This window comes from Roseibium sp. AWQ4_254 (genome assembly GCF_056161025.1).
The window spans coordinates 57,672-108,138 of the sequence record NZ_JBSWYH010000024.1 but is presented as its reverse complement, the minus strand read 5'-3'; the positions used below and the strand labels follow the sequence as shown (position 1 = coordinate 108,138).

The 50,467-nt window shown below is 59.5% G+C and carries 46 protein-coding genes, 1 pseudogene and 1 other annotated feature (1 of these 48 running past the window's edge); of the genes and pseudogenes, 27 read left to right on the top strand and 20 right to left on the bottom strand.

Annotated elements, in window-relative coordinates:
- From ACXAIC_RS18325 to ACXAIC_RS18305, 5 genes and pseudogenes are all read right to left on the bottom strand, one after another.
- A pseudogene (locus tag ACXAIC_RS18325) lies at window positions 1-1,026 on the bottom strand (IS3 family transposase); the annotation flags it as partial.
- Window positions 626-742, bottom strand: a sequence feature (AL1L pseudoknot). It overlaps the preceding pseudogene by 117 nt.
- A 12-nt stretch (window positions 1,027-1,038) precedes the next feature.
- Window positions 1,039-1,440, bottom strand: coding sequence for a hypothetical protein (locus ACXAIC_RS18320; protein ID WP_475183503.1), 402 nt, complete (start codon window positions 1,438-1,440; stop codon window positions 1,039-1,041).
- Window positions 1,441-1,504: 64 nt separating this feature from the next.
- The gene (locus tag ACXAIC_RS18315; RefSeq protein ID WP_475183501.1) at window positions 1,505-1,720 is read right to left on the bottom strand and encodes a DNA methyltransferase; all 216 of its coding nucleotides are present in this window, start codon (window positions 1,718-1,720) and stop codon (window positions 1,505-1,507) included.
- Between the two features lie 127 nt (window positions 1,721-1,847).
- Window positions 1,848-2,390 (bottom strand): PilZ domain-containing protein, encoded by a 543-nt coding sequence (locus ACXAIC_RS18310; RefSeq protein ID WP_475183499.1) that lies wholly within the window; start codon window positions 2,388-2,390, stop codon window positions 1,848-1,850.
- A 122-nt stretch (window positions 2,391-2,512) separates the two neighbouring features.
- Window positions 2,513-2,902 carry a PilZ domain-containing protein gene (locus tag ACXAIC_RS18305; protein ID WP_475183495.1) on the bottom strand — a complete coding sequence of 130 codons (390 nt, stop codon included), beginning with the start codon at window positions 2,900-2,902 and terminating at the stop codon, window positions 2,513-2,515.
- Between the two features lie 709 nt (window positions 2,903-3,611).
- Here ACXAIC_RS18305 and cysQ point away from each other — a divergent pair.
- From cysQ to ACXAIC_RS18285, 4 genes are all read left to right on the top strand, one after another.
- The gene (gene cysQ / locus ACXAIC_RS18300) at window positions 3,612-4,469 is read left to right on the top strand and encodes a 3'(2'),5'-bisphosphate nucleotidase CysQ (protein ID WP_475183489.1); all 858 of its coding nucleotides are present in this window, start codon (window positions 3,612-3,614) and stop codon (window positions 4,467-4,469) included.
- A 69-nt stretch (window positions 4,470-4,538) separates the two neighbouring features.
- Entirely contained in the window at window positions 4,539-5,468 is a 930-nt protein-coding gene (gene cysD / locus ACXAIC_RS18295; RefSeq protein WP_475183483.1) for a sulfate adenylyltransferase subunit CysD, read from the top strand.
- 1 nt (window position 5,469) lies between these two features.
- Window positions 5,470-7,377 carry a sulfate adenylyltransferase subunit CysN gene (gene cysN, locus ACXAIC_RS18290; RefSeq protein ID WP_475183480.1) on the top strand — a complete coding sequence of 636 codons (1,908 nt, stop codon included), beginning with the start codon at window positions 5,470-5,472 and terminating at the stop codon, window positions 7,375-7,377.
- 196 nt (window positions 7,378-7,573) lie between these two features.
- Complete coding sequence (locus tag ACXAIC_RS18285) at window positions 7,574-8,587, top strand: GDP-mannose 4,6-dehydratase (protein WP_475183476.1); 1,014 nt, start codon at window positions 7,574-7,576, stop codon at window positions 8,585-8,587.
- 57 nt (window positions 8,588-8,644) lie between these two features.
- Here the strand turns inward: ACXAIC_RS18285 and ACXAIC_RS18280 are convergent, their stop codons facing one another.
- Entirely contained in the window at window positions 8,645-9,118 is a 474-nt protein-coding gene (locus ACXAIC_RS18280; protein WP_475183471.1) for a YbaK/EbsC family protein, read from the bottom strand.
- Between the two features lie 223 nt (window positions 9,119-9,341).
- Here ACXAIC_RS18280 and ACXAIC_RS18275 point away from each other — a divergent pair, with 223 nt between their 5' ends.
- Window positions 9,342-9,548: a hypothetical protein gene (locus ACXAIC_RS18275; protein ID WP_475183467.1), complete on the top strand. Its 207-nt coding sequence runs from the start codon at window positions 9,342-9,344 to the stop codon at window positions 9,546-9,548.
- 144 nt (window positions 9,549-9,692) lie between these two features.
- Here the strand turns inward: ACXAIC_RS18275 and ACXAIC_RS18270 are convergent, their stop codons facing one another.
- Window positions 9,693-10,889, bottom strand: coding sequence for an NAD(P)/FAD-dependent oxidoreductase (locus tag ACXAIC_RS18270; RefSeq protein ID WP_475183461.1), 1,197 nt, complete (start codon window positions 10,887-10,889; stop codon window positions 9,693-9,695).
- 89 nt (window positions 10,890-10,978) lie between these two features.
- On the opposite strand from ACXAIC_RS18270, the gene mnmC2 reads away from it, so the two are divergent.
- Complete coding sequence (gene mnmC2 / locus ACXAIC_RS18265) at window positions 10,979-11,749, top strand: tRNA (5-methylaminomethyl-2-thiouridine)(34)-methyltransferase MnmC2 (RefSeq protein WP_475183457.1); 771 nt, start codon at window positions 10,979-10,981, stop codon at window positions 11,747-11,749.
- On the top strand, window positions 11,749-12,648 hold the full coding sequence (bla, locus tag ACXAIC_RS18260; RefSeq protein WP_475183508.1) for a class A beta-lactamase: 900 nt from the start codon (window positions 11,749-11,751) through the stop codon (window positions 12,646-12,648). The genes mnmC2 and bla overlap by 1 nt, the downstream gene beginning before the upstream one ends.
- 54 nt (window positions 12,649-12,702) lie before the next feature.
- Here bla and ACXAIC_RS18255 read toward each other — a convergent pair whose 3' ends face one another.
- Entirely contained in the window at window positions 12,703-13,656 is a 954-nt protein-coding gene (locus tag ACXAIC_RS18255; RefSeq protein WP_475183452.1) for a 2-hydroxyacid dehydrogenase, read from the bottom strand.
- 225 nt (window positions 13,657-13,881) lie between these two features.
- Complete coding sequence (locus tag ACXAIC_RS18250) at window positions 13,882-15,852, bottom strand: methyl-accepting chemotaxis protein (RefSeq protein WP_475183450.1); 1,971 nt, start codon at window positions 15,850-15,852, stop codon at window positions 13,882-13,884.
- Window positions 15,853-16,417: 565 nt separating this feature from the next.
- Here ACXAIC_RS18250 and ettA point away from each other — a divergent pair.
- The 4 genes from ettA (at window position 16,418) to ACXAIC_RS18230 (ending at window position 20,321) form a co-directional block, all read left to right on the top strand.
- Window positions 16,418-18,067: an energy-dependent translational throttle protein EttA gene (gene ettA / locus ACXAIC_RS18245; RefSeq protein ID WP_475183443.1), complete on the top strand. Its 1,650-nt coding sequence runs from the start codon at window positions 16,418-16,420 to the stop codon at window positions 18,065-18,067.
- A 74-nt stretch (window positions 18,068-18,141) separates the two neighbouring features.
- Entirely contained in the window at window positions 18,142-18,603 is a 462-nt protein-coding gene (locus tag ACXAIC_RS18240; RefSeq protein ID WP_475183438.1) for a hypothetical protein, read from the top strand.
- A gap of 598 nt (window positions 18,604-19,201) precedes the next feature.
- Window positions 19,202-19,822, top strand: coding sequence for an MOSC domain-containing protein (locus ACXAIC_RS18235; RefSeq protein WP_475183434.1), 621 nt, complete (start codon window positions 19,202-19,204; stop codon window positions 19,820-19,822).
- A gap of 106 nt (window positions 19,823-19,928) precedes the next feature.
- Window positions 19,929-20,321 (top strand): RidA family protein, encoded by a 393-nt coding sequence (locus ACXAIC_RS18230; protein WP_475183431.1) that lies wholly within the window; start codon window positions 19,929-19,931, stop codon window positions 20,319-20,321.
- Between the two features lie 125 nt (window positions 20,322-20,446).
- Here ACXAIC_RS18230 and ACXAIC_RS18225 read toward each other — a convergent pair whose 3' ends face one another.
- Complete coding sequence (locus tag ACXAIC_RS18225; protein ID WP_475183428.1) at window positions 20,447-20,767, bottom strand: DUF2293 domain-containing protein; 321 nt, start codon at window positions 20,765-20,767, stop codon at window positions 20,447-20,449.
- Window positions 20,768-20,973: 206 nt separating this feature from the next.
- Window positions 20,974-22,971: a putative bifunctional diguanylate cyclase/phosphodiesterase gene (locus ACXAIC_RS18220; protein ID WP_475183424.1), complete on the bottom strand. Its 1,998-nt coding sequence runs from the start codon at window positions 22,969-22,971 to the stop codon at window positions 20,974-20,976.
- 398 nt (window positions 22,972-23,369) lie between these two features.
- Between ACXAIC_RS18220 and ACXAIC_RS18215 the strand changes: the two genes are divergently transcribed.
- The 8 genes from ACXAIC_RS18215 (at window position 23,370) to ACXAIC_RS18180 (ending at window position 32,045) form a co-directional block, all read left to right on the top strand.
- Window positions 23,370-23,996 (top strand): helix-turn-helix transcriptional regulator, encoded by a 627-nt coding sequence (locus ACXAIC_RS18215; protein WP_475183421.1) that lies wholly within the window; start codon window positions 23,370-23,372, stop codon window positions 23,994-23,996.
- An 84-nt stretch (window positions 23,997-24,080) separates the two neighbouring features.
- The gene (locus ACXAIC_RS18210) at window positions 24,081-25,961 is read left to right on the top strand and encodes an ABC transporter ATP-binding protein (RefSeq protein ID WP_475183418.1); all 1,881 of its coding nucleotides are present in this window, start codon (window positions 24,081-24,083) and stop codon (window positions 25,959-25,961) included.
- A 104-nt stretch (window positions 25,962-26,065) separates the two neighbouring features.
- Window positions 26,066-26,827, top strand: a complete 762-nt coding sequence (locus tag ACXAIC_RS18205) for a hypothetical protein (protein WP_475183415.1) — start codon at window positions 26,066-26,068, stop codon at window positions 26,825-26,827.
- Between the two features lie 208 nt (window positions 26,828-27,035).
- Window positions 27,036-27,881, top strand: coding sequence for a helix-turn-helix domain-containing protein (locus tag ACXAIC_RS18200; protein ID WP_475183410.1), 846 nt, complete (start codon window positions 27,036-27,038; stop codon window positions 27,879-27,881).
- Window positions 27,882-28,139: 258 nt separating this feature from the next.
- Complete coding sequence (locus tag ACXAIC_RS18195) at window positions 28,140-28,640, top strand: hypothetical protein (protein WP_475183407.1); 501 nt, start codon at window positions 28,140-28,142, stop codon at window positions 28,638-28,640.
- 61 nt (window positions 28,641-28,701) lie between these two features.
- Window positions 28,702-29,385, top strand: coding sequence for a PspA/IM30 family protein (locus tag ACXAIC_RS18190; protein ID WP_475183404.1), 684 nt, complete (start codon window positions 28,702-28,704; stop codon window positions 29,383-29,385).
- Window positions 29,386-29,387: 2 nt separating this feature from the next.
- Complete coding sequence (locus tag ACXAIC_RS18185) at window positions 29,388-30,137, top strand: YqiJ family protein (protein WP_475183400.1); 750 nt, start codon at window positions 29,388-29,390, stop codon at window positions 30,135-30,137.
- A 51-nt stretch (window positions 30,138-30,188) separates the two neighbouring features.
- Window positions 30,189-32,045, top strand: coding sequence for a flotillin family protein (locus ACXAIC_RS18180; protein WP_475183397.1), 1,857 nt, complete (start codon window positions 30,189-30,191; stop codon window positions 32,043-32,045).
- Between the two features lie 234 nt (window positions 32,046-32,279).
- On the opposite strand, the gene ACXAIC_RS18175 is transcribed toward ACXAIC_RS18180, so the two are convergent.
- From ACXAIC_RS18175 to ACXAIC_RS18165, 3 genes are all read right to left on the bottom strand, one after another.
- Entirely contained in the window at window positions 32,280-34,211 is a 1,932-nt protein-coding gene (locus tag ACXAIC_RS18175) for an SGNH/GDSL hydrolase family protein (RefSeq protein WP_475183394.1), read from the bottom strand.
- A gap of 328 nt (window positions 34,212-34,539) precedes the next feature.
- On the bottom strand, window positions 34,540-36,120 hold the full coding sequence (locus tag ACXAIC_RS18170; protein ID WP_475183506.1) for an FMN-binding glutamate synthase family protein: 1,581 nt from the start codon (window positions 36,118-36,120) through the stop codon (window positions 34,540-34,542).
- 260 nt (window positions 36,121-36,380) lie between these two features.
- Complete coding sequence (locus ACXAIC_RS18165) at window positions 36,381-37,691, bottom strand: glycosyltransferase (protein ID WP_475183392.1); 1,311 nt, start codon at window positions 37,689-37,691, stop codon at window positions 36,381-36,383.
- A 258-nt stretch (window positions 37,692-37,949) separates the two neighbouring features.
- Between ACXAIC_RS18165 and ACXAIC_RS18160 the strand changes: the two genes are divergently transcribed.
- On the top strand, window positions 37,950-38,375 hold the full coding sequence (locus tag ACXAIC_RS18160) for a secondary thiamine-phosphate synthase enzyme YjbQ (RefSeq protein WP_475183390.1): 426 nt from the start codon (window positions 37,950-37,952) through the stop codon (window positions 38,373-38,375).
- 21 nt (window positions 38,376-38,396) lie between these two features.
- On the opposite strand, the gene ACXAIC_RS18155 is transcribed toward ACXAIC_RS18160, so the two are convergent.
- The 5 genes from ACXAIC_RS18155 to ACXAIC_RS18135 form a co-directional block, all read right to left on the bottom strand.
- The gene (locus ACXAIC_RS18155) at window positions 38,397-39,149 is read right to left on the bottom strand and encodes an SDR family NAD(P)-dependent oxidoreductase (protein WP_475183387.1); all 753 of its coding nucleotides are present in this window, start codon (window positions 39,147-39,149) and stop codon (window positions 38,397-38,399) included.
- 326 nt (window positions 39,150-39,475) lie between these two features.
- Window positions 39,476-39,919, bottom strand: a complete 444-nt coding sequence (locus ACXAIC_RS18150; protein WP_475183384.1) for a hypothetical protein — start codon at window positions 39,917-39,919, stop codon at window positions 39,476-39,478.
- Window positions 39,920-40,352: 433 nt separating this feature from the next.
- Window positions 40,353-40,607, bottom strand: coding sequence for an HP1242/YdcH family protein (locus ACXAIC_RS18145; RefSeq protein ID WP_475183381.1), 255 nt, complete (start codon window positions 40,605-40,607; stop codon window positions 40,353-40,355).
- 127 nt (window positions 40,608-40,734) lie between these two features.
- Window positions 40,735-42,027, bottom strand: a complete 1,293-nt coding sequence (locus ACXAIC_RS18140; RefSeq protein WP_475183378.1) for a HupE/UreJ family protein — start codon at window positions 42,025-42,027, stop codon at window positions 40,735-40,737.
- Window positions 42,028-42,106: 79 nt separating this feature from the next.
- The gene (locus tag ACXAIC_RS18135; protein WP_475183375.1) at window positions 42,107-44,062 is read right to left on the bottom strand and encodes a calcineurin-like phosphoesterase C-terminal domain-containing protein; all 1,956 of its coding nucleotides are present in this window, start codon (window positions 44,060-44,062) and stop codon (window positions 42,107-42,109) included.
- 319 nt (window positions 44,063-44,381) lie between these two features.
- Here ACXAIC_RS18135 and ACXAIC_RS18130 point away from each other — a divergent pair, with 319 nt between their 5' ends.
- Together ACXAIC_RS18130 and ACXAIC_RS18125 are read left to right on the top strand one after the other, a co-directional pair.
- Window positions 44,382-44,750, top strand: coding sequence for a VOC family protein (locus ACXAIC_RS18130; RefSeq protein WP_475183370.1), 369 nt, complete (start codon window positions 44,382-44,384; stop codon window positions 44,748-44,750).
- Window positions 44,751-44,917: 167 nt separating this feature from the next.
- Window positions 44,918-45,607 carry a helix-turn-helix transcriptional regulator gene (locus ACXAIC_RS18125; protein ID WP_475183367.1) on the top strand — a complete coding sequence of 230 codons (690 nt, stop codon included), beginning with the start codon at window positions 44,918-44,920 and terminating at the stop codon, window positions 45,605-45,607.
- Window positions 45,608-45,636: 29 nt separating this feature from the next.
- On the opposite strand, the gene ACXAIC_RS18120 is transcribed toward ACXAIC_RS18125, so the two are convergent.
- A complete protein-coding gene (locus ACXAIC_RS18120) occupies window positions 45,637-46,416 on the bottom strand; it encodes a DUF1194 domain-containing protein (RefSeq protein ID WP_475183362.1) in 780 nt (259 codons plus the stop codon).
- Between the two features lie 161 nt (window positions 46,417-46,577).
- Here ACXAIC_RS18120 and ACXAIC_RS18115 point away from each other — a divergent pair, with 161 nt between their 5' ends.
- The 5 genes from ACXAIC_RS18115 to ACXAIC_RS18095 form a co-directional block, all read left to right on the top strand.
- Complete coding sequence (locus tag ACXAIC_RS18115) at window positions 46,578-46,832, top strand: PepSY domain-containing protein (RefSeq protein ID WP_475183358.1); 255 nt, start codon at window positions 46,578-46,580, stop codon at window positions 46,830-46,832.
- Between the two features lie 88 nt (window positions 46,833-46,920).
- Entirely contained in the window at window positions 46,921-47,589 is a 669-nt protein-coding gene (locus ACXAIC_RS18110) for a response regulator transcription factor (RefSeq protein WP_475183354.1), read from the top strand.
- Window positions 47,579-49,006 (top strand): ATP-binding protein, encoded by a 1,428-nt coding sequence (locus tag ACXAIC_RS18105; RefSeq protein WP_475183351.1) that lies wholly within the window; start codon window positions 47,579-47,581, stop codon window positions 49,004-49,006. The genes ACXAIC_RS18110 and ACXAIC_RS18105 overlap by 11 nt, the downstream gene beginning before the upstream one ends.
- 293 nt (window positions 49,007-49,299) lie before the next feature.
- Window positions 49,300-49,737 carry an RT0821/Lpp0805 family surface protein gene (locus ACXAIC_RS18100; protein ID WP_475183348.1) on the top strand — a complete coding sequence of 146 codons (438 nt, stop codon included), beginning with the start codon at window positions 49,300-49,302 and terminating at the stop codon, window positions 49,735-49,737.
- 107 nt (window positions 49,738-49,844) lie between these two features.
- Window positions 49,845-50,467, top strand: partial view of a hypothetical protein gene (locus ACXAIC_RS18095; protein ID WP_475183346.1) — the 5' portion only. It continues 856 nt past the right edge of the window; 623 of the gene's 1,479 nt are visible here — the first part of the coding sequence; the start codon lies at window positions 49,845-49,847; its stop codon lies off the right edge, out of view.

The following is a 50,467-nucleotide window of genomic DNA, read 5'->3' as shown; positions in this document are numbered from 1 at the left end:
GTCCCGGGTCGAACGTTCGGACTTTCGTCTGCCTGCTTTTGTCATTTACACCTCCATCAACGGGGTGTTGCGACGACCGGTTGAATCCGCCTTGGACGCCCCTGTCCGAGTGGTGCACGAGGCCGCCGCCATGGGCGGGACGTCGATCATGAAGTGCTTGCTCCAGGGCATCGAAAACGAAGGTCGCTTGCGCTTTCCGGCTGACACGCCAGCCGACAATGCGGCGGGCAAATGCGTCGATGACGAAGGCGACATAGACGAAGCCCTGCCAAGTGGCCACGTACGTGAAATCCGAAACCCAGAGCCTGTTCGGCGCCGGAGCCTTGAACTGGCGGTTCACACGGTCGAGTGGGCTGGGGGCTGACTTTTCCGGAACCGTCGTTTTGGCAGGTTTGCCGCGAATGATCCCCTGAAGCCCCATGGCCTTCATAAGTCGGGCCACAGTGCAGCGGGCGATATCGAAGCCCTCCCGCTGCAATTGTCGCCAGACCTTGCGCACGCCATAGACCCGGAAGTTCTCCTCGAAGACACGGCGGATCTCGATCTTCAGAGCGATATCGCGGCGAGCGCGGGACGATAGGCGATCCACATCCTCACGCTTGGCGATATTCTCATAATAAGTCGACGGGGCAATCGGCAGAACCCTGCAAATCGGCTCGACCCCAAACACCGGACGGTGTTCTTCGATGAAGGAAATCATCGCTTCAATGGGCGGTCGAGCTCCGCCTGGGCAAAATAAGCAGACGCCTTGCGCAAGATCTCGTTGGCTTGGCGAAGTTCACGGTTCTCCCGCTCCAGGGCCTTCATCTTCTCGGCCACTTCGCTCGGCAGACCGGCTCTTGTGCCACTGTCGACTTCCGCCTTCTTCACCCATTCATTGAGCGTATGTGCCGAGCAGCCGATCTTGGCTGCGATTGAGGAAACGGCAGCCCATCGCGACGGATGCTCGGCTTCATGATCCGTCACCATCCGAACGGCGCGGGCACGGACTTCAGGGGAAAATTTGTTCGTTGTCTTGCTTGTCATAGACCCTACTTCTCACGAGTTGGGGTCTCCGGCGAACCCGGGGCGGTTCACGTGTTTAGCTTCCAAAATACCGACAAAGAAGCAGACCAGCGCCCCCAAGGCCACGCCTATAGTAAGGTAGCGCGTGAGTTTAGAAAGTTTTTCGCATTTCCAAAAATACCAGAAGAACAAGGTCATATAACTCAGTGATTGAGCGAGAACGCACAATCCGGCTCCTGAGCTGAACCACATTAGGATTCCAGCAACCGCACTTGGCTGGATTTTGCCAGTCGACGAACTTATCGCAATGGACCCCAGAAATGTGAGTATCGCAATGGAGGCACCACCGTTCAGAAGGAAGATTGACTTCAGCGCGATGTGGCCGTGTTCGTTGACAATCTTGACGTTTTCTAGTTCCAGTTCGTCCTTGTTCATCTTGGCTGGATCCTGCTTCTTTTTAGTGTTGGCTCCCTCAGTTGAGGGAGCCATTAAAGCGGGTTTAAGCAGCCTTTGAAAGCCTGTCGCTGGCGATCTCATAATAGGCGGTCTCGCGCTCGCAACCGACGAAGCGGCGGCCAGCTCTCAGCGCAGCAACACCGGTGGTTCCCGATCCGGCAAATGGGGCCAAGACCGTCCCGGCGGGGCAGACCTGAACAAGAGCGTCCATAAGTGGTAGCGGTTTGGCTGTTGTGTGCAGTTTGGGACCGCCCGCCATCACGCCGCAGCAGATAACGCCCGGATATGTAAGCCCATCCTTGTCATGCCAAGGACCTTTGGAGCCTCATAAGAACGCCGCGCACATTGGGCCTCTGGCCGCGCTGTCACCCCTAGTCTGACTTGACTCAGCGCCGTTTGCCGAAACCCGGTTTGCCGCTGCCGACCGGGCGGCTGCGCCGCACGGGCTGGTCCGGGGTCTGGCTCGCCTTCTGGTCCATCAGCCGCTTGCGGGAGAAGAAATTGTCCGGCGAATCTTGGAGCGCATCGATGTCTTCCCGCAGCGCCTGCTCGGAGGATTTGAGAACCTGGGAGCGCTGTTTGCTCACCGCCCGTTTCTGGCCGATGAACTCAACCCCGCAGGTCAGGCCGTCTTCCCAGCGCCGTTCGCAGGTGGCTTCAAAATCTTCCAGATCGATCTGCAGCGTGAATTGCTGGGGCAGCAGGAAGGCCTGTTCGAATTCCAGTTTCGCGCCGTTTTCCGACAGGTTGCGCACGATACAGGGAATGGACCGCAGCCCCTTTTGAAAAAGGATCTTGCCCTTTTTCAAGGAGCGCATGCGCCGGGGGCGCTCTTGCAGGCCATCTGCCTCTGAAGACCGTGAGGCTGCGGCGGATGCAGGCGTGTCAGACTGTTTGTTCTCGGTGTTCTGGTCGTCGGGCATTGTCATTTCACATCTTCTGAGCGTTCGGATGCAAAGGCAGTCCGAACGGCTCTTCTTTTAAACAAGGACACCTTGTCATTATGTGAAATTATGACCAGATCCGCCAGAGTTCCGCGGGGAGTTTATGCTCAGCGTCTTTTGCCAAAGCCCGTTTTGCCGCCTGTCGGGGCCGGCTGGGGGCGGCCGCTGTCTGCCGCACCGGGGGCTTCTGCGGAGGCGGCCGGGTCTTCCTGCTGGTCGCGCAGAAAATTTGCGTCATCCTGAAGAGCGGTTTCAGAGGGTTTCAGGGTTTGAAAGCGCTGCTGGGTCACCTGGCGCTTTTCTCCGGTAAACATGACACCGCAGCGCAGGCCATCTTCCCAGCGGCGCTCACAAGCCACTTCATAGTCTTCCAGATCGATAAAGAGTTCGAATTCCTTGGGCAGAATGTAAGGCTGCTCGAATTCCAGCATCGCGCCGCCATCGGACAGATTGCGCACAACGCAGGGAATGGACCTCAGGCCATTTTGAAAAACCATTTTCCCCTTCTTGTAAACGCGCGCCCGGCGCTCACGAGGGAGAAACTGTTCTTCTGTGTCTGCCGCGGTGTCTTGCGGGGCGGGAGTGACGTTGGTCATGGTGTTCTCGCATCGTTTCGATGAAGCGGTCAGCCTTTCTGCAGGATCAAGGCTAGGCGCTACGCCTTGCCAAGAAATGAATCCAAAGCAGTCAATGCTGTCTAAATGACAGAAAGGCCCGAAATTCCTATGCCGGGTTAATATGTCATTTCTAATATTTCAGCGCAGTGTTTTGAGGACTGTTTTCAGGAGATATGTAATTTAAGGTAAAAGCTTACAATTTAACTAAATTTCAAAGGGCTGCCTCCGGACTGGAGTGGTTTGGATCCGGTCGGTATCGAGCTGGTTGCGGTCCCAGCCGGCGTCTCTTACTCTTGCCGAAGTGGGAAGAGCGCCTGGCAGCTTCGAAAAAGGGCCCACCGCCAGCTCCTTTGCGGCCTTTCAGGTCTTGCCGGGGCCAAAGGACGGAGAAACCGGAACAATCACCTTTCTGACGGTGCAAGGCACCGGATGCATTTCCTTTTCCGGTGCATTCGTGGAACGCCATTTCTTGAATTGAGGCACGGGTTCCCGCTACTACGGTGCCTCAAGACCGCCGGGCGCTTCTGCCGGGCGCCACCGCAACAAAAGCTTGATCCGCCGGGGGGCGGGCCAGCAGCCAGAGGTATTTATGACCGACAACCAGATTTCCGTCCTGATTGAGCTTGCACTGCGCGCCGGTGAAGAAATCCTCAAGATCTATGCCGAGCCGTTCGAGGTGGAAAACAAGCAGGACGGCTCTCCGGTCACCAAGGCCGATGCCGCGGCAGAAAAGATCATTCTGGCAGGCTTGGCCGATGCTTTCCCGGACATCCCCGTCGTTGCGGAAGAAGCGGTGGAGGCGGGCAATCTGCCAGCCGTTGGCAGGCGCTATTTTCTGGTGGACCCGCTGGATGGCACCAAGGAATTTTTGAAAAAGAATGGCGAATTCACCGTCAATATCGCGCTTGTGGAAGACGGAAGCCCGGTCTTCGGCGTGGTGTCTGCACCTGCCCTTGGCGATATTTTCTGGGGGGGGGCCGGATCCGGATCTTCTGATGGGGCGGTGGACAGCAAGGGCCGGAAGGCCTTCCGGGCCCGGATCGAGGCTGGCGGTATCACCGGAGCGGAGGCCATTTGCGTGCGTCAGCCGCCTGCTGAAGGGCTCAGCGTCCTGGCCAGCCGCTCGCACCTGTCGCAAGAGACAACCGCATTGATCAGCAGGCTGAATGTGGCGGAGCGCCTGTCCGTCGGCTCGTCTTTGAAACTGTGCTGGGTGGCGGCCGGGCAGGCGGATCTCTATCCGCGCCTTGCCCCGACCATGCAATGGGATATTGCCGCTGGAGATGCGGTGGTGAGAGCGGCCGGCGGGGCGGTTGTTTTTGCAGAAACCGGCGCGGATTTTGTCTACCGGGTGCCGGAAAATGCGGTGAAGGACGATCTGCGCAATCCGCATTTCATCGCAGTGAGTTCGCGGGCGCTGCTGCCCCAACCGGCCGCCGCCGTTTGAGCGGGCAGCCAGAAGCAAAGAAACAGTCCAGAGAAAGCCGGTGCGCCGGCCGAAACGGAAAACAAGACCATGAACATGCAATCGAATGGGATCACGCCTGAGCGCCTCAGCAATCTGAAGCGGCTGGAAGCGGAAAGCATACACATCATCCGGGAAGTGGCGGCCGAGTTCTCCAACCCGGTGATGCTTTATTCCATCGGCAAGGATAGTGGCGTCATGCTGCATCTGGCCATGAAGGCGTTTTACCCGTCCAAGCCGCCCTTTCCGCTGCTTCATGTGGACACGACCTGGAAATTCCAGGACATGATCCGTTTCCGGGATGAAACGGCCAAGCGTCTCGGGCTTGATCTGCTGGTCCATACCAACCCGGAAGGGCTGGAAAAGAACATCAATCCATTTGATCACGGCTCCTCCGTTCACACCCACATCATGAAGACGGAAGCCTTGAAACAGGCGCTCGACAAATACGGCTTTGACGCGGCTTTTGGCGGGGCGCGGCGCGATGAGGAAAAATCGCGGGCCAAGGAGCGGGTGTTCTCCTTCCGAAATGCCAATCACGGCTGGGACCCGAAAAATCAGCGGCCTGAATTGTGGAACCTTTACAATGCCCGGGTGGCCAAGGGAGAGAGCATCCGTGCGTTTCCGCTGTCCAACTGGACCGAACTGGACATCTGGCAATATATCCTGACCGAGAACATCCCGATGGTACCGCTTTACCTGGCCGCCAAGCGCCCGGTGGTGGAGCGGGACGGCATGCTGATCATGGCCGATGATGACCGCATGAAACTGCTGCCCGGCGAAGTCCTTCAGGAAAAGATGGTCCGGTTCCGCACCCTCGGCTGTTATCCGCTGACCGGCGCCATTGAATCGGATGCCGACACGCTGCCGGCCATTGTCCGCGAGATGCTGATTGCCCGCACCTCCGAGCGTCAGGGCCGCCTGATCGACAAGGATGAGAGCGCGTCCATGGAAAAGAAAAAGCGGGAAGGATATTTCTAAGATGACGACCAAGGTTCAGGACGCTGCTGAAACGGCAGTCACCGATTATATCCTCGCCCAGGAGACCAAGGACCAGCTGCGCTTTCTCACCTGCGGTTCGGTGGATGACGGCAAGTCGACCCTGATCGGCCGCCTGCTCTACGACACCAAGCTGATTTTTGAGGACCAGCTGGCCGCTCTGGAGCGGGATTCGCGCAAACACGGCACGGTTGGCGAAGATATTGATCTGGCGCTGCTGGTGGACGGGCTGGAGGCAGAGCGCGAGCAGGGCATCACCATTGATGTGGCCTACCGGTTCTTTGCCACCGACAAGCGGAAGTTCATTGTCGCCGACACGCCGGGGCACGAGCAATACACCCGGAACATGGCGACCGGTGCGTCGACAGCGGACCTTGCCGTGCTTCTGGTGGATGCCCGCAACGGGCTGATGGTACAGACCCGGCGCCACGCTTTTATCGCCTCGCTGCTCGGCATCCGCCATGTTGTGCTGGCGGTCAACAAGATCGATCTTGTCGGCTATTCCGAGTCCCGCTTCAATGAAATCCGCAAGGAATTCGAAGTCTTTGCCAATGGCTTTGATTTTGAGACCCTTATGGCCATCCCCATGTCCGCCCGTTTTGGCGACAACGTGTCGGCCAGGGGTGAACACATGGACTGGTACAAAGGCCCGACCCTGCTGGACCATCTGGAAACGGTTGAGGTGGGCGAACAGGCGCTGGAAGCCCCGTTCCGCTTTCCCGTGCAATGGGTAAACCGGCCCAATCTCGACTTCCGCGGCTATTCCGGCACCATTGCCAGCGGCCGGGTGTCTCTGGGGGACGAGCTGGTGGTGGCCGGTCCGGCGAAACTCTCCAAGGTGAAAGCGATTGTCGGCGCCAGTGGCGAGGTTTCCGAAGCGCGCGCGGGCGAGGCGGTGACGATCACCCTTGAAGATGAAATCGACATTTCCCGGGGGGATCTTCTGTCCTCCACGGCCCACCGGCCGGAAGTGGCGGACCAGTTCGCCGCCCATGTGATCTGGATGAATGACGAGCCGCTCCTGCCGGGCCGCCCCTATCTGTTGAAGATCGGGACGCGCACGGTGACGGCGACCGTCTCGGAGATCAAACACAAGATCAATGTGAACACCTTTGAACATGTGGCGGGCAAGACCCTTGAACTGAACGAGATTGCCTTCTGCAATTTCGCCCTGTCCGCTGCCGTGCCTTTTGACCCTTATGAGGAAAACCGGTCCACGGGCTCCTTCATCCTGATCGACCGCATGTCGAATGCCACCGTTGGCGCCGGGATGATCTGGTTCGCGCTGCGCCGGGCCAGCAACATTCATTGGCAGGACCTTGATATCGACAAGACTGCCCGCTCGGAAAAGCTTGGCCAGAAACCGGCGGTGCTGTGGTTTACCGGGCTTTCAGGCTCGGGCAAGTCCACCATCGCCTCAATCGTGGAAAAGAAACTCCATATCGATGGCCGCCATACCTACACGCTGGACGGCGACAATGTCCGCCACGGCCTCAACAAGGATCTTGGCTTTACCGATGCGGACCGGGTGGAAAATATCCGCCGTGTCGGCGAGGTGGCGCGGCTCTTTACCGATGCCGGGCTGATCACTCTCGTGTCCTTCATCTCGCCGTTCCGCTCCGAGCGCCGTCTGGCCCGGGATCTGATGGGAGAGGGGGAATTCATCGAGGTGTTTGTCGATACCCCCATCGAGATCTGCCGCCAGCGGGACCCGAAAGGCCTCTATGCCAAGGCCGACCGGGGCGAGATCAAGAATTTTACCGGCATCGACAGCCCCTATGAAGCACCGGAAAGCCCGGAAATCCATCTGCGCAATGTGGACCGGGACCCGGACGAAATCGCCGAAGAGGTGATCGCCTATCTGCGTGAGCGCGGCTTCCTGAAAAGCTGACACGCCGTTTCAAGGCCGATTGCGGACGGGGAGGGAACGGCCGTTCTCTCCCCGGTTCCGTTCTGGCGTTCGCGGAGGCGATGTCACATAATCCAAGAGAATTGCCGGTCGCCGGGATTTGCCGTTGCCCGGGGCTCCGAAGCCCTTTAAAGACGCCTTCGACGCATTCAATTCAGTGACAGGATGACGGGCGCAGATGAAAACTGTACTGGTAACCGGCTCCGCAGGCTTTATCGGATATTTTCTGTGCACGCGTCTTCTTGAGGACGGTTTCAGGGTCATTGGTCTCGATGCCATGACCGACTATTATGACGTCCGGCTGAAAGAGCGCCGCCAGCAGATGCTTCTGCAGAACGAGCATTTCAAGGCGGTGAACGATCGGATCGAAACACCGGATCTGCTCATGTCCCTGTTCCGCACAGAGGCTCCGGATTTTGTAATCCATCTGGCTGCCCAGGCGGGGGTGCGCTACTCAATTGAAAATCCGCGCTCCTATCTGGACAGCAATATTTGCGGCACGTTCGAGCTTCTGGAAGCGGCCCGGGCCCATCCGCCGGAGCATATGCTGCTGGCCTCCACTTCCTCCGCCTATGGGGCCAACACCCACATGCCCTATACGGAGACCGACAAGGCCGACCATCAGGTGTCGTTTTATGCGGCCACCAAGAAGGCGACCGAGGCCATGGCGCATTCCTATGCGCATCTCTACAGCCTGCCGGTCACCATGTTCCGGTTTTTCACCGTCTATGGCCCCTGGGCCCGGCCGGACATGGCCCACCACAAATTCGCAAAGGCCATTCTCGAGGGCCACCCCATCGACGTCTATAATTATGGCGACATGCGGCGCGACTTCACCTATGTGGAAGATCTGGTTGAGGGCATCCGCCTGCTCATGGACGCCGTGCCTGTGCGCCCGCAGGAGGGGGAAGAAGTGCCCGAGGGCGACAGCCTGTCCCCGGTGGCGCCCTGGCGGATCGTCAATATCGGCAACTCCAAAAGCGTCCGGTTGACCGACTTTATCGACGCCATTGAAGCTGCAACCGGGCGGAAAGCGGAGCGCAATCTGATGCCGATGCAGCCTGGTGATGTTGTGGCCACCTGGGCGAATGCGGATCTTCTGCATCGGCTGACCGGTTACTCCCCCAAGACGTCCGTTCAAGAAGGCGTGGCAAAATTTGTGGCCTGGTACCGGGACTATTATCGGGTCTGAGACCTGCGTGGTCCCAGCGCGCCCAAAGTGATGCCCGCCAGCCGTTTCCTGAACCGATCAGCTTCCGGCAGGCGGCTGGCAGACATCAACCCACTCAGCGCCGGTAATGTCGGCCATGCGTTGCGGCGGGATCTTCACGGCGGCGTTTGTGGCTCCGGCGGCGGGGATGACGATGTCAAAATCCTTCAGCGAGATATCACAATAGACCGGCAGCGCCTGGGCGAGCCCAAACGGGCAGACCCCGCCGACCGGATGCCCGGTCAGGGTTTCCACCTCTTCCAGAGACAGCATCTTGATCTTGCCGCCAAAGGCGGCCTTGGCCTTCTTGTTGTCCAGGCGGGCATCGCCACGGGCCACGAGCAGAAAGATCCTGTCCTTGAGCTGAAAAGACAGGGTTTTGGCAATTTGCCCCGGGGCCACACGATGGGCTTTGGCAGCAAGATCAACCGTTGCGCTGCTTTCGTCAGTCACGATGATCTCAAGATCCGGGGCGGCCGTGGCCAGATGGGAACGGACACTTTCAAGGCTCATGGGGTCTGTCTCACTCCTGATGTGGGGAATACACGTTTTGGGGGATGTGGAAGGGTAAACATATCAACAGGTGTGAAAACGATTTGTGCATATGATTAAAAACCACCTGTTGCAATTTAAGGAAGCATTCATACTGTTTTTAAACGTGCGTTAAATGAGAAGGCCTTATTGCTTATGAAGAACGTAGCAGAGCAATACGTTTTCGCGTTTAGAAGAGCGCCACATGCCAAGGAATGCCCAGATGGCCAGAGCCATGACAACCGCTGAAGAAGTTCGCGATCCGCGTTTGAACGGAACCGAACGGGTTGTCTTGCAGCCGCGTGCGGGCGGGGAGGCCACCTTTGGGCTTCTGCTGGCCAAGAACGTTCTGGTCTGGGGGTCTGTCTCCTTAAGCCTTTATGGCCTCTATTCGTTGTTCTCCCTTTTTTGATCACGCTGCGCCAGAGCCCAGCCTGCAAAGACTGTTCCGTTTGAAGCCGGACCCCAACGTCCGTGTCTTTCGACGTCGGCATGCGCTGCGCCACACCCATCATTCCGACCTCATCAGATAGGTCTCCATCACTTGAATTTGGTCTCAGCCGGAGCCGTGTGTGCCGGTGCCGTTTGTGCCAGAGGCCGCATCCGGCGCCAGCCGGCTGGCGCCAAAGTGATGGCCTGGCCGGAAAGTCTCCGGCAGCGCAAAAGATGCCTGTGTGCCGGTGAGTTCAAAGACAAAACACTCGGCAATAAGATGGGCAATCCCGAAGGAAATCTTGAAGCCCCCGGTTGCCACATATAGGCGCTCAAAGCCTGGCAGGGTCCCAACCAGCGGGTCCCGCTTGTTGCAGCGCGGGCGAATGCCTGCCCATTCGTCCAGAACGGCCCGCCCGGTCAGGTCAGGACAGAAGGCGCTGGCTCTGGCAATCAGCTCAGCGGTGCGCTCCGCAGACGGTCGGGTATCTTCAAAGGTCCGGTCCGACGTACTGCCAACCGCGACCGTGCCATCGTCGTGGGGCACCACATAGAGCCCGTCGCAATAGATTGCAGGCCGGTCCTCCAGGCCAGAGCCATCGAGAAGAAGGGCCTGGCCTTTCTCGCCGCGCCCGATCTGCTCGCCGGTCAGCTGTTCAATCAGGGCGAAGGTGTGAAAGCCGCCGCTTAAGACCAGATGCCGGGCAGCGATGGGCGGGTGCCCGTCCAGCAGCACAAGGCCGCCATCCTCATCGAACCCGGTGACCTTTGTGCCCTCCCTCAACACGCCCCGGGCGGACACAAAGGCGGCAAGGGCGGCAAGATAGGCGCGCGGGGACACCCGCGCGGCCAGGGTTTCATAGACGATGCCATGGGGGGCGGCTTGCGCACTCAGCCAGTCCGAGCGGCTTCCAGCCGGCTCCACCTGATAGGAAAAGCCGGTGTCTTGCGGCCGCCAGCGCAGCTTGCTTTCCTCCGCGCGCTCCAGATGGTGCTCCAGTTTGTCCTGCGTTGTCAGCGGCAGGAGGCGTCCGCAGCGCTTATAGCCGCAGGAAAGCCCGGTCTCCGCTTCCAGGGCAGCGATGTGAGCGTCCAGGGATGCGAGGGCCTGGAACTGGAATTCTTTTTTGGGGTTCCAGCGGGCAGGCATGTGCGGCATCAGAGCTCCCAGCAAACCGCCGCTGGACCCGGCGCCCACCTTGTCCGCCTCCAGAACAATCACCCGCAAGCCGTGCTGGAGCGCCCGGTGGGCGATGGACAGGCCGAAAATTCCGGCACCGGCAATGGCAAGATCAAACGGGGCGGCAGCGTCAGGCGCCATGGCAGGGGCAGTCCTCAGGATTGATTGGCTCGCGCGGATCTCTTATGAGATGTGACCACGCTTGGCAAAGGAATTGATGTGGACCGCACATGACCAGGGAAACGGCACCCACGCTTGAATGGCTGCAGGGCGATGTTCCGCGAGCGCCGGACTTTGACGACACCTATTTTTCAAAGGCCGGTGGGCTGGAAGAAACCCGTCATGTGTTTTTGGCCGGAAACCGGCTGCCAGAACGGCTGGAGGGGCGCAGTGCCTTCACGATTGCCGAATTCGGCTTCGGAACGGGCTTGAATTTTCTGACGACTCTGGACGCGTTGGCAGTGGCAGGCCTGAAAACCAGGGTCTGCTTTGTCTCCTTTGAGCTTTATCCGTTCACACGGAACCAGTTGACGCGCGCGCTGGGGGCATTTCCCGAGCTTGCCGCACTGACGGCCCAGCTTGTGGAGTGCTGGGCACCGCAGCCGGGATGGTGCCGGATGGAGATTGCCGGAGCGGAGCTTTTGCTCGGAGTCGGCGATGCCCGGGAGCTGATATCGGATCTTGTTCTGGTGCGGGAAGCAACGGCCTCAGGAGTGCCCCCCGGCGCTGTCGTGATCCCGCCCGTGGATGCCTGGTATCTGGACGGGTTCAGCCCGGCCAGAAACCCGGAACTCTGGGGGGACGCGCTTCTGGCCAAAACCGCGGCTCTGACCGCCGAAGACGGGACGCTTGCGACCTATACAGCGGCTGGCTGGGTGCGCCGCAATCTTCAGGCAGCCGGATTTGCCGTGGAAAAGAAACCGGGCTTTGCAGGCAAACGGGAAATGGTCGTGGGCTGGAAAATGGCAGACAAGACCTTTCGTTTTCGGGAGTTAAAATGATGTCGGGAAACCACACATGCACAGTCCTGGGCGTGCTTTTGCCGGTCCTTGTTTTGCCAGCTCTTTGTGGAGAGGCCGCAGGGGCAGCCGACTTCGATCCGGCCCCTGTTGCACATGTGGTTGCGGAGGCTGAAGCGCGTCTGGGCGCCCGGGTTGGCGTGTCAGTCATTGAGACACATTCCGGCGGCACCTGGTCCCATCGAGGTGGGGAACGTTTTCCCACAAACAGCACGTTCAAGACCTTTTTGTGTGCGGCCTTGCTGGAGGCGTCGGAGAGCGGAGCCGTGGATCTTGAAGACGCGGTTTCCATTCAGCAAAGCGATATTGTTTCTTATTCGCCGGTAACAGAAAAACGGGTCGGCGGCGCTCCCGTCACGCTTGAGGACTTGTGCAGGATCACGGTAACGGTCAGCGACAACGGGGCGGCCAATCTGGTCATGAAGGCGGTCGGTGGGCCCAAGGGGGTGACAGCCTATCTGCGCGCGATCGGCGACTCGGCAACGCGGGTGGACCGCTGGGAACCGGATTCCAACAGCGGCATTCCGGGAGATGACCGGGACACGACCACACCGGACGCCGCTGCGCGCAGCCTGCAAAGTCTTGTTCTGGGGAGTGCCCTGCCGGAGGCTGCGCGGGCAAAGCTCACCGGCTGGCTGGAAGGCAACACAGTTGGTAACGCAACCTTGAGAGCCGGGCTGCCAAAGGACTGGCGCATCGCCGACAAGACCGGTGCGGGCCAGAACGGATCGCGCAACAACATTGCCGTCATCTGGCCGCAAGGGCGGGCTCCGGTGGTGATCGCGATCTATATCACCCAGACGCAGGCGAGTTTTGACGACCGCAACAAGGCGATTGCCGAGATCGGGGCTGCGCTGGCTGAGAGCCTGACACAGCCCTGATACATAGCGTAATTGCGGTGATCCGGGGCATGGGAATCCGTGCCCCGCGGGGCGTCATGTCATTTCCGGAACTGGAGTGATAGCGGTGCCATTGGTAAACCAATTTTTCAGATTGTCCACCACAAGCTGGCCCATGGCATTGCGCGTTGCCTGGGATGCAGATCCTACATGGGGCAGAACGGTCACCCGGGGCAGGTGCAGCAGGGCCTCTGGAACCTCCGGTTCGTGTTCGAAAACATCCAGCCCGGCGCCCAGAATGGTGCCGTCTTCAAGCGCCGTGATCAAGGCCGTTTCGTCAATCACAGAGCCCCGGCCGACATTGATGACAATGCCGTTTGGCCCGAGCGCGTCCAGCACCTCGGCATTCACCGCGTGGTGGGTCTGGGCGCTGCCGGGAGCGACCACCATCAGCGTATCACAGGCGGCCGCCATATCCCGCAAACTGGCATGGTAGGGATAGGCAATGCCGTCCTGCTGCGTACGGCCGTGATAGTGGATGGTCAGGCCGAAACTTTCGGCCCGTTTGGCAATGGCCTTGCCGATCCGGCCCAGGCCGAAAATGCCAAGCGTGCGGCCCTGCAAGGTGGTCGGGGTCAGGGGATAAGCGCCTTTGCCGGTCCAATGGCCGTCCCGCAGCCAGGTCTCGGCCTGGCCGAGCTCGCGAACGGTCATCAGCAAAAGGCCAAGCGCGGTATCAGCGACTTCCTCGCTGAGGACATCCGGCGTGTGGGTGACCATCACCTTGGCATCAAGGCAGGCCTTTGTGTCGACATGGTCATAGCCGACGCCGAAACTTGCCACGATTTCCGCATTTGGAAGGGGGGCCAGAAAGGCCTCATTCACCGCCGTTCCGGTCAGGGCCACACCCCGGATCTGCGCCCCGATCTCCTTCAGGAAAGCAGCCGGGTCGGCCGCCTCATAGAGCCGGTGAACGGAAAAGGCCGCGTCTAGCTGGTCTTCCACAAGCGGCAGCATCTTCTTGGCAATCAGGATATCGGTCTTGGGCATGGGCAATCCGGAACGGCAATTACAGGTAGGTGCCTCTAGACCTTACAGATTCAGCCCTGCAAGAAAAGCCCGAATTGAGGTGGTACAGGCCTGCCGCTTGTGGTGTCTGCGAAGATTTGTGTTGCCTTCGGTGGTGCCAAATCACCAGATATATCGGAACGCTCCGCTGAAACCTTGTGTGCGGAGCGTTCCGATTGTTGTTTGCCGCAGGGCTGCGGCGCTATCTTAAACCCGCTCCAGGCCCACCCGGTCCTGTTCGGTCCAGACCATGGAGAATCGGCGCCAGCCTTCGCCCGGGATGTTGAGCTCCAGCGGGTCGAGAAGTGCGCGGTCCGGGGGGATAATGCAGCAGCCGCTATCGGACATGTTGAGAAGAAGGACCTTGAAGTCCCCGGCCGGGTCGCGCGCAGGAACCTGCTGGTTCACATCGGTGCGCGGTTGGGAGCGCCGTTCGGTCTCATCTAGCGACGCCTGGATGATGGCAGGAATTTCCTCGCGCATGGTCTGGGCGGCGGCGGCCATGGCCGTGGTCTTGTCATTCATGGCGGTGGAAAAGGCGAGGGTCTGCTGGGCAATCTGGGCGACGTCCGACATGCCCTCGGTGATGCTGCCGACCGCGCTGCCGCTGTCATTGACAATCTGGCCGAAATTCTCCGTGGTCACCCGCTGCTCTTCCGTCGCCGAAGCCACGGAGGCAGCCATTTCGCTCAGACGCCCGATGCTTTCGATGATCTTGTCGATGGAGGAGACCGCAGCCCCTGTCTTGCTTTGAATGGTGACGACCTGCTCGGAGATCTGTTCGGTGGAGCGGTTGGTCTGCTCGGCCAGTTCCTTGACTTCCGAAGCCACGACGGCAAAGCCCTTGCCGGCTTCTCCCGCCCGTGCGGCCTCGATGGTGGCATTGAGCGCCAGCAGATTGGTCTTTTCGGCAATGTCGCTGATGACAGAGACAAACTGGCCGATATTTTCCGCCGCGCTGGCCAGCTCGCCAATGGTGTCATGGGAGGAGGAGGACAAAGACACAGCCTCGGTGGTCAGTTCATGGGTCTTGTCGGTCTTCTCGGCAACCTCGCTGATCGCCGTCAGCAGGCCTTCGGACAGTTCGCCCGCCTCTTCGGAGCGCCTGTGGGTTTCCTGGGCCTGGGACAGCAGGTCATTGATCCGCTCATGAGCGCGCTCCAGCTCGGTCCGCATGTTGCCGGACTGGATTTCCACTTCGTCCGCGCTCTTGGCAATCGTGGCAATGCCCTGGTCGGTCTTGTCCTTCACGTCGGTCGCCATCATCGTCAGGGTCTCACGGCGCTGCCGGATGTTTTCCCGCTCCACCTCTTTGCGGTCTTCCTCCAGCTTGCGCATCATCAACAGCTTGTCTTTGAAGTGGCTGAAGGCCCTCGCCAGATCGGCGATTTCGTCATTGCCCTTCACGTTCACTGCGGCGGTCAGGTCATTGTCCGCCAGCCGGTTGAGGGCATCGACAACCTTGCGCAGGGGCTTGGTCACCGTCATATGGGCAATAACTGCGGAGACAACGATACCGGCCAAGGTCGACAGCACAGCCACGATGATGAGAATGCGCACAGTGTCGCGTTCATGCTGTTCCGCCGCGCGGGTTGCTTCAAGGGTGAACCTCTCGATCTCATGCAAAAGCTCCACCAGTGTGTGGTTGAGTTTTTCTTCTTCCGCTTCAATCGTTCCGAGGAGGCCCTGTGCCTTGTCGATCTCATTGGTGCTGGCAAGAGCGATGATGTCTTCCGCGTGTTTGTCATAGATCTTGTGTTCGGTTTCGATCCGCTTAAGGGTTTCAAGCACGTGACTGATTTTGGCGCGGGTCTTGGTGTCGTAGGAGTGTTTCAGCGCTTCTTCGGCAATCCGTTCGCCTTCGAGGATTTCAGCGTCCACCAGCTTTGCATATTCAAGGAATTTCTGCTCCGCTTTCCGGCGTTGCTCGTCGATGTCCCCGGTTGCTAGACCATTCAGCCGCAGAAGCCGTTCAAAGAGGATCGATTGCTCCAATTGATGGGAGGTGATCCGGCTGATCACTTCGGTCAGGGGAATGTCGGATTCCGCGATGGTCTCAAGTTCCCTTCCGATCTTGTTCAGCTGGCTCACGCTAAAGATGGATTGGGCGATAATAACCAGACTGAGAAAGGCAACTATAGAAAGTACTTTAGCGGCAACTGAAAGACGGACGTGCATTGCTAGGGCCTCTTTGAAGTTTGGCAAGAGCCTGTTTCAAATAAGATTGTACTGAGATATGAAAAAAAACTTACGGTTTTAATTGTGGGTGAAAAGCTTAATCAGAAGCTGAAGAGTATTGTAAATTATAATAATGAGTGAATTGATTCAGTTTTGTTTGCGAGTTGGTGGTTTTGACAATAATAAATTTTCACGCTTTTTGGTGGTGTGGCAAATAAAATGTGTAGATAGGCTTTTTGCGTGCATTTCCCGGTCAGGATTCGGTGTCGTTTTGCCGGGTTGGCGCGCAGTAAAAGACCTTGCGGCCGGATTTGGGGCGCCGGAACTTGCTGAAAGGGCCGAAAACGTCTGACCTGTCAAAGACGGAGAGGAAACCACAGCATCTTGGATTTGAGACGGGCCCATTTGATCCCGGCGCGGGGTTGGCCGGGCGGTCGTTCCTTTTTTGGGCTGAACCGGTCGGCAACGTGTGAAGCCCATTGCCCCCGGCAGCCATTTCCCCTAAAAGTCCCGGCAGAATTCCAAAGAATCCCGTCAGTTTTCGAAAGTGGAGAAGCGGAGCCCCATGGCGCGCCAGTTCATCTATCACATGCACGGCCTCTCCAAGGCCTATAACGACAAGAAAGTCCTCGACAACATCCACCTGTCCTTCTACCCGGATGCCAAGATCGGCATTCTGGGCCCGAACGGGGCGGGTAAGTCGACGCTTTTGAAGATCATGGCCGGGCTCGACAAGGAGTATACCGGCGAGGCCTGGGCAGCTGAAGGCGCCAAGGTGGGCTATCTGCCGCAGGAGCCCCAGCTCAATCCAGACAAGACGGTCATGGAAAACGTTATGGAAGGCGTGGCCCACAAACAGGCCAAGCTCGACCGCTATAACGAGCTGATGATGGACTACTCGGATGAAACCGCCGAGGAAGCCGCCCAGCTTCAGGACGAAATCGACGCCCAGGACCTGTGGAACCTGGAAAGTCAGGTCGAGATGGCCATGGAAGCCCTGCGCTGCCCACCCTCCGACAGTGCGGTGGAGAACCTGTCGGGCGGGGAACGCCGGCGGGTGGCCCTGTGCCAGCTGCTTCTGTCCGAGCCGGACCTGCTGCTGCTCGACGAGCCGACCAACCACCTGGACGCGGAAACCGTGCATTGGCTGGAACGCCACCTGCGCGAGTTCAAGGGCTCTGTCCTGATCATCACCCACGACCGCTACTTCCTGGACAATGTCACCGGATGGATTCTGGAGCTCGACCGGGGTCAGGGCATCCCCTATGAAGGCAATTATTCGGTCTATCTGGAAAAGAAGACCAAGCGCATGGAGCAGGAGGGCCGCGAGAACATGGCCCGCTCCAAGGCCATTGCCCGCGAGCGGGAATGGATGGGCATGAGCCCGAAAGGCCGTCAGACCAAATCCAAAGCCCGTATCCGGGCCTTTGAGGACCTGCTGTCCGCCCAGGAAGAGCGTCAGCCGTCCATCGAGCAGATCCTCATTCCGGTTGGCGAACGGCTCGGCGCGAATGTCATTGAGGTCGAGGGTGTCTCCAAGGGCTTTGAAGACCGGCTCCTGATTGATGACCTGTCCTTCAAGCTGCCGCGCGGCGGCATTGTCGGCGTGATCGGCCCGAACGGGGCCGGGAAGTCGACCCTCTTTAAAATGCTGACCGGTCAGGAAAAGCCGGACAGCGGCAAGGTCGTTATCGGCGACAGTGTGCAGCTCGGCTATGTCGACCAGTCGCGGGATAAGCTCAGCCCGGACAAAACGGTTTGGGAAGAGATTTCCGGCGGGGCCGAGGTGATCTATCTCGACGACAAGGAAATCAATTCCCGCGCCTATTGCTCGTCCTTCAACTTCAAGGGCCCGGCCCAGCAGGCCAAGGTGGGCGACCTGTCCGGCGGTCAGCGCAACCGGGTACATCTGGCAAAGGTCCTCAAACAGGGAGCCAACGTTCTCCTGCTCGATGAGCCGACCAACGATCTGGATACGGAAACCCTGGCGGCTCTTGAAGATGCGCTGGAAAACTACGCTGGCTGCGCCGTGGTGATCTCGCACGACCGTATGTTCCTTGACCGTCTGGCCACACACATGCTGGCCTTTGAGGGCGACAGCCATGTGGAATGGTTCGAAGGCAACTTCGAGGATTATGAAAAGGACAAGGTCCGCCGCCTCGGCGCGCACGCCGCCGACCCGCGCCGGATCAAGTACAAGCCGCTGACGCGTTGATCGCGCTCAAAACTGCATAAAAAATGCTGAAAAGGGCAGTCAAGTGACTGCCCTTTTTGCGGTAGGGAAGGACCATGTCTTTCCTGATGCGGTTTTTCAATGTCTTGTTTGCCGCCTTTGCCTGCCTCGCCGGGGCGGGGGTCTGGGCGCATGCCGTCTGGCCTTTAAATGTCGCCGGGCATTTTCAGGCGCAATTTGTTCTGGCCGGTTTGGGGCTGGCCATCCTGGCCTGCATAAAGCGGCAGTTTGCCTTTGCGCCGCTGGCTCTGGTTCTGGCGGCTATATCCCTTTTGCAGATGGACCTTGGCAGCACGACCCGGTTCGTGGAACCGGGCGCCGGGAAGGGCACCCCGGTCAGGGTGGGGGCTCTCAATTTGTTCGGCCGATCCGCTGCACTGGACCGGCTGGCGCAGGAGCATGAAAAAACGGCATTTGATATTCTCATCCTGACAGAGCTTCCCGGGCCAGCGGATGCGGCCCTTCTCGTGTCCCAGGGGCGTTTGTCGCGGCGGCGCTGCAGCTCCTCAAGGACGTGATCGATGGTTTGCTGTGCTGTGCGGAGCGTTCCTGTCTCAAGGACAGTGTCGATCCGGGGCGAGGACAGCTTTGGAATGTTGCCTGCAGAATCTCCGTTCAGAAGCAGGGCATTCGCAGCGGCGAAAACCTAAAGTGCCGTCCCGATCATGTGCCTCTGGATTTCGGAGACCGGCGCTTTATTGGTGATCTGGCCTGACATGTTGAGGAAAAGAAAACCGATACGCTGTGAAAGCAGACGCTGGCGTCCGAAAATTTTGATCAACTTGCCGCAGGCGTTTTCGCTCGTGAGTCTCACGCATGCCGCGGATGTTTCGAGAATTATATTTTTTCGAAACAGTATCCTGAAACGAAATCTTCGAAGGCAGAAATAGGACGCAATATTGCCGAAAGTTTAGCGTGGCCCAGTGGGCTGCGGCTCCGAATACATTTCTGATGTCGAAGGCCACAGCCTGTGATCAATTCATCAAGAGGAATTGTTGGTGCTTTCCCTGGCTGTCCCCTAAAACCAGTTCTGGTCAGTCTGGTGCATTTGCCTATCGGACCGAGCCACGCGGACCTGTGTCTTACCGCACTGCCAGACCCTCGAAGGAGGCCCAAATGAGCGACCAGCTTTCCTTGCTGCCCGCAGCGATCAAGGTGACCCCGAAATTCAAGCTTGCCGGTACGGTGACCGGTGTCTATCGCACAGCGCGGCCGGAGGATTTCCAGACCGAAGCTGTCGAGGATCTGGAGCTGACATTTGAAGGTATTCCGGGGGACCGCCATGCCGGGTTCACCCGCAAGTCCGGCGGACGGGAGCCCTGGTATCCAAGGGGCACCGAGATGTGCAATGAGCGGCAGATCTCGCTCCTGTCCAATGAGGAACTGGCGCAGATTGCCGAAAAGATGATGCTTCCCGAGGTGAGGCCCGAGTGGATCGGCGCCAACGTCACCCTGTCCGGGCTGGCCAGCCTGACAAGGATACCGCCGCGCACCCGGCTGGTGTTTGAGGGCGGAACCGTGATCCGGGTGGACGGGGACAATGCCCCGTGCCGGTTTGCCGGTGAGTCCATTGCCGCAAACTATCCGGACCGGGAAGGGCTGGACCTGATGTTTCCCCGGGAAGCCAGGGGCCTGCGCGGTCTTGTGGGCTATGTTGAAAAGCCAGGGGTGATCCGGGCCGGAGAGGCTGTGACCGCCCATGTGCCGGAGCAGTGGATCTACCCGAAAGAAAGCTGAGGAGGTCCGAAGCCCCTGAGGCGGAAGGTCTTCCGTTAGCGCAGGGGTCAGGATCCATTTGGCAGAGACTGCCCTCCCCAGACACCAGAAGAAGGACAGGAGATACATGCTTCCACTTCATCATATGGTTGGCGGCGCGCCGCAGCCGGTTGCTCCGTTTTCCCACGCTGTGGAGGCGGATGGCTGGGTGTTTGTAACCGGCCAGATGCCAACGGCCCCGGACGCGCCGGAGGCACCCTTGCCGGGCGGGATCGAGGCGCAGACAAAACGGGTGATGGAAAACCTGAAACTGGTGCTCAAGGGCGTCGGGCTCGGACTTGAGAATGTTGTCTTCGCAAGGGTTTATCTGACAGAATTCAAGCGCGACTATGAGGCGATGAACCGGACCTACAGCGCGTTTTTTGCCGAAGGCAAGCTGCCGGCAAGAACCTGCGTCGGGGTCTCCGGGCTGGCGGTTGATGCCCTGGTGGAGATTGATCTGGTGGCGCGCCGTCCCTAGCACATGCCGTGTTCATATGGATGCAAACCTGTTTGTCTTTTCCGTTGAAATCACTGGTCCTGGTTGCCGGATTGTTGAGCGCCTTGGCAAGCGCTTCACCGGTTTGCCGCACGTGGGCGGGACCGTCACAGGATCTCTTCGTCTTCAGCGCCGGACACAGTCCGGTTGCAACCCCAGTCCCGCAGCATGTTTCCCATGGCGTCCAGCACAAAGTGTCGGGCAGAGTCCCGGTCATAGCCCTCCGCCAGCAGCGCATCATACTCCGTGTGCACATGGCGGACATGACTTGTTGTGGCCTGCCAGAGCGAAATGGAGGGTGGCAAATGCCTCAGATGACCTGCAAGGGCTCCGGCAAGGATTGCTTCCGCATCGCCAAGAGGAACCCGTGGCAAGAGGGCTCTGAGGGCCTTGCGCATCTCTTTCTGCCGCTTGGTGCCGCCGGTCATGCCGATTGATCCTGCCGGTTGGTCGTTCTGAGGGGCGGGGCTGCGCATCGTCCCTGAACGGCCGTTTCTGGAGTTTCCGGTCTTATACATAGCGTCATTCCGGCGGTCACTCTCCTTCCATGCGTCTTGGGGCGCTTCATATCGACCCGCATCCTAGACTCAGGCGAAAGGCTGACGGATTGACGCGGGGTGGTTTCCCCGGTGTGTCAGGCGCTGTTCAGCCTCAATGCGTCCTGACCGGTTGCGGCAGGAAGGGCCAGTCCGGCAATGGTCCCGGTCTCCTGCGCACTCCTCAAGATGTCTTCGAAGGGCAGGGGGGGCGAAAACAGATAGCCCTGGACAAGATGGCAGCGCAACGCCTTCAGGAGGGCCAGCTGGTTAGGGTCTTCAACCCCTTCCACGATGCAGAGCATTTTCATGGAACGGCACAGATTGATGATGGAGGTGACAACTCCTCCGGCCACCGGTTCGTGAATGCCGGTCACAAAGCTGCGGTCTACCTTGACGCAATCGATCGGCAGCCGGTGCAGATACCCAAGGCTGGAATAGCCCGTTCCGAAATCGTCCAGGGCGAACTTCACTCCCGCCTCGCGCAGGGTTTTCATGCAGGTCTCTGCCGCCTCGTAGCTTCCGATGACCGAGGTTTCAGTGATCTCGAAAGTGATCCGTTGCGCCTTGAGACCATGGCGTTTGATGGTTTCTAGAAGCGCGTTTGCCTTCTCTGTAGACGTGATGTCCTGGGCCGACAGGTTAAAGGAGAGATGCAGCTCTCCGGGAAGCTGCTTCAGTTGTCTCAAAGCCTTGTCGAACAGCGCCAGGGTGAGCCTGTTGATCTGCGCGGTCCGCTCTGCGACGGCAATGAAATGTTCCGGTTTGACCGGCCCCAGAACCGGGTTCGTCCAGCGCGCGAGGGCCTCAAAGCCCACAATCGTGCGGTCAGACAAGGAGACCACGGGCTGGAAATAGACTTTGAATTCAGCGTCGAAATCCGCGGATTGCAGTGCGCTTTCAATAGCATTTTCAGACCGTATGCGGGCCTCGTGCTCTTCGGAGAAAACTGTCGTGCCGCCCCGGGACACCTGCTTGGAATTGTAAAGCGCGTAGTCGGCGCGGTCGAACAGTTCATGGGCGGACCGTCCGGCTTCCGGGAACAGGGCAATGCCGCAGGACGCGCCGACCGAAACATTCATGTCGCCAATTTTGAAGGGGGCGCTGATCCGGTCAATGATGGCCTGTCCGGTCTCTTCCGCCTTGTCCGGGGGGCCGGCAAACAGGAAGCCGAATTCATCGCCACCTAGGCGGCAGATCTGGGGCCCCTTCGACTCAAGGGATTTCAGCCGGGTTCCCACCTCTGCCAGCAGCACATCGCCTGCCTTATGGCCATAGGTGTCGTTGACCGGCTTGAAACGGTCCAGATCAATCAGGCCGACTGCGAAGGTCTCGCCGCTGCTGTCCGCGTCCTTGATCATCTGCTCAACGCGCTGAAAGAAGAAGCGCCGGTTGGGCAGGTCGGTCAGGGCATCTGTCTGGGCAAGGCGCTCGTTCTCCGCGTTGAGGCGTTCGGTTTCCTTATGCTTGGCAGCGAGCACAACCTGAGAGCGGACCAGTTTGCAAAAGCCGGAATACGCGCTGATCAGCACCTGAAGGGCAACCAGGCAGACAAGAAAAATGTTCATCCCGATGGCGAAATAAACATCCTTGTCCTGTTGCATGTAGTAGATGAGATAAGGAATCGTCACGATGGACATGACCATGAAGGCGGCCTGAGGCAAGTTTATCAGGCAATAGATGCAGCCCATCACGGTGATGGCGATGAACAGGGCCACATGACCGCGCTCTTCCGGTCCGCCATAGCCATCCAGCGTCAGGGACCAGGAAATATAGCTCACGGCGACAAGGCTGCCGATGACAACGGTTTGCCGCAGCCTGCGGATCGCTTCTTCCGGGGTGGGCGAGATCCGTTTGGCGCGGAGCCAGCTGACCAACCGGGCAAAGGATACAAGCAGGATCGGTATCAAAACGCCGACAGTCAGATAGGTCGGAGCAACGTCCAGATGCGTGTAGGACACGGCGATGGCATTGACCATCAGCAGCGCATAGAGCGAGGGGATCTGGTTCGACAGTTCATTATATTGTGCTTGAGCGATCTCCGGATGACGGGGGTCGATCATCATCCATCTCAAGAAAGCCCGGACTTTGTCCATCAGTCCCTCCAAATTAGGCATTTTCAAAAGGGATCAATTTATATGAAACGCTAGAATGCCACCTATGGTTCTGAAAAGGCATTAATTTGTCCAGTTTGATTTAGTCTTCAAGTTGTAACATCGCAGGAAAGATCCTGAAAAAGTGTGAAAGCCCTTTGAAAATAAGTGCGTTTCCGGGCTTGGAAATAAGAGCGCCGCCCTGGAAACTTCAGGAAAAATAAGCCGCGCCAGTAAAGCCTGCGAAATATTATATATTCCTCTGCGTATTTTTCGAATCGGTATTGAGTTTTGAAGTCGCTTCCTCTGTATTTCTGGTGGAAACCAAGAAGCTGTCAAAGGGGGGAGTATTTGGCAAGAGAAGTGTTTTTTTATGCGCAAAAGACCCTATATTGGCCAGCATGGCAGATCGCACCCGTACACGGCTCCTGAATGCTCTGAAATCCGCCGGACCGCAAACCGCAGCGGCTCTGGCCAAGGATCTGAACGTGACCTCGGTTGCTGTCCGTCAGCATCTGGACGGCTTGCAGAGCGACGGGCTTGTGGAGTTTGAAGATCTGAAAGGCTCAGTCGGGCGGCCCAAACGGGTTTGGGATCTGACCGGTGAGGGCCACGGGCAATTTCCCGACAGCCATGCCCCGCTGATCGTCGGGCTGCTGGATGGGGTGGAAACCTTATTCGGCGAGGACGGCCTTGAAAAACTGGTAGCCCACCGGGAGACAAAGTCCCGGCAGGTCTATGGCGAGGCCATGAAAGACGCGTCCGGGCTCGCCTCGAAGGTTGACCTCCTGGCCGGTCTGCGCAGCCGGGAGGGCTATATGGCCGAGGTCGTGGAGGACGAGGACGGGTTTCTTCTGGTCGAGAACCACTGTTCCATCTGTGCCGCAGCGACCGCCTGCCAGACGTTCTGCCGGTCAGAGCTTGCCCTGTTCAAGGACGTGCTGGGACCTGGCGTGAGGGTCGAGCGTGTGGAACATCTGCTCGCCGGGGACCGGCGCTGCATGTATAGAATAAAACCTGAGACCTGACAGCGAGCGTTCGGTCTGAAAGAGCGCAGCGTCCCACGTTGAGCCGTTCTGGCAAAAACCTGTTTTGCAGAAGGGGCAGCCTTCATGAATTTCAGACTGCGTCTGGCAGCGCTGATAGACTGGTATTTTCAGCCCTTCGAACAGCACCTGAAACCATTGGATCTGCCGGTGACGCCCCTGCCGGATGACGGCCCGGTCCGCTTGATCTGGCATTTCGCCAAGATGTTCCGGCGCCAGCTTGTGCTCGTTTCTGCCCTTGCCATGCTGGCTTCGGCGCTCGGCATTGCCGGCATCTGGGCGATTGCCTATGTGGTGGACGGGGTCACCGAGGCGGGGCCTGCAGCCTTTCTGAACGCAAATGTCTGGGTGCTGTGCGGTTTTTTCTTCCTGTTTGTGATCCTGTCACCGCTGGTCTTCCTGCTGCGCCAGACCTTTTCCTTCCAGACCGTGCGCATCCTGCTGCCCGCTGCCATGCGCTGGCAGGCCCACAAGGCGGTGGAAGGGCAGGATCTGGCGTTTTTCGAGGACACATTTGCGGGTCAGGTCGCCTCCCGCATTGCCCAGGTCACCAATTCGGTGCACCGGCAGATGATGCTGGCCATTGAGACGGTCCCGTTTCTGCTGATCCAGTTTGGTGGTTCCTTTTTGCTGCTGCTGGCTCTGGCCTGGCCGCTGGCACTGCCGGTTCTGGTCTGGATCGTGGCCAATTGCGTTGTAGCCTGGCTGGCGGTGCCCACCTATTTGCAGCGGGCGGCCCGGGTGGCTTCGGCCAATTCGCGTGCGACCGGGGCGATGACGGATGTCTATTCCAACATTGCCATGGTGAAGCTCTTTTCTGCTGAGGATTCAGAGGCCGGGGCGATCCGCAAGGTGATTGGCGAGACCATCGAGACCCGGCACAGTGAGAACCGGTCCTATATCCTGACCGACAGCAGTGTATATTGCCTGAATGTGCTTCTGGTTCTGGCCATCGTCGTGGTCGGTTTCAAGGGCATGATCTCCGGCTGGGTGTCCATCGGGGATTTCGTGGCGGCCCTCACCGTAACCCGGTCTCTGTCGGCTGCCTCCTCCAGTTTCATCGGCGTTGGCCAGTCGATCACCAGCGCCCTGGGCACGATCAAGGATGCCATGCCGATGATGACCAGCCGCCCGCTGATCACCGACCGTGCCGATGCCTCCCAGCTCCGCGTCTCGGAGGGCAGGATCGTCTTTCAGAATGTGTCCTTTGCCTATCAGAAAGACCGGGCGCACGTGCTTGAGGCCTTCAACCTGGCGGTCGAGCCGGGAGAACGTGTCGGTCTTGTGGGTCTGTCGGGGGCGGGAAAGTCCACCGTGATTTCGCTCCTTATGCGCCTGCGCGACGTCACAGACGGCAGCATCACCCTTGACGGGCAGGAGATCCGCGAGGTGAGCCAGGCCTCCCTGCGCAGCCAGATCGGTGTCGTGACACAGGACATTTCGCTGCTGAACCGTTCCATCCGCGACAATATCCGCTATGGCAAACCGGAGGCGACCGATGAGCAAATCCTGGATGCGGCTCGCGCCGCGCAAGCGCTTGATTTCATTCTTGAGCAAAAGGATAGCAAGGACCGGGAAGGCCTGGACGCCCATGTGGGGGACCGGGGCGTGAAACTGTCCGGCGGCCAGCGCCAGCGGATCACCATTGCCCGGGTCTTGCTGAAAAACGCGCCGGTGCTGGTTCTGGACGAGGCGACGTCTGCGCTCGACAGTGAAGCGGAAAGCGCCATTCAGGACAGCCTTGCCCGGATGATGGAGGGGCGCACAACCTTGGCCGTGGCGCACCGTTTGTCGACCATCGCGGCGATGGACCGGCTGGTGGTGATGGACAAGGGCAGGATCGTGGAAGAAGGCAGCCACCGGGCGCTGCTGGCCCGCGACGGCCTATATGCCCGGCTGTGGCAGCGCCAGTCCGGCGGTTTTCTGGCGCTGAGCGCTGTGGAATGAGGCGGAACAGGAGGCGGCCCGGTTAACGCTAAGGATGGTTTGTTGCTGAAAGACCACCGGCCTTTGCGTATATCTGACAATCAGATGCGGTTGCAGGTGATGTCATGATTTCTCGCGTAAGTTATTTTTGCGGTCTGATCGCGCTTGGCGTTCTGGGCCTTGCAATGCTTTTTGTTGTTCCGTCTTCGAGTTTGTTTTCTGCCTTCTACGATGATGCGGTCTTCCACGAGCATTTCGACGGCAAAGATCCCAGTCTTATGCTGGGAGGACAGATCGAGTTCAATCCCAATTCCACCGACTGGAAGGTCTGGGTTGCCGGAGAGCAACTGACGTTCAGCAACAAGGGGGACCGGAGCGCCTCCTATTATGACAAGATCAAGTGGGTCCGGTTCGATGGTATGGGCCCCGTGTCCCGGGCGGCCGGCATGAGGCTGGCCTTGACGGTGACCTCCCGAAACACGGGCACCGGGGGCGGCGGGATGATGATCGGCTCTGGCCGGCCCGATTTCTATTGGTATTTTTTGGTGGGGCGCAACGGCACGTATCATCTGCTCAGGCGCAAGAGGCGGGGTCTCGAAGTTGCCTTTAGCGGGGAACATCCCGCCATCCGCAAAGAGGCTGCAAACCGGATCAGCTATAAGCTGCAGGGCGATGAGATCCTGTTCTTTGCAAATGGCCGGGAGGTGACACGGGTCCAGGTTGACCCTGTTGCCGGCGGGCAGCACACGCTGGCGCTGGCAGCCTTTGGCAAGGGCCGGTTCCTGTTTGACGATGTCGAGATCACGGGCAAGAAGATCCCGGACTTCCTGTCCCGGCCCCAGATCACGCAAACCAGCACAGCTCGCATGCGGGCTGACCGCTTGTAAGACCAACTTCACTTGAGATCGGTATCAGCCGGGAGTGTCTTTCCCTTGTTGATGCCGGTCCTGTCAACGCATAGGGCAAAATCGCATGGCCCGGATTGGGTGTGAAGCGCGGAACGAAGATCAGCATCTGGACGGTCGCGCCCTAAAAGAAAACAACTTTGCCAAGCAGGTTGTTGATTTAATGAAACATCCGGGACCATAGTCATCCATGGATAAGCGAGCGCGTGCAGAACTCTTCCGGGAACGCCTGTCCGATGCGATCCGCAGCCGGGACATGACCCGCAGCGATCTGGCCCGCACCGCCGGCCTGGACCGTTCCACCGTGTCACAACTTCTGTCGGACGATGCGCCGCGTCTTCCCAATGGCCAGGCCTTGGCTGCCATGGCGGCGGCCCTTGGGGTCTCCGCCGACTGGCTGCTTGGCCTTTCCACCCATCGCGGTGCGGCCGCCGAAGTTCTCGATCAGGCGGTTCAGTTCGCCGAGACGGACAGGCACCCGGTCGATGCGCATTTGCTGGCCTGGTACCGGGATGCGGTGGGGGCCAAAATCCGTCATGTACCGGCCAATCTGCCTGATGTCCTGAAAACGGAAGCAGTCCTTGCCTATGAATATGCGGGCGAGACGTTGCGAACGGCCGGGCAGGCCATCACCGGAACCCGGGATCAGCGGGCGCTGTTGCACCGGGCCGAAACGGATATGGAAATTGCTCTCTCCCGGGAGGTGCTGGAGGGCTTTGCCCGGGGGGAGGGGCTCTGGTCGGGCCTGCCGCCGGCCACACGGCGCGCGCAGCTGGCGGCCATGGGACAAAACCTGTCGGATCTCTATCCCTCCCTCCGTCTGCATCTTTATGGCGCAAATGACCGGTATTCAGTGCCTTTCACCGTGTTCGGCCAGAAATGGGCCGCGCTCTATCTCGGCCAGCGCTATCTGGCCTTTTCCAACACCCGCCATGTACAACTGTTCGCAGGTCATTTCGACGACCTCGTCCGCCACGCGGTCATTCGCTCCCATGAAGCCGGCGCGTTTGCCGCCGGTCTGGCGCAAAGTGTTTGAGGCCGTATTTGACGGCTGTTGAGCAGGGCCGGCCCAAGGGCCGCCCGGCTCCCGGTGACTTTTGCTGAAGGCGCTTTCCAGCTACGCGAAAAAAACATTTTCCGCAATTTTGTCTCTGCGGACCGCCTGTTTGTGGTTGAGGCCGTGAGGCGTTTAGGTGGCGAGGACTACAATTTCAACTTATTTTTCTTGACAAATGAAAACTTTTGTATACATATGTTTACATTATGATGAATTTGAAAATGGTTGGTGAGGTTCATGCCGAAGAGCATTCCAATCAGTGTCAGGCTCAGCGACGATGACGTCGCGTTTCTGGCAGGTTACGAGGTGCAAGGCGCCCGGACGCCAAGTGACAAGATGCGGGAGATCTTGAAGGCAGCCCGGGAGCGGGCAGAAGGTGTGCGGGATGTTGCTGCCTGCGAGGATCTTTTGCGGACAATGGCCCGCCCTGCCGAAAAAGCTTTGCGGCAATTGCAGCGGGAAAGCGGGATCAGATCTGATCTTGTCATGAAACTGTATGAACGGCTGCCTGAAATGATGGCAGAGCTGATTGCCTCTGCGCCGGGGCCGGAACAGGAGAGCCTTGTGCGGTTTGAAGCGGCGCTTTCGGCTGAGCTGTTTTCGCTGATTGAGGAAATTTTCGATCTCGGTCTCACAACGCCCAGCCGGACCTACGACCCTGGATTGATGAGACAGCGTCTGGAGCCGGTTCTGGAAGTGGCGCGGCTGCTGGACAAAAGGAGAGAAACAAAGGGGTAGGGGCCTGGGACCAAAAGCCTGGCCCTGATGCGTTCAAAGGATGGAATGGAAAGGAAGAATAATGGCAGAAGGTCTCGTTTCACGCGTCAAGCGTCTTGTCTCCGGAGGTGTGAACCAATTGGTGGACACCATCGAAAACACATCCCCTGAAACGGTGATGGCGGAAGCCGTCCGGGAAGTGGACCGGGCCATCGACCAGGTCCGTGACGAACTGGCCGCAGTTCTTGCCAACAAGCATCTGGCCAACACGCGCCTGGCTGAGACGACAACGCGCCATGAGGACCTTCAGGGCCAGATTGCCCTGTCGGTCAAGAAAGGCCGCGACGATCTTGCCGAGGCCGCCATCGCCCGCCAGCTCGATCTTGAGGTTCAGATCCCGGTTCTGGAAGCCGCGGTTGCTGATGCGAGCCGCGAGGAAAAGGAACTGGAAGGCTATATTGGCGCCCTTCAGGCGCGCAAACGCGAAATGGAAGCCGAGCTTGCCACATTTCGCCTGACGCAGCAGCAAACCGCGGCAGACAGCGCGGCCGCCGGGAGTGCGGCCCAAAAAGACAGCGTTGAAGGCAAGACCCGCAAAGCGGAAGAAGCTTTTGACAGGGTGCTGAAGACCGTCACTGGCCTTCCCGGAACGGGCATGGCCAACAAGGGCGATGCGGTCAAGCTTGCAGAACTGGAAGAGCTGGCGCGCAAGAACCGGGTCTCTGAACGGCTTGCGGCGATGAAGGCGGCGGCGAAAGACAGTTGAGCATGATCGACTTTCTTCTCGCTGGCCAGAACACGCCGTTTGCGGTCGCCATTGGCTTGATGATCGCGATTGCGCTTGCTGAAGGTGTCGGCACTTTGCTCGGGCTCGGACTCTCCAGCATGGTCGACAGCCTGCTGCCGGACGTCGATCTTCCCGAGATTGATGTGGACGTGCCCGACTTCGATACGAATGTGACGGGTGGGGCGCTTCCAGGAGATCTTGAAACGGTGGCTGCCGGAACGGAGGTCACCGGTCCTGGACAGGGCGTTTTGAGCCGGGTTCTCGGCTGGTTTTGCTTTGGCCGCGTGCCCGCTCTGATAATCCTGGTGATTTTCCTGACCGGGTTCGGACTTGCGGGCTTTGTCCTGCAAGGGCTTGTGCAATCTGTCTCCGGTCTCCTACTGCCGGGCGTTCTGGCTTCTGCCGGTGCCTTTGCCGGGGCGTTGCCTTTCACAAGGGCCGCTGCGCTGGGTTTGTCGAAGGTCATGCCCAGGGATGAAAGTGATGCAGTGTCCAGGCAGAGCTTTGTGGGCAAACCTGCGGTGGTTGTTCAGGGGCATGCCAAAGGCGGGCTGCCGGCTCAGGCCCGCCTGAAGGATGGCACCGGCCAGTCCCACTATCTGCTCGTCGAGCCGGATGTTGAGAACGAGGTGCTTGAGCAGGGCACAAACATCATCATTGTGCGCCAGAAAGGGGCGCATTTCACCGCGATCCGCAATACCAACACCTCATTGACCGGCGCCAGAAGCTGATTCCGGTGCCGGGAAAACACTTTTTCATTCTCTGGATAGGAGTTGAGGAACATGAACCAACTCATGACAATTCTCATTCTTGTTGGCGTGGCTTTTGTCGCGCTGCTTGCCGTCGGCATGATTATTTCGCGGCTGTACCGCCGGTCTTCAAAAGAAGTGTCCTTCGTGCGCACCGGATTTGGCGGGCAGCGTGTTGTCATGAATGGCGGGACGCTGGTGCTGCCTGTGTTGCATGACGTCATCCCGGTCAACATGAATACACTGCGCCTGGAAGTGCGCCGGTCGAATGATCAGGCGTTGATCACGAAAGACCGGATGCGCGTTGATGTTCTGGCCGAGTTTTATGTGCGCGTTCAGCCGACGGTCGAATCCATTGCGAACGCCGCCCAGACCCTTGGACAGCGCACGATGAAACCGGAAGCGCTCAGAGAGCTTGTGGAGGGCAAATTCGTTGACGCCTTGCGGGCGGTTGCAGCTGAAATGGCGATGGAGGAGCTGCATGAGCAACGGGTCAGCTTCGTCCAGAAAGTGCAGGCAGCTGTGTCCGAAGACATCTTGAAGAACGGCCTTGAGCTGGAATCCGTCTCGTTGACCGGCCTGGATCAGACCAACCGGGAGTATTTTAACCCGGAGAACGCCTTCGATGCCGAGGGGCTGACCAAGCTGACACAGGAAATCGAGGAGCGCCGGAAGAAGCGCAACGATATCGAGCAGGAAACGGAGGTTCACATTCAGCGCAAGAACCTGGAGGCGGAGCAGGAGCGTTTGCAGATCGACCGGGACAAACAATTCGCGCAGCTGCAGCAGCAGCGTGAAGTTGAAATCCGCCGGGCGGAGCAGGTGGCCCAGATCGCACAGCAGCAGGCCGAGCGGGAGCGCGAAGCCGAAGAAGCGAAGATCATGGCCCACCAGAAGGTCCGATATGCGGGGATCGAATCCGATCAGGCCGTGACAGAACGCCAGATCGACATGGACCGGCAGGTGCGTGAGCGGGAAATCACCAAGGAGCGTACCGTTGAGGCAGCCAATGTGGAGAAAAGGAAACTGATCGAGCTTGCCGAACAGGACCGCGACATTGCAGTTGCTGCCAAGTCCCGGGAAAAGTCGGAAGCGGAAGCTGAGGCGGATGAAGCGCGTGCCATTGCGGCCCGTGCGGCCGAACAGGTGACCACCGCGCGGTACACCGAGGTTGCGGAACGCGAGAAGCAGATCGAACTGATCGAGGCCCGAAAGGCTGCTGAGATGGACGCCGTTGCCATTACGGTCGGCGCAGAAGCGCAGAAACAGGCAGCTGCCGACCAGGCCGAAGCGGTCCGGATTGCTGCAGAAGCGGAAGCTGCGAAACTCCGCATCGAGGCCCAGGGCTCGGCAGAGGCTGAGAAGCTGCGCGCGGAAGCCGAAAAAGCGCTCTATGAAGTGGAAGCAGCCGGACAGAAGGCCATCAATGAGGCAGCCAACTTGCTGTCACCCGAGCAGATTGCGATGCAAATTCGCATCAAACTTCTGGAGCAATTACCTGAAATCATTTCTGAAAGCGTCAAACCCATGGAGCAGATCGACGGTATCAAGATCATCCAGGTGGATGGTATGACCGGCGGCGGCGCGGGTGCAGCAAATGGGTCTTCCACAAACGGCTCCGGCGGAAATCTGGCCGACCAGATGGTCTCATCAGCCCTGAAATACCGCTCACAGGCTCCGCTTCTGGATGCCATGATGAAAGAGGTTGGTTTGGACGGTTCTGGTCTCTCCGGTCTGACAGCCAGCCTGGGGACGGTGCCTGCTGGGATCTCCGGGGCGGTGGAACCTCCCCATGAGGCGGTGCCGGGAACGGGAGGCAAGGCCGATCTGACGGCGGCCACAAACAAGGCGCCGGGCGCGCCTGCGCCGGAAGTGGCGAAACCCGCCTAAGCCTCTACCGCGATTGGCCCCGCAAGAGCGGAAAAGCCCGGCTGCGTGCCGGGCTTTTTGTCAGGGCTGAGCCGTTCTACCAAGCCCGTTCCAAGAGCTTATGATCAATTGCGCTTGGTCTTGTGCGGCGTCTGGAGTGTGCTGCATGCGGACGGCTTCAAACCGGGCTGTCTATTTGCGCTGACATCTTTGATGTCAGGCCGCGACAGGCAAATCCGCAGAGACGGGATCTGTTCAGAACAGAAACGTGTCCGGGGTCGGGTCGATCTGGTTCCAGCCGGCGGCGGCGTCCACCAGACCGGCATCGGCCCTGACATAGTCTAGAGCATCGGCATATGCCTGCGCGAATTGATCCGCGTCCGCCGCGTTGCCGATGAAGACCTTTTCGATGTTTCTCAAGGTCCAAGTCGTGTCTCCAAAGGTGAAGGTGCCAGTGCAGCTGTCAATCGCCGCTGCCAGATCCGACTGGATGGCGGCAAGCTCCAGATCCGTCACGGCATCGCCGTCAACCTCGACAAAAAGGGCATCAAAGTTGAACTGGCCATCGATCAGGTCGGTGTCCTGCCCACCATCCAGTGTCTGCAGGAAGAGATCGCGGCCCGATCCGCCGAGCAGTTTGTCGTTGCCAGTGCCTCCGGCCAGAATGTCGTTGCCGCGGCCGCCGCTGAGCACGTCATTGCCGTCTCCGCCGGTCAGCACATCTGATCCGGACCCGCCGCGCACCGTGTCGGCACCGCCACCGCCAGACAGAATGTCATTGCCCCGGCCGCCCTGGATCCGGTCGTCTCCAAGGCCGCCAAAGGCCACATCGTTCCCGCTGCGCAGAAAAAGCCTGTCATCACCGGCTCCAGCAAACACGGTTTCGTCCGCACAGGTTCCCCGGAAGCTGTTGCTGTCCGCATCGAGCAAAGACACTTTCCCTGCCAGGGTGTCGGCGGCGAAACGGGCGAAAATGTCATGAGCGGCCGCCGTCGGGTGGTAGGGGTCGAAAAAGAGAACGTCGTCCAGATCAAGACCGAGTGTATCGGGATTGAGAGCGGCCACAACATCCGGCGTGCCGTCGCCGTCCTCGTCGCTGGCAATGAACTCGCCGGGTTTGAGTTCTTCCAATTGCCCGAAATCGTTGATGATCTCCGGATTGCCATCTCCGTCCGCATCCTGAAACGCATGGGGGAAGGAGCCCGTATCCAAAAGGTGGGGTTCTGCTGACAGAAATCCAAACCCGGACAGGTCATCTTGAAGCAGCGCCGAAATCAGGGCGAAATCGACAATTTCGACCTTGGCCCCGGTCGCGGCCGCGATTTGCTCCAAACCCTGTTGCACAAGAGCATTCTGCTGGTCCGACAGGGAGGCAAGATCGGCCACAAACTGCTGTTTTGCCGCTTCCGCCTGTTCCTCGGAAAGGCCTGCGGCCAGCAGGGCCAGTTTGTAGCGTTCCACGGCAAGCTGGCCAACGGGGGCAAAGGTCAGGGGCGCCTGGGTGAAATAGACCAGCGTATCTATGCCTTGGGCGACCAGAGACTGGGCATTGCTGAGAATGGAGCCCACCAGCTCCGTCAGAAAGGCTTCTGCGTCAAAGCCCACAGGAGAGATGGCGGCATAGTCGTTGCCGCCAATCAGGAGAAAGGCGGCCGAGCCTTCCTGAAACACTTCACCAGTCTCCGAAACACCGTTTTGAGCGGCGGCATAGGCCGCTGCATTCTGCACCTGGCCTGTCAGGTTGACATTGTCGGCAACCCGCATCTTGTCCAGCTGGTCCTGGCCAAAGGCCGTTTCGGCAAAAAAATCTGTGACGGTGGCATTCGCGCTGCCGTCGTCATTGGGGGCAAGCTGGTCGGCGGTCAGCCCGTCTTTCAAAAATTCAGTGTCCAGGTTCCGGGAAACGATGGCTTCCTGAATGGTCTGGGTACCGATCGCTTCCGCGCCGCCAAAGGCAAAATTATTTACCTGCTCGGGCGCCACGCCGAGAAGATCCCCGATGCTCTGGCTCCAGACCTGGCCATCGCCGGTGGCTTCCGCGTTGGTGAAGGTGTGATTGTAGCCAAAGGAATCGAGCGGAAAGCCGACCGTCAGCAAACTGGAGAAAACACCATAGAAATTGCCGCCATCGGACAGGGAATCGCCAAAAATGTAGATTTCCGAATATTGGGGATACGGGGATGTCATATTCAACCTCAAATACAATTTTAAATTGCTAAGTGCGGAGATTGCACTTTAGACGGGCTGCATGTCCGAATGATGAAATATATTGATAATTTTACGTATCATTGCAAAGGCAGCCCCCCGGCGGGGATCCTGTGCTCCCATCCCAGGCCCCTTTTTAAAGCTTCTGTCCTTTGGCCCCAGCACAAAACACGGAAAGTGCCGGCTCGGCTGCCGGTCGCAGCTCAGTCTGCCGGTGCGTGTGCGGTGTGCCGGGGTACGCCGTGCTGAACAGGATTCGCCATTTGGGGTCGGATTAACGCCTGAAGGCATGCTTTAGGGAGGCCATGACCTAGTTGTGGCTGCCTTGATGACGCAGGGCCTTGGCAGTGGCAACGCTGCGGACCGGCAGGAAACTGGTCTCGTCCGCCATGGCCCAGTAGGTCGAATAGCCTGGAATATCGTGGCCGTCTTCCAGGAGCGCGTCCTTTTCCAGCCAGGTAAGCGCAGCGCTGGCGGGCAAAATCCCACCGGCGCCTTCCTGCAGGAAAAAATGTTCGGGCCGGAATTCGCTGGGATGGTTTAAACCGGCCGCAGCGGTGAACGCCATCAGGGATTTCAGGGTGTTGCGGTGAAAATTGGCTACCCGTTCCGCCTTGTCGGGAACGACCAGGGCCTGCTGGCGTTTGGAGTCCTGGGTGGCCACACCGGTGGGGCAGCGGTTGGTATGGCAGCTCTGCGACTGGATGCAGCCGACCGCGAACATGAAGCCGCGGGCCGAATTTACCCAGTCCGCGCCCAGGCACATGGTTCCGGCAATGTCGAAGGCGCTGATCAGTTTGCCCCCGGCACCCAGTTTGATGTCATCGCGCAGGCCCGTGGCCACAAGGCTGTTATGCACGAAGAGCAATCCCTGGCGCAGCGGCGTGCCAAGCCGGTTGGCAAATTCGATAGGGGCAGCGCCGGTGCCGCCTTCAGACCCGTCAATGACGATAAAATCCGGCTTGATGCCGGTTGTCAGCATGGCCTTCACAATGGCCATGAATTCCCAGCGGTGGCCGATGCACAGTTTGAAGCCGACCGGCTTTCCGCCCGATAGGTCCCGCAGCTGCTGAATGAAGCCGAGCAGCTCCAGCGGTGTTGAAAAGGCGGAATGGGAGGCGGGGGAAATACAGTCCTGACCGACCGGGATGCCTCGCGCTTCAGCGATTTCCTCGGACACCTTGCTGCCGGGCAGAACCCCGCCGTGGCCTGGTTTCGCCCCCTGGCTCATCTTGATTTCGATCATCTTGATCTGAGTATTTTCGGCCTGGGTCTTGAATTTTTCCGGCGAGAACGTGCCGTCGTCGTTGCGGCAGCCGAAATAGCCGCTACCCAGTTCCCAGACCAGATCGCCGCCGCCTTCCCGGTGATAACGGGAAACGCTGCCTTCGCCGGTGTCATGATAAAAATGCCCGGCCTTGGCGCCCTTGTTCAGGGCCAGAATGGCATTGGCCGACAGGGAGCCGAAACTCATGGCGGAAATGTTGTAGAGCGAGGCGGAATAGGGCTGCTTGCAGTCCGGCCCGCCAATCGTGACCCGAAGTTCGTCATGGTTCTCCGGCATCGGTGTCATGGAATGATTCACCCAGGCATAGTCGCTGGTATAGACATCCAGCTCAGTGCCGAAGGGCAGCACATCCTCAATATTTTTCGCCCGGTCATAGACCATGGAGCGGCGTTCCCTGGAAAAGGGCCGCCCGTCCTGATTGCTTTCAAAGAAATACTGTCTCAGTTCCGGCCGGATCGCCTCGAACAGGAAGCGGAAATGACCGGCGACCGGATAATTGCGCAAGACAGCGTGCCTTGTCTGGTGAAGATCATGCCAGCCGACAAGGGAGAGCGCGAAGAAGACCAGCAACGGCCACAGGAAGTGAATGTTGAAGGCGAACATCAGGACGAATGTCAGGAACGTCGCGACAAGGCAAAGTACAAAAACGATATAGCGGGCAGGAAACACGGCAGGTGACCCCTTTGAAAGCTGGCTATGGACGGGCCGGTGACGGACACCGTTTGGGAGAATCGTTCAATAAGGCCTATTTGTGTCAGGCTGCACGGGAAAAGAAAAGCGCCAAGAGACGCTTGACAGAAAAGGACAAAGTTAGGGCGGTCTTCCGTAACGATAGAGTTTGAGGCCAGCCGCTTTGGCATCTGTCATCGTCTTGCCGCCTCCAACAGCCGGGCCGCTGTGCCGGAGGCACCCGGCTCCTGGGCCATAATGTCCCGGGCGGCTTCGGCCCCCTTGGTGAAGCCTGGCGTTTCCAGATCCTTGAGGGCCTGGGACAGAGCATCCGGGGTCAGGTTCTTTTGCCGGATCGGGGCTGGGCCAGCCCCAATTTTGTGCACCTGGCGTCCCCAGAAGGGCTGATCGGCAAAAACAGGGCAGACGAGGGAGGGCTTGCCCCAGCGCAGGGCCTCATGGGTGGTTCCAGCCCCGCCATGGTGGACAACTCCGGCGCAGCGGGGAAACAGCCAGCTATGGGGAGCTTTACCGATCAGATGGATCTTGTCTGACAGCCCCTCCGGCAGTCTCTCCGCGAAAGCCACAGTGCTCAGGCCGCCCCAGCCGCTGGCCAGAATGGCCCGCTGTCCGGTCTTTTCAAGAGCTCTTAAGACTATCTGAGTCAGCCGCTCGGGGTCCCGGCTCGGCATGGAGCCGAACCCAAGATAAAGGGGCGGGGCGCCCTCGCCCAGAAACCGGGCCAGATCCTCCGGCGGGGTATAGTCCGGATCTGGCTCAGTGAACCAGTAGCCGCACTGCCAGTATTCGGCGCTCCAGTCTGGCGGTGTTGGTACCAAGGCCCGGGAATAGGCCTGCAGAGACAAGGCCTTGCCGCCATTCCAGGGGGCCGCGTCCGGAACAAACCCGTCAAGGCTGGAGCCGGGCATGGCGATTTCCCGGGCGGCTTCGGCGCGGATCGGTGGCAGCAGGCTGCGCAGCCCGGCTGCCATTACCGAACGGGCGAGGGCGTAGCTCGTGCGGTTGAGAAAGGAACCCATGCCAGGCCAGCCAAACAAGGCCACGGGAAAGGCGCCGGTGGGGGCGGTGACGGGCTGCAAGACGGTGGGCAGGGCGGGAACGCCCAGACGGCGGCCCAAAAAGGTCATAACGGCAGCTTTGGGATGAAATAGGATCAGGTCCGGCTTTTCAGACAGGCCCGTCGTCCACAGGGACCGTGTCACGTCTCTTTGCACAGAGATATTCTGCCGGGCGGCCTTGATCATACCGGTGACGGACCGCAGCGCGGCCTTGATGTCCGGCTGCTGCAAAAGCTGTTCGAAATTGACCGGAAGCGGGCGGTAGCGGGCCCCGGCCGCCGAGGCCATCTCCTCAAAGCCTTCGCCGGTGCACAGAACCACCTCCGCCCCGTGCTGAGCAAGCGCCCGGGCAAGGGCCGCATAGGGCTGCACGTCCCCGCGCGTGCCAAGGGTTGCGATCAGGATTCTGGGGCTGGTATCTGACATTCTGTGTCCTGGGACGGAGGGCGGGAAAAGGGTCCTGGAACTTGGGACCTGGGAGACCAACAGGGCCGGCCGACTGTGTCTGGCAAGTGGCGTTTGCGGCTGGAAATTGCAAGCGCGGCCCGGAACAGCCTAAAGCATCGTGCGATCAGTCTGCACGATTTGACCGGATCTGCTTTCCAGCATCAAATGGTGCAAACTTAGCGCACGAGGCTCTAGTTTGACGGGCGGCCATTGAACAATCCGGAGTGGTATCGGCACATGCAGACTGTTATTTCCCTGCGCACTCAAGGGCAGGGCCTCTACGAATTCACCGCCTCCGTCCGCTCGTGGCTGGGGGAGGCGGGCCGGATGAGCGGGCTGTTGACCCTGTTCGTCCGCCATACCTCCTGTTCTCTGCTTATTCAGGAAAATGCCGATCCGGATGTTCAGGTGGATCTGAAAGCCTTTTTTGAGCGGCTTGTGCCTTCCTCCGATCATCCGGCCATGGGCTATCTTACCCACACCTATGAGGGCCCGGACGACATGCCGGCCCATATCAAGGCGGCGCTGCTGCCTGTCTCCCTGTCGGTCCCGGTGGACAGCGGGGAGATGATGCTGGGCACCTGGCAGGGCCTCTATCTGTTTGAGCACCGCAGCCAGCCGCACCAGCGTCAGGTGGCCGCGCATTTTCTGGCAACATCCTGACCCTGGAAGCGCCCTGGCGGATTACTTCCGCAGTGCAGGCAGGCCGACGCCAGTGCTCTCAAAGCCGCCATCGGACGCAATAATCTGGCCGGTTACGTAGCTGGCCTGATCAGAGCACAGGAATACGATAACATCTGCAATTTCCCGCTCGCTGCCATAGCGGTTGAGGGGGATTGCATCGTGATAGGCGTCGATGATCTCCTGGCTGTGCACCGCCATGGCAAGTTTGGTGCGCACAGGTCCCGGGCAGACACAATTGGCCCTGACACCAAATTCGCCGAGTTCCGCCGCCTGCTGTTTGGTCAGCTGGATGACGGCGGCTTTGGAGGTTCCATAGGCCACCCGCAGGGTCGAGGCGCGCAGGCCCGAGATGGAGGCGATATTGACCAATGCGCCTTTCGTTTCCTTCAAGGCTGGCAGGACCGCCTGGGACAGCAGGAAGACCCCGTCCAAATTGGTGGCCATCACCGTCCGCCAGGTCTCGAAACTGGTGTCTTCCATCGGGCCGAACCGGGCAACGCCCGCATTGTTGACCAGCGCATCCAGCCGGCCGAACCGTTTCAGGATCGCTGGAACGGTCCCGGCGATCTCTGTCTCGATGGAGACATCGCACACAAAGGGGGCTGCGTTCTGAAGCCCTTCTGCGGCACGGGTCAATTCTTCGCCGTCCCGGTCAAGCATGGCAACCTGCCAGCCCCGGTCCAGAAACAGGTGTGTTGTGGCCAGCCCGATACCGCGTGCTGCGCCCGTGACCAAAGCAACCTTCGCTGCCATGTTTGCTCCACTTGGATTGATTTTCTTGAGCAATCTGAAAGATGGACGCAGAGCTTATACCAACCTGAATAGATAGAAACCCATCTTATGGCGCTGGTGCGGATTGGCCGGCAAGGCGCGTTGCGCAGGACGGCCTTTATGGCCGTTCAAGCGGCGCAACGCAGTCCGGCGGGCCGGAGCAGGCCACCGAGGCCGTGTTTGAGGACTGTTCAACTGCGTCCCAGGTTTTGAACGATAAACCATATCGCCCTGCAACCTGCTCCTTGACGAACAGTCCCCAAACACCGTCAGATCGGTTCCTATCTATTGAGCTTGGTATGAGCGCATCAGCGCAGGGTGATACAGACCCGGATCGCCCCCGCATTGTCCCAAAGGGCGATGTCGAGATCGTTGATGCGGAAGGCATAGTTGCCGGCCGTGTCCCGTGCGTTGACTGCCAGCGCGGCAAATTCCGCAAACGGGACAATCCGCCCGGCCTGGTCGCGCACCAGCATCTCGCCAAAGGCATAGGATTGGTCGAACTTATAGCCGTAAAGCGGGCCCAGCCGCTTTGCATCTGCGCCGGTATAGCCGCGAGGTCCGACCGGCTTGTACTGACCGGCAATCACGCTCCAGTTGCCGGAATAGCTGACCTTGCCGATCTTGCCGCCAGGCAAGGTAACCCCTTGCCAGCCTTTCTTGGCCTGAACATCCAGACATATTTCGGCCGCCTGAGCGTACCCGGAGAAAAGCAGGAAAAGACCGCAGAGCGCGGGGAAGGGGCTGACCATGGCAAGTTGCTTCGCTGTGAAAGACAGGGAAAGCAAAGCTGGTGAATGACGCTTGGTCAAGTGTTCGTTTAAGATATTGAAAAGAAACCGGAAAATGTCTAGTGGAGACAGTCTCTCACGATAGATTCACGCTTTATTTCCTTGAATGCGGGGGGGAGAGGGCACACATTAGTCTCGAACGATAAGGGTCGTTCCTCCCCAGACTGGCGCCGGGCTTTTGAAGAGGCTACGGCGCTTTTTTTTGGGGGGGAAAACGGGCTCCTGGCGCAAAGCGCGGTCCATCGGATTTCCCTGTTGCAGCTTAAATTCGAAGAGGTCAGCGCAAAAGAAAACAGATTGGCCTTGAAGCAACGGGGCGTGTTTCCTTAAAAAGCGGCCCGCGCCGTCGGACGGGGACGACGCGGGCACTCACACCGGCCTGAAAAGGAGGGGCTCAGGGCACGGTGTTTTCGGCAACCGCCAATAGGGCGGCAATCTTGTCTTTCAGATTGAGGCGCTTTTTCTTCAGGTTCTCGAGCACGTCATCTGCCGCAGGAGTTACGTCGGTCTCAATGCGGTGCACTTCCCGGTTTACGGCGTGGTACTCTTCCGCCAGCCGGGCGAAATGCGGATCCTCGGTTTTCAACCGGTGCAGGACCTGCGCGGCCTCCGGAAATTCTTCATGCAATTCGTGTGGAACGTGACTCATTGTGTCCTCCTTTTGCTGTCTTCAAAGTGCCGCCAAGCGGCGGCTGTCACCTTGAGCCAGATCAATCGGAGGTGAATTGGGCGGGCGCCCCCTTTCTAAAGAATGTTGCGTAGGGGCGCTTCTGCGGTCAAGCCGAGGACAGAATGCCGCCGAACCGGTCCAGGACCCACCAGGAGGACAGAACCGCGATGGCTGTCAGGACCCCGAGCCGGACCGGTTTGAGCGCCGGATGCAGCAGGTGGTCGAGCGCAAACACAATGCTGAGAGTGACCGCCAGAATGACCAGCTGACCCGCTTCAATGCCCAGATTGAAGGCCAGAAGAGCAGGGATCAGGTCGGGCGCAGTCCGGCCAAGAATGTCGCCGAGGACGAAGGAAAAGCCGAGCCCGTGCAGCAGGCCAATGCCGGAAAAGACGAGGATGGAACCGGATTTTTGAACCATGGCCGCAACCGCCGCATAAAGGACGGAAAGGGCAATGGCCGTTTCCACGGCCGGAATGAACCATGGCCAGGATGGCGTTGCCCCTAGAAAGGTGGCAATCAGCGTGACCGAATGGCCGAGTGTGAAGGCGGTGACCAGAAAGATCAGCTTGCGGGTTGCGCCCACCCCGAGCGCAAGCGCGACCACCAGAAGCACATGGTCCAGCCCTTCCAGAATATGCAGCATGCCCTGGTAGAGGAAATGGACAAAGGTGGTCAGCCGGGAACCGTCGAGACGGGCAGGAATTTCAAGCTGGCCTTCGGCTGTCGAGGCAACCGGCGGCGTGACCCTGGCATCCACCAGATGGGTTTCAAAGGCAACGCCCGGGCCGGGCAACAGGGGGGCATAGCCAGCGCGCACGTCCAGAAGGCCGGACGGATCCTGGCTGCGCAGTGTCAGCGCATAGTCGATGACGGCTTCGCCAAAAACCGGATCGAGCGACGTGCTTGTCACCTGCATGGCCGATTGCGCAGTGGCAAGACTGTCCATCACCTGCGCCGGGCGGCGGGACCGGATGGTGAAACCGGTGACGGAGCTTTCCAGATCCAGACCGGCTTGGGAAAAGATCAGTGCCCTTTGCAGACGGTCCTCAAAGCGGGCCCGGTCATTGTCAACGGCTGCTATGTCGATCCGGTAGCGGGCGCCGGTTCCGGTGGCCTCAACCCGCAGGAAGGGGGAGTGGAGCGGGGTCTGGTCCACCTGTGCCTTGCCGATCAGATCGGAAAAGACCAGCGGGGCAGGCACGCGGATATAGGCGGTCAGGCCGCCGTCTTCCTGCGCGACAAGAACGGTGCGGACCTTGGTGCCCTTGGTAAAATGGGCTTGTGACGTCAGCCCAAGGCACAAAAGACCCATTAAGCTAAGGAGAAGAGTGGCCACAAGCCGGACACTATGGGAGCGGACACAATTGCGGCGGAGAGAGGAGACGTACATGCGCATGGCGGTTTTTCCGGTAAACGGTCCCGGGCGCTCAGAGCCCGGGACTATCCTGTGAGACCTTTGGCGAAACGCCAAGGGATTACTGCCAGAATTTTTCCTGCCAGGTCATTTGCGGCAGCTCTTCCACCACTTCAAAGGTCTTGGTCTGTTTGAAGGTCCGGCCATAACGGTCGGTCGTGGTCACTTCCAGAGTGTGAACGCCAACGGGCAGGTCCTTGGGAAGTTCCGCGCGCCACAGGTGGCTGGACTTGGTGGTCAGCATCCAGTTCTGGAACGGACCGGCAATGCCTGTCCATTCAGTGCCGCGCCAGGTGCGGTAGCCGGCAGTTTCGTCGCCGCCTGAGGTGCTGCGGATCGCCTGACGGCCATTGGTAGACTGCTTGGCCAGCGCCAGCGGATCGGCAAACGTGGGACCGTCATTGGGAGCTTCCCCTTCACCCTTCTGGGTGCGGACCGCCTCGGTGGCCGCGCCGCCATTGAGGGAGAAGGAAACTTTGCTGTCCTTCGAGCCGTTCCAGACATTAACCGCCACATAGGTGGTGCCGCTTAGATCCGCCTTGGTCAGCATGTCCATGTCGCCCAGGTCGTTGATCGTCACGGGTGGTGTAATATCGCTCGGGACGTCATAGAGCTCGGTGTAGCCAACCAGCTTTTCCGCCCATTCGCGGAAGCGGGGCGAGTTGAAAGCCACGTGCATCTGGTCCTGCTGCGTGCCCTCAAAGGTCCTGTAGGTGTCGACATAGTCGGCGCCTGAGAAATCCAGAATGTAATAGCCGCGCGGCGCGCCGAGGCGCTGGGTGCTGTGGGGCACGCCGGAATTGTTCAGATCCCCGGCCCACCAGGAGCCGGAGACGGCGCCGGTCACGATTTGGTGGAACTTGGCAGGGCCCGTGTTTGTGGCCTCTTTCCAGCCCTCGAAATATTCGCCGGGCAGGATCTGCTCCGTCGTGTGGGTGTGGCCGGAAAGGCCAAGGGCGGGCCGGTCCCCGATCAGCTCATAAAGCTTGTCGAGGTTGTCCACCTGGTGTTTTTGGGCATTCGCATCCGTGTAGGTGACTAAGGGAATATGCGCGTTGACGACGATGAGCTTGGTTTCCGGCACATGGGCCAGATCGTTTTTCAGCCATTCCAGCTGGCGCTCGGAGATGACGCCGTTATAGGACGGTTTTGCGGACAGATCGCAGAACGCGTGGGCATCCACACCGTTACACGGGTAGCGCACGTCATCGAGAACGACGAAATGCACCTGACCGATGTCGAAGGAATAGTATTCCGGGCCGAATTCGCGGCGGAAGGTGTCGAAGCTGTCAGCATCGCTCTTGGCATCGAAATCGAGGTCATGGTTGCCGGCAACGTAATATTGCGGCACACCGCCGGCGGCGATGATCTTCTTGAAGCGCGGATAAAGGGAGAGGTCGTCCCCCATCACGTCGCCTTCGAACAGCAGGCATTCTGTTTTTGAATTGTCCCGGTTGGTCAGCAATGTGCCGACCGTCTGGCGCACATAGCCAATTTCCTGATTGGTGTAGGGCTGGGTGTCGCCGAAGACGAGGCATTGGAAATCATCGCCGGTCTTGTCCTCGATCAGCGGAAAATTGACAGAGGCGGGCATTGGGCCGGTCGCTTCAATGCCGCCGAAGCGCAGATCCGGCGATCCGGCCACCTTGTGGATGTAGTTGAACTGGGGAACCATGTCCTGATTGAGCGGAGGCGCATATCCGGCCGGCTTGGTGATGAAAAGGTTCATGTCGTCATAGACCGGCAAGGCGTAAGAGCCGTCTTTGCCGGTTACGGCAACTTCGCGGCCGTTGGACACCAGGACGCCGGGGACGCCGGCTTCGCCGTCATCCAGCTTGGAATTGCGGTTGGCATCGACAAAGACCTTGCCGGTGGCCGTGTCCGCAGGCTGCGTGCCGCTTTCTGCATCAACGGTTCCGATATAGGTTGCGTCTTTGGCGAGCGCGCCGGACAGGGCCGCGCCGAAAGCAAAAGGGCTTGTGCCTGCAAGAAGCAGGGTGACAGTCAGATTCTTCATGAACGCCTCCAGGGATTGGCCATGGAACAGAGCTTGAGAGACACCTCTATGGGACAGTGCCATGGGATCAGCCGGGGCCCAGAGTGGCGGGCCTGAGTGACGCTGGATTGTCCGTAACGTTAAACTTTTGTCTCGGTCATCCGGCGCGGGCTGTCACACTGTCTGCGAACTGTCACAGAGCAAGGCGTGCCAGAGGCAGTTCTGTGGCCGTCCGCGCGGGAGCGGCGGCAGCGTTTCTTTCCTGCGCACTCTCCTGACAGGCAGGTGTCAGGAGGGCTTTGTTACAGTCGGCTCCGTTGCATTTTCCAAGGAGACTGACATGACGTTCAAACCTGACCATTTCACCATCTGGACGGAGATCCCTGTGTCCGATCTGGAGAAGGCCATGCGCTTTTACAATGAGGTTTTTCAGACCGAGCTTGTGCTGGAGACCGGTGGCCCGAATGATTTTGCCATGTTTCCGGTTCAAGGCGAAGGCCGGGCTGGGCACCTTTACCCCGGCACGCCTGCGCCCAGGGGAACGGGGCCGACCATCCATCTGGCCTGTCCCGACACGCTGGAAGAGACAATGGAACGCTTCGCGAAAGCGGGCGGCGAGGTAATATCGGATCCGATTGCCATTCCGGTCGGCCGATTCGCCTATTGCCTTGATCCGGACGGCAATTCCATTGGGCTGTTTGCCGAATAGAGCAAATCGCGTTCGATCGGATCTGTCTTTCGCGGCTTAAAATCAGGGATTTCAACGCAAAAGACAAGCAGTTTGCATCCGGATGAACGCGACACGCTCTTGCACCGGCCGCGCAAGGACGAGACGCATGAAGAACCTTTTGAAACCCTTCTGATGGGATTGGCTGCATGAGACGCGCCGACCGCCTTTTCCAGATCGTGCAATATCTGCGCGGTGGCCGTCTTGTGCGCGCCCGGCAATTGTCCGAATGGCTGGAGGTCTCCGAACGCACGATCTACCGTGATATCGCAGATCTGCAGGCCTCCGGCGTCCCCATCGAGGGGGCGGCCGGGGTCGGCTATATCCTGCGCGATGGCTATGACCTGCCGCCGCTCATGTTCACTCGGGACGAAATCGTCGCCCTTCTTGCGGGGGCCCGCATCATCCGCGCCTGGGGCGGCGCCGCCATGGCCCGGGCCGCCGAAGAGGCCATGATCAAGATCGATGCGGTGTTGCCTGAAAAGACGCGGGTGCGCCAGAGCGAGGTTGAAATCCACGCCTTCGCACCGGAAATGACGCCTCAGGTCCGGGACCATATCGATTTTCTGGAAGCGGCTGCCGATGGGCGCAAGCGGCTTGCCATCGTCTACCGGGATGGCAAGGGCGAGCCGTCCCAGCGGATCATCCGGCCGCTGGGCCTGTGGTTCTGGGGCAAGGTCTGGACCCTGGTGGCCTGGTGCGAGCTGCGCGGGGATTTCCGCATGTTCCGTCTCGACAGGATGGAGGAGATTGCCGAAACCGGCGATCTTTTCCGCCCCGAACCCGGTAAGACCCTGAAGGATTTCTACCGGTCCATGGAGATGAAAGACCATCGGTGACCGGGCGGGCTGGACGGTGGCGGGACGCGTCAGTTCCGCGCTGCGAGGCCATTGCCGAGAATTTCTCGGACCAGTTTGCGCTTCATGGCCCTGGCATAATCCTTGAAGTTGGCAGCCACCTCGACAAAGGCACCAGGACCGCTGATGACGTTGCGGTGGTAGTAGCGCACGGCGCTGGTGTCCCGATCGGCAATCACAAGCCCGTTGACCGTTACATTTTCAAAATCAAAGGCCTTATAGGCGCTTTGGGGCGGAAAGCCGTCATTATTGATGCCGTCGCCCGCCACATCGATCACCTTGCGGTCACAGGTAACCGGGGCGCGGCGCAGTTGAACCGATGCATGGCCGAGCGCATATCCGAGCGCGGTCGGAAAATTGACTGCCCCGCGGCGCGACTTGCGCAGGTCGGCGGCAGCACGCCGGGCGCTGGCCATATCGGTCAATGGACGCCAGCCCAGTTGCTCAAATTGCTTGTAACGTCCGCTCCATTCGAAACTCATCACCCAGATGCCGCCCACAGTTTCAATCGCTTTGACCACGTCCGGGTCGCTCAAGGCATCGGCCAGACCGTTGAGCTGCAGGCTGTGCTCACGCGGATTGACACTGGCGGACCCGTCCATGGCCAGAACGAGCGCCAGGGCGCAGGAAGAGGCCGGGGAAGGGGCCGTGAGAAGGAGAACCGCACACAGCGCGAAGACGCGGCCCAAGCTCATGCGTTCCAGGCTCATCCGGCCCAAGGTCGAGAGGCTCAGGAGGGCCGTGCCCGCGAGGGCCGAAGAACAGAAGGCGCAAAAGGTCTGCCGGAACATCGAAAGATCTTAGCAGGGCAGAGGCCGGGGGCAAAGGCTGGCCCGCGCCTCAAAAATGGGCGGACGGGACAGCTGAAGGGCTGGTTCAGCTTGCGTTCAGGAAAAATTGACTACACCTTGCTCAAACATAAGACATGCAGCCCCTGACCCGGACCCGTCACGTGAAAAAGACCGCCGCCGTTTTGCTTCTCTTCGCCCTCTCCGTGATGCCGGCCCAGGCCGGGTGCCTGTCCCAGTCCCAGGCGCGCGAGGCCGTGGCCAGTGGCAAGGCGGCGCCGCTCGGCTCCGTTGCCGGGCGGGCGGGCGGCGAAATCGTGAAGGCGCAGCTTTGCCAGCAAGGCGGTGGATATGTTTATGTCCTGTCTGTGCTGAAGGGCGGCAAAGTGACAAAGGTCACAGTCAACGCGAGCCGGTGACCGTTAAGGTGCTGGCTCACCCCTGACGTTCTCCCGCACCGGCTCCCGTCTCAGGTCTTGCCATATTTTCAGGTCAGAAGTTGATCCCATGCGTATTCTCGTCGTTGAAGATGATGTTGATTTGAACCGCCAGCTTGCCGTTGCGCTGGAAGAGGCCGGTTATGTGGTCGACACGGCAGATGACGGTGAGGAGGGCCATTTTCTGGGGGATACCGAACCCTATGACGCGGTTGTCCTGGACCTGGGCCTGCCCTCGCTTGACGGCCTGTCTGTGCTGGAAAACTGGCGCCGGGACGGGCGTACCATGCCGGTTCTGATCCTGACTGCGCGGGACCGCTGGTCCGACAAGGTTGCCGGGATTGATGCGGGGGCCGACGACTATGTAGCCAAGCCCTTTCACATGGAGGAAGTTCTGGCCCGGGTGCGCGCGCTGGTGCGCCGGGCGGCCGGGCACGCCTCCAATGAACTCACCTGCGGCCCGGTCCGGCTTGACCTTCGGGCCGGACGGGTGACGGTTGACGGCAGCCCGGTCAAACTGACCTCCCATGAATACCGGCTCCTGTCCTATCTGCTACACCATCAGGGCAAGGTCATTTCCCGCACTGAGCTGACCGAACATCTTTATGACCAGGATTTCGACCGGGACTCCAACACGGTCGAGGTGTTTGTGGGACGGCTGCGCAAGAAGATCGGCTCGGACATGATCGAGACGATCCGCGGTCTTGGCTATCGCCTTGGAGCTGCCGGTGACACCTGACAAAAAGGCTGGCGCGCAGGCCCCGGATCCAGCGAAGCCCCAGCGTTCGCTGGCCGCCCGGCTGGTCCTCGTCGCTGCCATATGGTCCACGGTTGCGCTCGCCCTCGCCGGAGTGTTTCTAGTTGGCCTTTATCAGAGCGCCAGCGAACGCGCTTTTGACGCCCAGCTCGAGATCCACATTAAGGCCATTCTGGCGGAAATGCTGGCGACTGAGCCGAATGCGGACACCGATCCATCGGTCAAAATCGCCAAAGCGCCGATCTATCGGGGAGATCCCCGGTTTTCCCTGCCTTTGTCCGGCTGGTACTGGACGATCCGGCGGGCGGACAGCCCCAGTATTCTTTATGCCTCCGAATCTCTTGTGGGCGATCCGCTCAACACCCCGCCGATCGGAGGCAACCAGACCAGCGCCGGATTTATCGTCGGGCCAACCGGCGATGAGGTGCGGGTGCTGCAGCGGCGCATTTCCATTGGCGACACGGATTATGTTATTGCGGTTGGTGCGGCGACCGCCGGGTTCTGGGCCGATATTGCTGAATTCGCGCGCATGGTGACCGTGACCCTGTGCATTGTGGGGACCGGGCTCATCCTGGCGGTTTTCCTGCAGGTTCGTTTCGGTCTGAAACCCCTGGCGCGGCTGCGCCAGTCCCTGTCCGCTGTGCGCATGGGCGAAGCGGAGCGGATTGACGAGGCGCTACCGCGTGAGATTGCACCGCTTGCGGTGGAACTGAACGCGCTGATCGTCTCCAACCGGGAAATTGTGGAGCGTGCCCGCACCCATGTGGGCAATCTGGCCCATGCGCTCAAAACCCCGCTGTCCGTCATTTCCAATGAAGCGCGCACCGGGGAAGGGGTGCTGGCCAACAAGGTCACCGAGCAGGCCGCCATCATGTCAACCCAGATCCAGCACCATCTGGAACGGGCCCGCATGGCGGCGCAAAGGCGGGTGATCGGGGTGTCTTGCGAGGCCGGACCGGTGCTGGCCCGTCTGATTCGCGCCATGGAGAAGATCTACCGGGACAAGGGCCTTGAAATTGCCCTTGATCAGGCAGCCGGGATCCGGTTCCGGGGAGAAGGCCAGGATCTGGAAGAAATGAGCGGCAACCTGATCGACAATGCGTGCAAATGGGCGAAGTCCAGAGTGTCGGCAAAGGTGCATCTGGTGAGCGGCACCGCTTCCAACCGGGCCATGCTTGAAGTGATCGTGGAAGATGACGGTCCGGGCCTGACGCCCGAAGAGCGGGCCGAAGCGGTCAAACGCGGGCGCAGGCTTGATGAAACCGTACCAGGCACCGGGCTGGGTCTGTCAATCGTGGCCGATCTGGCTGCCCTTTATGGCGGCAAACTGGAGCTGGACAGCTCGGAATTGGGTGGCCTGCAAGCCCGGCTGCGGCTTCCGGCCCTGACCCGGGACTAGAGTGTGCCGCGTGCAAATGGTTTCAAGCAGTTTTGTCTTTTGCGTTGAAATCTCCGATTTCAGGCAGCGAAAGGCAAATCCGATTGATCGCAACACGCTATAGACCGGGTCCGGATCGCTTCGGCCTCGAATGATGGCGGGTGCCTTTGGGGAGAAACGAAGAATTGATCGACGCGTTGACGGAAATGCGGCTAGAAAAGCGACGTGTGGCCAAGTTCGGCCACAAATTGAAATTACCGGTTTTACGTCAGCGGGTCTGGCGTGGATTCTTTGCCCCTCGGGAGCTTTCAAGCATGCGGTTGCGCAATGCCAAATGTGTTGCTTTTGCCGGTCTTCTGGCCGGATGCTCCATGACATCCGGGGGCAGTGGAAGCGGAGGCTGGGGATCATCCTTTGGCGATCCGAGCGCGAACACGGCCCGCTCCGAGGCCAACACGGCCATTTCCGTGCTGGTGAACAATGAGTTCGGCAATGCGCTTGATGCGGCGGACCGGCGTGCTGCCGAAGACGCGCAGAAACGGGCCTTGCGGGCCCGGGGCGTCGGGGTGTCGGTGGCCTGGCAGAATGACCGGACAGGCCGCAGCGGCCATGTCCGGCCGGGGCCGGTCTACACCGTGAACGAGACACGCTGCCGGGAATTCACACATGAAATGATCTTCAAGGGGCGCACGCTTAAGGCGAGGGGCACGGCCTGTGAAACCGGCCGTGGCGACTGGACAGTTATCGGCTAAGATATTCCAGTAAAAGCCTTTGATGTCGCTGCGTTTAAACTCAACAATTGTTTAATCCTTCTGACCGTATCATGGGTCGGATTCGGATCGCGGCGTTGACCCCTTGAATGACCTACTCAAACGAGCTTGAGAGTAAAATTCAGACCTATTTGCGCAGTCTCAGCCCTAAAGCGGTTGAGGCGCTGGTCAGTAATTTGCAACAGGCCAAGGTGCGCAAGAACGCCGACCCCCATCTCAATCTGGTTCTGGCTGCGGCTGCCGCGCTTATCCCGAAAGTCAAGCCTGCGGATCTGGGTGGCCCCGACCGCAAAGCCCAGGTCCAAAGACTGTTTTTTGCTCCGCTTGACAGTTTTCTGATCAGCGAAACCTTGCCGTTGCGTCAGGAAGGGCGGATCAACCGGGCGATGATCGAGCGGGTCTGGAAGTGGCTCGGCCGGGATGTCATCCCGAACGAGGTCAAGACGGTCCTGGACCAGGCCGGTAGCAATGCGGTCAGTGGAGAACGGGTGGATGCCCTGGTGCAGGCACTGCGCAGCCGGGCCGTGGAGGCCGTTGGCGAAGCCCTTCACCGTAGCGAGATTTCGGAGAAGGACCGGCGCTTGATTGCCGTGGAACTGGGGGGCGAGCGCGGCATAGCCGAGCTGAAGGATATCTACAAGATCTTCGCGGCAGAACGCTGGCTGGTGCCTTTTCTGCAGAACATACCTGACCGGATCAATGAGCACCGCCT

Excerpts from the sequence above, each read along its gene's own strand:
- ACXAIC_RS18320 (WP_475183503.1), bottom strand. The coding sequence starts at position 1,440 with ATGAACAAGGACGAACTGGAACTAGAAAACGTCAAGATTGTCAACGAA.
- ACXAIC_RS18315 (WP_475183501.1), bottom strand. The coding sequence starts at position 1,720 with ATGGCGGGCGGTCCCAAACTGCACACAACAGCCAAACCGCTACCACTT.
- ACXAIC_RS18310 (WP_475183499.1), bottom strand. The coding sequence starts at position 2,390 with ATGACAATGCCCGACGACCAGAACACCGAGAACAAACAGTCTGACACG.
- ACXAIC_RS18305 (WP_475183495.1), bottom strand. The coding sequence starts at position 2,902 with ATGGTTTTTCAAAATGGCCTGAGGTCCATTCCCTGCGTTGTGCGCAAT.
- cysQ (WP_475183489.1), top strand. The coding sequence starts at position 3,612 with ATGACCGACAACCAGATTTCCGTCCTGATTGAGCTTGCACTGCGCGCC.
- cysD (WP_475183483.1), top strand. The coding sequence starts at position 4,539 with ATGAACATGCAATCGAATGGGATCACGCCTGAGCGCCTCAGCAATCTG.
- cysN (WP_475183480.1), top strand. The coding sequence starts at position 5,470 with ATGACGACCAAGGTTCAGGACGCTGCTGAAACGGCAGTCACCGATTAT.
- ACXAIC_RS18285 (WP_475183476.1), top strand. The coding sequence starts at position 7,574 with ATGAAAACTGTACTGGTAACCGGCTCCGCAGGCTTTATCGGATATTTT.
- ACXAIC_RS18280 (WP_475183471.1), bottom strand. The coding sequence starts at position 9,118 with ATGAGCCTTGAAAGTGTCCGTTCCCATCTGGCCACGGCCGCCCCGGAT.
- ACXAIC_RS18275 (WP_475183467.1), top strand. The coding sequence starts at position 9,342 with ATGCCAAGGAATGCCCAGATGGCCAGAGCCATGACAACCGCTGAAGAA.
- ACXAIC_RS18270 (WP_475183461.1), bottom strand. The coding sequence starts at position 10,889 with ATGGCGCCTGACGCTGCCGCCCCGTTTGATCTTGCCATTGCCGGTGCC.
- mnmC2 (WP_475183457.1), top strand. The coding sequence starts at position 10,979 with ATGACCAGGGAAACGGCACCCACGCTTGAATGGCTGCAGGGCGATGTT.
- bla (WP_475183508.1), top strand. The coding sequence starts at position 11,749 with ATGTCGGGAAACCACACATGCACAGTCCTGGGCGTGCTTTTGCCGGTC.
- ACXAIC_RS18255 (WP_475183452.1), bottom strand. The coding sequence starts at position 13,656 with ATGCCCAAGACCGATATCCTGATTGCCAAGAAGATGCTGCCGCTTGTG.
- ACXAIC_RS18250 (WP_475183450.1), bottom strand. The coding sequence starts at position 15,852 with ATGCACGTCCGTCTTTCAGTTGCCGCTAAAGTACTTTCTATAGTTGCC.
- ettA (WP_475183443.1), top strand. The coding sequence starts at position 16,418 with ATGGCGCGCCAGTTCATCTATCACATGCACGGCCTCTCCAAGGCCTAT.
- ACXAIC_RS18240 (WP_475183438.1), top strand. The coding sequence starts at position 18,142 with ATGTCTTTCCTGATGCGGTTTTTCAATGTCTTGTTTGCCGCCTTTGCC.
- ACXAIC_RS18235 (WP_475183434.1), top strand. The coding sequence starts at position 19,202 with ATGAGCGACCAGCTTTCCTTGCTGCCCGCAGCGATCAAGGTGACCCCG.
- ACXAIC_RS18230 (WP_475183431.1), top strand. The coding sequence starts at position 19,929 with ATGCTTCCACTTCATCATATGGTTGGCGGCGCGCCGCAGCCGGTTGCT.
- ACXAIC_RS18225 (WP_475183428.1), bottom strand. The coding sequence starts at position 20,767 with ATGACCGGCGGCACCAAGCGGCAGAAAGAGATGCGCAAGGCCCTCAGA.
- ACXAIC_RS18220 (WP_475183424.1), bottom strand. The coding sequence starts at position 22,971 with ATGGACAAAGTCCGGGCTTTCTTGAGATGGATGATGATCGACCCCCGT.
- ACXAIC_RS18215 (WP_475183421.1), top strand. The coding sequence starts at position 23,370 with ATGGCAGATCGCACCCGTACACGGCTCCTGAATGCTCTGAAATCCGCC.
- ACXAIC_RS18210 (WP_475183418.1), top strand. The coding sequence starts at position 24,081 with ATGAATTTCAGACTGCGTCTGGCAGCGCTGATAGACTGGTATTTTCAG.
- ACXAIC_RS18205 (WP_475183415.1), top strand. The coding sequence starts at position 26,066 with ATGATTTCTCGCGTAAGTTATTTTTGCGGTCTGATCGCGCTTGGCGTT.
- ACXAIC_RS18200 (WP_475183410.1), top strand. The coding sequence starts at position 27,036 with ATGGATAAGCGAGCGCGTGCAGAACTCTTCCGGGAACGCCTGTCCGAT.
- ACXAIC_RS18195 (WP_475183407.1), top strand. The coding sequence starts at position 28,140 with ATGCCGAAGAGCATTCCAATCAGTGTCAGGCTCAGCGACGATGACGTC.
- ACXAIC_RS18190 (WP_475183404.1), top strand. The coding sequence starts at position 28,702 with ATGGCAGAAGGTCTCGTTTCACGCGTCAAGCGTCTTGTCTCCGGAGGT.
- ACXAIC_RS18185 (WP_475183400.1), top strand. The coding sequence starts at position 29,388 with ATGATCGACTTTCTTCTCGCTGGCCAGAACACGCCGTTTGCGGTCGCC.
- ACXAIC_RS18180 (WP_475183397.1), top strand. The coding sequence starts at position 30,189 with ATGAACCAACTCATGACAATTCTCATTCTTGTTGGCGTGGCTTTTGTC.
- ACXAIC_RS18175 (WP_475183394.1), bottom strand. The coding sequence starts at position 34,211 with ATGACATCCCCGTATCCCCAATATTCGGAAATCTACATTTTTGGCGAT.
- ACXAIC_RS18170 (WP_475183506.1), bottom strand. The coding sequence starts at position 36,120 with ATGTTCGCCTTCAACATTCACTTCCTGTGGCCGTTGCTGGTCTTCTTC.
- ACXAIC_RS18165 (WP_475183392.1), bottom strand. The coding sequence starts at position 37,691 with ATGTCAGATACCAGCCCCAGAATCCTGATCGCAACCCTTGGCACGCGC.
- ACXAIC_RS18160 (WP_475183390.1), top strand. The coding sequence starts at position 37,950 with ATGCAGACTGTTATTTCCCTGCGCACTCAAGGGCAGGGCCTCTACGAA.
- ACXAIC_RS18155 (WP_475183387.1), bottom strand. The coding sequence starts at position 39,149 with ATGGCAGCGAAGGTTGCTTTGGTCACGGGCGCAGCACGCGGTATCGGG.
- ACXAIC_RS18150 (WP_475183384.1), bottom strand. The coding sequence starts at position 39,919 with ATGGTCAGCCCCTTCCCCGCGCTCTGCGGTCTTTTCCTGCTTTTCTCC.
- ACXAIC_RS18145 (WP_475183381.1), bottom strand. The coding sequence starts at position 40,607 with ATGAGTCACGTTCCACACGAATTGCATGAAGAATTTCCGGAGGCCGCG.
- ACXAIC_RS18140 (WP_475183378.1), bottom strand. The coding sequence starts at position 42,027 with ATGCGCATGTACGTCTCCTCTCTCCGCCGCAATTGTGTCCGCTCCCAT.
- ACXAIC_RS18135 (WP_475183375.1), bottom strand. The coding sequence starts at position 44,062 with ATGAAGAATCTGACTGTCACCCTGCTTCTTGCAGGCACAAGCCCTTTT.
- ACXAIC_RS18130 (WP_475183370.1), top strand. The coding sequence starts at position 44,382 with ATGACGTTCAAACCTGACCATTTCACCATCTGGACGGAGATCCCTGTG.
- ACXAIC_RS18125 (WP_475183367.1), top strand. The coding sequence starts at position 44,918 with ATGAGACGCGCCGACCGCCTTTTCCAGATCGTGCAATATCTGCGCGGT.
- ACXAIC_RS18120 (WP_475183362.1), bottom strand. The coding sequence starts at position 46,416 with ATGTTCCGGCAGACCTTTTGCGCCTTCTGTTCTTCGGCCCTCGCGGGC.
- ACXAIC_RS18110 (WP_475183354.1), top strand. The coding sequence starts at position 46,921 with ATGCGTATTCTCGTCGTTGAAGATGATGTTGATTTGAACCGCCAGCTT.
- ACXAIC_RS18100 (WP_475183348.1), top strand. The coding sequence starts at position 49,300 with ATGCGGTTGCGCAATGCCAAATGTGTTGCTTTTGCCGGTCTTCTGGCC.